This window comes from Frigidibacter sp. ROC022 (assembly GCF_024723735.1).
GTDB lineage: Bacteria > Pseudomonadota > Alphaproteobacteria > Rhodobacterales > Rhodobacteraceae > SLM-1.
In genome coordinates, this window is sequence record NZ_JANQDU010000003.1 from 723,207 (window position 1) to 780,877 (window position 57,671).

43 protein-coding genes (2 of these 43 cut by a window edge) are annotated in these 57,671 nt (G+C 68.2%); 31 read left to right on the plus strand and 12 right to left on the minus strand.

Annotation, left to right across the window (positions count from 1 at the left end; translation table 11 throughout):
- On the minus strand, positions 1-1,077 hold the 5' portion of the coding sequence (gene ccmI / locus NUW50_RS15310; protein ID WP_258290003.1) for a c-type cytochrome biogenesis protein CcmI. It extends 138 nt beyond the left edge of the window; 1,077 of the gene's 1,215 nt are visible here — the first part of the coding sequence; it begins with the start codon at positions 1,075-1,077; its stop codon lies beyond the left edge, outside the window.
- Positions 1,078-1,256: 179 nt separating this feature from the next.
- On the opposite strand from ccmI, the gene NUW50_RS15315 reads away from it, so the two are divergent.
- From NUW50_RS15315 to NUW50_RS15340, 6 genes are all read left to right on the plus strand, one after another.
- The gene (locus tag NUW50_RS15315; protein WP_258290161.1) at positions 1,257-2,504 is read left to right on the plus strand and encodes a sarcosine oxidase subunit beta family protein; all 1,248 of its coding nucleotides are present in this window, start codon (positions 1,257-1,259) and stop codon (positions 2,502-2,504) included.
- Complete coding sequence (locus NUW50_RS15320) at positions 2,501-2,953, plus strand: hypothetical protein (protein WP_258290004.1); 453 nt, start codon at positions 2,501-2,503, stop codon at positions 2,951-2,953. Before NUW50_RS15315 ends, NUW50_RS15320 begins: the two co-directional genes overlap by 4 nt.
- A 169-nt stretch (positions 2,954-3,122) precedes the next feature.
- The gene (locus NUW50_RS15325; RefSeq protein ID WP_258290005.1) at positions 3,123-3,272 is read left to right on the plus strand and encodes a hypothetical protein; all 150 of its coding nucleotides are present in this window, start codon (positions 3,123-3,125) and stop codon (positions 3,270-3,272) included.
- Between the two features lie 36 nt (positions 3,273-3,308).
- Entirely contained in the window at positions 3,309-3,632 is a 324-nt protein-coding gene (locus NUW50_RS15330) for a sarcosine oxidase subunit delta (protein WP_258290006.1), read from the plus strand.
- Positions 3,629-6,640: a sarcosine oxidase subunit alpha family protein gene (locus NUW50_RS15335; RefSeq protein ID WP_258290007.1), complete on the plus strand. Its 3,012-nt coding sequence runs from the start codon at positions 3,629-3,631 to the stop codon at positions 6,638-6,640. Before NUW50_RS15330 ends, NUW50_RS15335 begins: the two co-directional genes overlap by 4 nt.
- A complete protein-coding gene (locus NUW50_RS15340) occupies positions 6,633-7,172 on the plus strand; it encodes a sarcosine oxidase subunit gamma (RefSeq protein WP_258290008.1) in 540 nt (179 codons plus the stop codon). The genes NUW50_RS15335 and NUW50_RS15340 overlap by 8 nt, the downstream gene beginning before the upstream one ends.
- 27 nt (positions 7,173-7,199) lie before the next feature.
- Here NUW50_RS15340 and NUW50_RS15345 read toward each other — a convergent pair whose 3' ends face one another.
- A complete protein-coding gene (locus tag NUW50_RS15345; RefSeq protein WP_258290009.1) occupies positions 7,200-7,649 on the minus strand; it encodes an iron-sulfur cluster assembly scaffold protein in 450 nt (149 codons plus the stop codon).
- Between the two features lie 119 nt (positions 7,650-7,768).
- Here NUW50_RS15345 and hisI point away from each other — a divergent pair, with 119 nt between their 5' ends.
- The 8 genes from hisI (at position 7,769) to NUW50_RS15385 (ending at position 21,386) form a co-directional block, all read left to right on the plus strand.
- Positions 7,769-8,125 (plus strand): phosphoribosyl-AMP cyclohydrolase, encoded by a 357-nt coding sequence (gene hisI / locus NUW50_RS15350; RefSeq protein ID WP_258290010.1) that lies wholly within the window; start codon positions 7,769-7,771, stop codon positions 8,123-8,125.
- Positions 8,126-8,206: 81 nt separating this feature from the next.
- Positions 8,207-10,636: a glycogen/starch/alpha-glucan phosphorylase gene (locus tag NUW50_RS15355; RefSeq protein WP_258290011.1), complete on the plus strand. Its 2,430-nt coding sequence runs from the start codon at positions 8,207-8,209 to the stop codon at positions 10,634-10,636.
- A gap of 15 nt (positions 10,637-10,651) precedes the next feature.
- Positions 10,652-12,832, plus strand: a complete 2,181-nt coding sequence (gene glgB / locus NUW50_RS15360; protein WP_258290012.1) for a 1,4-alpha-glucan branching protein GlgB — start codon at positions 10,652-10,654, stop codon at positions 12,830-12,832.
- A 16-nt stretch (positions 12,833-12,848) separates the two neighbouring features.
- Positions 12,849-14,120 (plus strand): glucose-1-phosphate adenylyltransferase, encoded by a 1,272-nt coding sequence (glgC, locus tag NUW50_RS15365; RefSeq protein WP_258290013.1) that lies wholly within the window; start codon positions 12,849-12,851, stop codon positions 14,118-14,120.
- Between the two features lie 133 nt (positions 14,121-14,253).
- Positions 14,254-15,693 carry a glycogen synthase GlgA gene (glgA, locus tag NUW50_RS15370; RefSeq protein WP_258290014.1) on the plus strand — a complete coding sequence of 480 codons (1,440 nt, stop codon included), beginning with the start codon at positions 14,254-14,256 and terminating at the stop codon, positions 15,691-15,693.
- Positions 15,690-17,828 (plus strand): glycogen debranching protein GlgX, encoded by a 2,139-nt coding sequence (glgX, locus tag NUW50_RS15375; protein ID WP_258290015.1) that lies wholly within the window; start codon positions 15,690-15,692, stop codon positions 17,826-17,828. The genes glgA and glgX overlap by 4 nt, the downstream gene beginning before the upstream one ends.
- Before the next feature lie 45 nt (positions 17,829-17,873).
- Positions 17,874-19,499, plus strand: a complete 1,626-nt coding sequence (locus NUW50_RS15380) for an alpha-D-glucose phosphate-specific phosphoglucomutase (protein WP_258290016.1) — start codon at positions 17,874-17,876, stop codon at positions 19,497-19,499.
- A 15-nt stretch (positions 19,500-19,514) separates the two neighbouring features.
- The gene (locus NUW50_RS15385; protein ID WP_258290017.1) at positions 19,515-21,386 is read left to right on the plus strand and encodes an alpha-amylase family glycosyl hydrolase; all 1,872 of its coding nucleotides are present in this window, start codon (positions 19,515-19,517) and stop codon (positions 21,384-21,386) included.
- 6 nt (positions 21,387-21,392) lie between these two features.
- Here the strand turns inward: NUW50_RS15385 and NUW50_RS15390 are convergent, their stop codons facing one another.
- The 3 genes from NUW50_RS15390 to NUW50_RS15400 form a co-directional block, all read right to left on the minus strand.
- Positions 21,393-22,469, minus strand: coding sequence for a hypothetical protein (locus tag NUW50_RS15390; protein ID WP_258290018.1), 1,077 nt, complete (start codon positions 22,467-22,469; stop codon positions 21,393-21,395).
- A gap of 196 nt (positions 22,470-22,665) precedes the next feature.
- On the minus strand, positions 22,666-24,072 hold the full coding sequence (gene glnA / locus NUW50_RS15395) for a type I glutamate--ammonia ligase (RefSeq protein ID WP_258290019.1): 1,407 nt from the start codon (positions 24,070-24,072) through the stop codon (positions 22,666-22,668).
- 67 nt (positions 24,073-24,139) lie between these two features.
- Positions 24,140-24,478 (minus strand): P-II family nitrogen regulator, encoded by a 339-nt coding sequence (locus NUW50_RS15400; protein ID WP_258290020.1) that lies wholly within the window; start codon positions 24,476-24,478, stop codon positions 24,140-24,142.
- A gap of 163 nt (positions 24,479-24,641) precedes the next feature.
- Between NUW50_RS15400 and NUW50_RS15405 the strand changes: the two genes are divergently transcribed.
- Positions 24,642-26,261, plus strand: coding sequence for an NAD(P)H-hydrate dehydratase (locus tag NUW50_RS15405; protein ID WP_258290021.1), 1,620 nt, complete (start codon positions 24,642-24,644; stop codon positions 26,259-26,261).
- Between the two features lie 128 nt (positions 26,262-26,389).
- Positions 26,390-27,622: an N-acetylmuramoyl-L-alanine amidase gene (locus NUW50_RS15410; RefSeq protein WP_258290022.1), complete on the plus strand. Its 1,233-nt coding sequence runs from the start codon at positions 26,390-26,392 to the stop codon at positions 27,620-27,622.
- A gap of 50 nt (positions 27,623-27,672) precedes the next feature.
- Here the strand turns inward: NUW50_RS15410 and NUW50_RS15415 are convergent, their stop codons facing one another.
- The gene (locus tag NUW50_RS15415) at positions 27,673-28,353 is read right to left on the minus strand and encodes a class I SAM-dependent methyltransferase (protein WP_258290023.1); all 681 of its coding nucleotides are present in this window, start codon (positions 28,351-28,353) and stop codon (positions 27,673-27,675) included.
- A gap of 156 nt (positions 28,354-28,509) precedes the next feature.
- On the opposite strand from NUW50_RS15415, the gene NUW50_RS15420 reads away from it, so the two are divergent.
- On the plus strand, positions 28,510-31,053 hold the full coding sequence (locus NUW50_RS15420; RefSeq protein WP_258290024.1) for a penicillin-binding protein 1A: 2,544 nt from the start codon (positions 28,510-28,512) through the stop codon (positions 31,051-31,053).
- 96 nt (positions 31,054-31,149) lie between these two features.
- Here NUW50_RS15420 and NUW50_RS15425 read toward each other — a convergent pair whose 3' ends face one another.
- Both NUW50_RS15425 and mnmA read right to left on the minus strand, forming a co-directional pair.
- Positions 31,150-31,752, minus strand: coding sequence for a nucleotidyltransferase family protein (locus NUW50_RS15425; RefSeq protein ID WP_258290025.1), 603 nt, complete (start codon positions 31,750-31,752; stop codon positions 31,150-31,152).
- Positions 31,753-31,845: 93 nt separating this feature from the next.
- A complete protein-coding gene (gene mnmA / locus NUW50_RS15430) occupies positions 31,846-32,982 on the minus strand; it encodes a tRNA 2-thiouridine(34) synthase MnmA (protein WP_258290026.1) in 1,137 nt (378 codons plus the stop codon).
- A 141-nt stretch (positions 32,983-33,123) separates the two neighbouring features.
- Here mnmA and sciP point away from each other — a divergent pair, with 141 nt between their 5' ends.
- The 5 genes from sciP (at position 33,124) to NUW50_RS15455 (ending at position 38,938) form a co-directional block, all read left to right on the plus strand.
- Positions 33,124-33,402, plus strand: coding sequence for a CtrA inhibitor SciP (gene sciP / locus NUW50_RS15435; protein WP_258290027.1), 279 nt, complete (start codon positions 33,124-33,126; stop codon positions 33,400-33,402).
- Positions 33,403-33,496: 94 nt separating this feature from the next.
- Entirely contained in the window at positions 33,497-34,207 is a 711-nt protein-coding gene (gene ctrA, locus NUW50_RS15440) for a response regulator transcription factor CtrA (RefSeq protein ID WP_258290028.1), read from the plus strand.
- Between the two features lie 132 nt (positions 34,208-34,339).
- On the plus strand, positions 34,340-36,634 hold the full coding sequence (gene ligA / locus NUW50_RS15445; protein WP_258290029.1) for an NAD-dependent DNA ligase LigA: 2,295 nt from the start codon (positions 34,340-34,342) through the stop codon (positions 36,632-36,634).
- A complete protein-coding gene (gene recG, locus NUW50_RS15450; protein WP_258290030.1) occupies positions 36,631-38,715 on the plus strand; it encodes an ATP-dependent DNA helicase RecG in 2,085 nt (694 codons plus the stop codon). Before ligA ends, recG begins: the two co-directional genes overlap by 4 nt.
- A gap of 100 nt (positions 38,716-38,815) precedes the next feature.
- Positions 38,816-38,938: a hypothetical protein gene (locus NUW50_RS15455; protein WP_258290031.1), complete on the plus strand. Its 123-nt coding sequence runs from the start codon at positions 38,816-38,818 to the stop codon at positions 38,936-38,938.
- A gap of 169 nt (positions 38,939-39,107) precedes the next feature.
- Here NUW50_RS15455 and NUW50_RS15460 read toward each other — a convergent pair whose 3' ends face one another.
- The 3 genes from NUW50_RS15460 to NUW50_RS15470 all read right to left on the minus strand — a co-directional run bounded on the left by NUW50_RS15460 (position 39,108) and on the right by NUW50_RS15470 (position 42,690).
- Positions 39,108-39,470, minus strand: coding sequence for a DUF1850 domain-containing protein (locus NUW50_RS15460; RefSeq protein WP_258290032.1), 363 nt, complete (start codon positions 39,468-39,470; stop codon positions 39,108-39,110).
- Positions 39,467-41,650: a TRAP transporter permease gene (locus NUW50_RS15465; RefSeq protein ID WP_258290033.1), complete on the minus strand. Its 2,184-nt coding sequence runs from the start codon at positions 41,648-41,650 to the stop codon at positions 39,467-39,469. The genes NUW50_RS15460 and NUW50_RS15465 overlap by 4 nt, the downstream gene beginning before the upstream one ends.
- Positions 41,651-41,748: 98 nt before the next feature.
- On the minus strand, positions 41,749-42,690 hold the full coding sequence (locus NUW50_RS15470; protein WP_258290162.1) for a TAXI family TRAP transporter solute-binding subunit: 942 nt from the start codon (positions 42,688-42,690) through the stop codon (positions 41,749-41,751).
- Between the two features lie 148 nt (positions 42,691-42,838).
- Here NUW50_RS15470 and NUW50_RS15475 point away from each other — a divergent pair, with 148 nt between their 5' ends.
- From NUW50_RS15475 to NUW50_RS15500, 6 genes are all read left to right on the plus strand, one after another.
- On the plus strand, positions 42,839-43,717 hold the full coding sequence (locus tag NUW50_RS15475) for a LysR family transcriptional regulator (protein ID WP_258290034.1): 879 nt from the start codon (positions 42,839-42,841) through the stop codon (positions 43,715-43,717).
- 174 nt (positions 43,718-43,891) lie between these two features.
- A complete protein-coding gene (locus NUW50_RS15480; RefSeq protein ID WP_258290035.1) occupies positions 43,892-44,377 on the plus strand; it encodes a formate dehydrogenase subunit gamma in 486 nt (161 codons plus the stop codon).
- A complete protein-coding gene (locus NUW50_RS15485) occupies positions 44,374-45,900 on the plus strand; it encodes an NADH-ubiquinone oxidoreductase-F iron-sulfur binding region domain-containing protein (RefSeq protein WP_258290036.1) in 1,527 nt (508 codons plus the stop codon). Before NUW50_RS15480 ends, NUW50_RS15485 begins: the two co-directional genes overlap by 4 nt.
- 124 nt (positions 45,901-46,024) lie before the next feature.
- Complete coding sequence (gene fdhF / locus NUW50_RS15490; RefSeq protein ID WP_258290037.1) at positions 46,025-48,928, plus strand: formate dehydrogenase subunit alpha; 2,904 nt, start codon at positions 46,025-46,027, stop codon at positions 48,926-48,928.
- A 4-nt stretch (positions 48,929-48,932) separates the two neighbouring features.
- Positions 48,933-49,766: a formate dehydrogenase accessory sulfurtransferase FdhD gene (gene fdhD, locus NUW50_RS15495; RefSeq protein WP_258290038.1), complete on the plus strand. Its 834-nt coding sequence runs from the start codon at positions 48,933-48,935 to the stop codon at positions 49,764-49,766.
- Positions 49,756-49,974, plus strand: coding sequence for a formate dehydrogenase subunit delta (locus NUW50_RS15500; RefSeq protein WP_258290039.1), 219 nt, complete (start codon positions 49,756-49,758; stop codon positions 49,972-49,974). Before fdhD ends, NUW50_RS15500 begins: the two co-directional genes overlap by 11 nt.
- 146 nt (positions 49,975-50,120) lie before the next feature.
- Here NUW50_RS15500 and NUW50_RS15505 read toward each other — a convergent pair whose 3' ends face one another.
- Complete coding sequence (locus tag NUW50_RS15505; RefSeq protein ID WP_258290040.1) at positions 50,121-51,602, minus strand: mannose-1-phosphate guanylyltransferase/mannose-6-phosphate isomerase; 1,482 nt, start codon at positions 51,600-51,602, stop codon at positions 50,121-50,123.
- Between the two features lie 290 nt (positions 51,603-51,892).
- On the opposite strand from NUW50_RS15505, the gene NUW50_RS15510 reads away from it, so the two are divergent.
- The 3 genes from NUW50_RS15510 to NUW50_RS15520 all read left to right on the plus strand — a co-directional run.
- A complete protein-coding gene (locus tag NUW50_RS15510) occupies positions 51,893-53,086 on the plus strand; it encodes an amidohydrolase (RefSeq protein ID WP_258290041.1) in 1,194 nt (397 codons plus the stop codon).
- Positions 53,087-53,247: 161 nt separating this feature from the next.
- A complete protein-coding gene (locus NUW50_RS15515; protein WP_258290042.1) occupies positions 53,248-55,017 on the plus strand; it encodes a ShlB/FhaC/HecB family hemolysin secretion/activation protein in 1,770 nt (589 codons plus the stop codon).
- Positions 54,965-57,671, plus strand: the 5' portion of a protein-coding gene (locus NUW50_RS15520; RefSeq protein WP_258290043.1) for a two-partner secretion domain-containing protein. Its footprint extends 1,619 nt past the window's final position; only the first 2,707 of its 4,326 coding nucleotides appear in the window; it begins with the start codon at positions 54,965-54,967; its stop codon lies beyond the right edge, outside the window. Before NUW50_RS15515 ends, NUW50_RS15520 begins: the two co-directional genes overlap by 53 nt.

The following is a 57,671-nucleotide window of genomic DNA, read 5'->3' on the forward strand; positions in this document are numbered from 1 at the left end:
CAGCTGCGCCCATTTCTCGGGCGGTCCGCCCTGTTCGGCCAGTTCCGAGGCCAGCCCGTCAACCATGCCGCGGATCATCGCCTGGCGGTCCTCGGCCGACATTCCCGCCGCCGCCGCGACATCCGCGGCCGAGGGGCCCTTGGTGGCGGCGTCCTCGAGGGGCGGCAGCGTGTAGCGGACCCCGGCCAGCGCCGCGACCTCGCCGATCTGGCTGCGCAGGGGTTCGGTCCAGGGCTGTTCGGGCCCGCTTTCGGCCACCAGCGGCACCCAGACCTTCATCGCCAGGTCGAAGCGCTGGACCTGGGCGAACATCAGCCCGGTGTAATAGCGCGTCAGCCCGTTCTTCGGGTTCAGTTGCAGCGCCTTGACCAGCACGGCCTCGGTCTCGGGCGAGACGAAACCACCGGCCGCCTGAACCATCAGCGAGGCCAGCTGCGCGTTGTCCTCGGCGGTTGCCTTGTCGCCGAGCAGCGCCACCACCTGGCCCTGCGCCCGCGCCGCGGCCGAGAAATTGCCAAGCCGCGCCTCGTTTTCGGTCAGCAGCCGCCAGCCCTGCAGGTCGTCGGGATGGGCGAAGACGGCGGTGCGCAGCTTCTCGATCAGCTCCAGATAGGCCGGATCGACATCGTCCGGCGCCTCCCAGGGCGTGCCATAGAGCCGTTCCGCCTCTTCCTGATGCGGACGGTTGGCGCGGATCGCCTCCGAGGCGGCGATCCGTGTCTTCAGGCTCAGATCCTCCAGCCCCGGCTGACCCAGCCGCTGATAGCCGAGGATGCTGATCCCGGCCACCAGCGCCCCGATCAGCAGCGCCGGCGCCATCGGGCCGCGGGCCTGCGCCTCGGCGGCCTGCGCGGCGCGGTCGGCGGCCAGCAGCCGGCGCGAGACCTCGACCCGGATCCGCTCGGCCTCGTCCTCGCTCAGCACCCCGCGGGCGGCATCGCGTTCGACCTCGGCCAGCTGGTCGCGGTAGAGCGCCATGTCGGCCTCTCCCGCCACCTCGGGCCGGCCTCGGCGAAACGACAGCGCCAGGGCGATCGCCACAAGGGCGGCGGTGGCAGATATGGCGATCCAGAACATCATCCGCCCGACATAAAGCGCCAGGCAGCTTCGGGGAAGCCCTTGAGCGGTTTCGCCCCTGTGACAAATGCGCGATGTCGCTTCCGCGCCGCGAAGCTTCGCTTGCGGTCTTGGCGTCGCGGATTTGCCGGGCCATGTGCTAGGACAGGGCCGGGATGCCGGGAAGCAGGGGATTCGACGTGAAACGCTATTCGGTCTTCGCCATCGCCCGAGAGGCTCTGCGCTGGCACCGCGGCTGGGAACGCGCCTGGGCCACGCCCGAGCCGAAACCGGAATATGACGTGGTGATCGTCGGCGGCGGCGGGCACGGGCTGGCCACCGCCTATTACCTCGGCAAGAACCACGGCATCACCAATGTCGCGGTGGTCGAGAAGGGCTGGCTGGGCGGTGGCAACACCGGGCGCAACACCACGATCATCCGCTCGAACTACCTGCAGGACCCCTCGGCGGCGATCTATGAAAAGGCCCGCTCGCTGTATGAGACCATGAGCCAGGACCTGAACATGAACGTCATGTTCAGCCCTCGCGGCGTGATGATGCTGGCCCAGACCGAACACGAGGTGCGGGGCTACAAGCGCACCGAGATGGCCAATGCGCTGCAGGGGGTGAAGACCGAGTTCATCGGGCCCGAGCGGGTCAAGGAGCTTTGTCCGATCATCCATATCGAGGGCCCGCGCTACCCGGTGCTGGGCGCGCTCTGGCAGGCCCGGGGCGGCACCGCGCGGCATGACGCCGTCGCCTGGGGCTATGCCCGCGCCTGCTCGGCGATGGGCATGCACATCCTGCAGAACACCGAGGTGACCGGGATCACGCGGGATGCCTCGGGCGTCACCGGAATCGAGACCTCGCGCGGGCGGATCGCCACGCGGAAGCTGGGCCTCGTCGTCGCCGGCCACTCGGGCCAGCTGGCCGAGATGGCCGGGTTCAGGCTGCCGATCGAGAGCCTGGCGTTGCAGGCGCTGGTCTCCGAGCCGATCAAGCCCTGCATGGATGTCGTGGTCATGGCCAATACCGTGCATGGCTACATGAGCCAGTCCGACAAGGGCGAGATGGTGATCGGCGGCGGCACCGACGGGTTCAACAACTTCACCCAACGGGGCAGTTTCCACCATATCGAGGAGACCGTGCGGGCGCTGATCGAGACCTTCCCGATGCTGTCGCGGCTGAAGATGCTGCGGCAATGGGGCGGGATCGTCGATATGACCGGCGACCGGTCTCCGATCATCTCGACCACGCCGGTGCCGGGCATCTTCGTCGATTGCGGCTGGGGAACCGGCGGTTTCAAGGCGATCCCCGGTTCGGGCTGGGCGATGGCCGAGTTGATGGCGAAGGGCCAGCCCGGACCGCTGGCCGAGGCGTTCGGCCTGTCGCGGTTCCGCGAGGGCCGGTTCATCGACGAAAGCGTGGCGGCGGGGGTGGCGCATTGACGGGCAGAGTTCACAGGCGCGGGGTTCTGGCCGGCGGCCTGGCGCTGGCGGCGCAGCCCGCGATGGCGCTTGCCGATCCCGAATTCGTCGGGCTCTGGCGCTGCGTCGTGCAGCAGGGCCTGGGCGAGAGCGAGCATCTCAACGCCACGCTCAGACTGCGCCGGAACGGCAACTATGACTGGCGCTCGCGCTTCGCCACCGCATGGCTCGACCGCCTGAACTACGGAAACTGGGATCACGACCCGGCAACGCAGGTCTTCAAGCTGGTCAGCCGGGGTCTTCTGGGCCGCAATCTGAAGAACTGGCGCAGGGAAGAGAACCTCTGGCGGGCCTTCGCACGGGCAAAACGCGATCCGGGCGGGCAGGCAATGGCCCTGGCCTTCAACCGGATCGGCGGCCACGATTTTGCTCCGCCGGCCGTTCTCGGCTTTGAAAGAGTGGTCTCATGATATTGAAAACCCGGCAGAAACCCCTGGTCTCTCGGTGGCTGGCCCGGTCCGGTGGCAGCACCCGGTCGGCACGACCCCGCTCACGCCAAAATCACAAGGGCTTGAACAGAATCGGCTATGCACCCATCTATGGGGTCATTGAAAACCGCGTCAGACTGGGAGTCTCGACATGCAAGGTCGTATGGTTATCTGGATTATCATTGCCGTTATCGCTGTCGGGCTCATCGCCTGGTACGCAGGTCTGTTCGGCGGCAAGGAGATGCCCGCTTCGGACGCTCCGGCGACGACCGAGGCTCCGGCCACCACCTCCGAGGGCTGACGCCGACCCGAAAAGAAGGACCGAGGGGCGTCGGCCATGCTGATGCTCACCTGTCCCTATTGCGGCATCAAGGCTGACGAAACCGAATTGACTCCCGGCGGCGAGGCGCATCTGACGCGCTTCGGCCCCGAGGCTTCGGATGAGGATTTCGAGTCCTATCTGTTCCAGCGCAAGAACCCGAAAGGCGTTCACTTCGAACGCTGGCGTCATGCCTATGGCTGCGGCAAGTGGTTCCTGGCGGCGCGCGATACCGCCACGCTCGAGGTGTTCGGCACCTATCCGGCGCAGAGCAAGGCGCCACCGAAACGCCTGCTGACCGCGATCCGCCGGAAGCGGCCCGGCTGGGAGGGTTGGGAATGAGCACCCGTCTGGCCAGTGGCGGGCGTCTGATCGACCGCGAGACGCCGATCCATTTCCTGTTCAACGGCCGCAAGTTCCCCGGCTACGCAGGCGACACCCTGGCCTCGGCGCTGCTGGGGGCCGGGCAGCAGCTCATGGGCCGCTCGTTCAAGTATCACCGGCCCCGCTCGGTGGTTGCCTCGGGGCATGAAGAGCCGAATGCGCTGGTCAATCTCGGTGACGGGGGCCGGTTCGAACCGAACCAGCGCGCCACGGTGACCGAGCTCTATGACGGGCTGGAGGCCCGCAGTCAGAACCACTGGCCCTCGCTGGAGATGGATATCGGCGCGCTGAACGACCTGGCCGCGCGTTTCCTGCCGGCGGGCTTCTACTATAAGACCTTCATCCATCCCCGCTGGGCCTGGAAGCATCTGTTCGAACCGGTGATCCGCCGCTCGGCGGGGCTGGGCCGGGCCCCGGTCGAACGCGACGCCGACCGCTACGAGCATTATCACACCCATTGCGACCTGCTGATCGCCGGGGGCGGGATCGCGGGTCTTCAGGCGGCGCTCGTCGCGGGTCGGGCCGGGCTTTCGGTCCTGCTGCTCGAACAGTCCCCACACTGGGGCGGCCGCAGTCCGGTCGATGGCGCGACGATCGACGGGGCGGAGGCGGATGACTGGGTGAAGATCGCCCTGCAAGAGCTTGAAAGTCTGGATAATGTCCGGTTGCGCCTGCGGTGTCAGGTGGCGGGTCTCTACGATCACGGCTATGCCCTTGCGGTCGAGCGTCTGGCCGACCATCAGCCCGGCGCCATTCCGCCCCGGCAGAGGCTGTGGCGGATCCGGGCCCGGCATGTGCTGACCGCGACTGGCGCCATCGAGCGCCCCCTGGCCTTTGCCAGCAACGACACGCCCGGGGTCATGCTGGCCTCGGCGGTGCGTGACTACGTGGTGAACTGGGGCGTCTCGCCCGGCGACCGGACGGTGATCGTCACCAACAACGACGACGCCTACCGGACCGCCATTGCCCTGCACGAGGCGGGTCTCGTGGTGCCGATGGTGGTGGATGCACGGCCCGGCGTCGGCGGGCCGCTGGCCGAGACGGTGCGCGCGCTCGGCATCAGGGTCGAGTCCGGCAAGGCGATTGCCAAGGTGCTGGGCGGCAAGAGCGTTGGCGGCGTTGCCATTGCCGCCCAGGCCGGCGAGGGCGCGGTGCTGGAAACCGTGCCCTGCGAGGCGGTGGCGATGTCGGGCGGCTGGTCCCCGGTGGTGCATCTGTGGTCGCATTGCGGCGGCAAGCTGATCTGGGACGAGGTCTCGGCGCTGTTCCGCCCCGATCCGGCGCGGCCACCGACCGGCGCAGATGGTTCGGCCATGGTGACTCCGGCGGGCAGCGCAAATGGCGCCTTGCTGGCCGATGCGGTTCTGGCCGATGCCGATGCGCAGGCGCGGGCGGCGGTGAAGGCCCTGGGCGCCAGGCTGCCGAAATCCGCCGTGCCGCAGGTCGAGACGGTGGCCGAACAGCCGCTTGCCGCGACCTGGATCATGCCGCAGGGCGCCGGGCCGGCGCTCAGGGCCAAGATGTGGCTCGATTTCCAGAACGACGTGAAGGTATCGGACGTGCAGCTGGCAGCGCAGGAAGGCTATGCCAGCGTCGAACACGCCAAGCGCTACACCACGCTGGGCATGGCCACGGATCAGGGAAAGCTGAGCAACATAAACGGCCTGGCGGTTCTGGCCGGGGCGCTGGACCAGCGCATCCCCTCGGTCGGCACCACCACTTTCCGGCCGCCCTATACACCGCTGACCATGGGCACGATCGCCGGAGAGGCGCGCGGCGTCCTGTTCCAGCCGCTGCGCAAGACCGCGCTCCATTCGGCCCACGAAGCCGCTCGTGCCGATTTCGAGCCGGTCGGCCAGTGGCGCCGGCCCTATTGCTATCCCCGGCCCGGAGAGGATCGCCAGGCGGCCGTGGTCCGCGAGGTGAAGAACACCCGGCAAGCCGTTGGTTTGCTTGATGCTTCAACGCTTGGAAAGATCATCGTCAGCGGCCCCGACGCGGGCCGGTTCCTCGACATGATCTATACCAACATGATGTCGACCCTGGCCCCCGGCAAATGCCGCTATGGGCTGATATGCAGCGAGAACGGTTTTCTGATCGACGACGGCGTGGTGGCGCGGATCGACGAACAGACCTGGCTCTGCCACACCACCACCGGCGGCGCCGAGCGGATCCATGGCCACATGGAGGACTGGCTGCAATGCGAATGGTGGGACTGGCAGGTTCATACCGCCAATGTCACCGAGCAATTCGCCCAGATCGGCGTCGTCGGGCCCAAGGCGCGGCTGCTGCTCGAGACGCTGGGCGGGATGGATGTCTCGAAAGAGGCGCTGCCCTTCATGCACTGGGCCGACGGCCGGCTGGGCGGTTTCCCGGTGCGGGTCTACCGGATCAGCTTCTCGGGCGAACTCAGCTACGAGATCGCGCTGCCTGCCTCGCAGGGGCTGGCGCTCTGGCAGCGGCTGATGGCGGCGGGCGAGGAGCTGGGCGTGATGCCCTATGGCACCGAGGCGCTGCATGTGATGCGGGCCGAGAAGGGCTTCATCATGATCGGCGACGAAACCGACGGCACGATCATCCCGCAGGACCTGGGCCTGTCCTGGGCGGTGTCGAAGAAAAAGGCCGATTTCCTGGGCAAGCGCGCGCAGCAGCGCAGCCACATGACCGACCCCGACCGCTGGAAGCTGGTCGGGCTGGAGACGCTCGACGGCTCGGTGCTGCCGGACGGTGCGCATCTGCCGGCAGCAGGCGAGAACGCCAATGGCCAGCGCAATGTGCAGGGGCGGGTGACCTCGACCTATTACTCGCCGACGCTCGACCGGGGCATCGCTCTGGCGCTGGTGCATCGCGGCCCGGACCGGATGGGCGAAGAGGTGCCGGTGCAGGACGGCAAGGGCGGCACCGTCGCGGCCCGGATCGTGTCGCCAGTCTTCTTTGACCCGAAAGGAGAGAAGCAGGATGTCTGAGACCTATGCCGGATATGTCGCGGTTTCGGCGGCCCGGCCGGGCGGGATGGTCACGCTGCGGGCCGACCCGGGCAACGGCAAGGTGAAGACCGCGCTGACGAAACTTGCCGGGGCGCTGCCGGAGCAACGGAAGCTGATCGGCGCCGAGATCGCCGGTCAGCCGGTGGAGATCGCCTGGATGGCGCCCGACGAGTGGCTGATCTTCTGCCCCCGCGATACCGCTGCCGATCTGGTGGCGGCGCTCGACAAGGCCCTGGACGGGCTGCATCACCTGGCGCTGGATGTCTCGGACACGCGGCTGCGCTTCGACCTGCACGGTGCTGCGGTGCGCGAGGTTCTGGCCAAGCTGACCCCGGCCGACATGGCGGCGCTGCCGCTGGCCGAGATGCGGCGGACCCGGCTCGGCCAGGTGGCGGCGGGCATCTGGCTGAGCGCGGAGGACCGCGCCCATGTCATCGCCTTCCGTTCGGTGGGGGATTACGTCTTCACCGCGCTCTGCCATGCGGCGAGGCCGGGCAGCGAGGTCGGCTGAGCCGGTTCGGAACCTGCCCGGCGGCGTTCAGGCGCAGGCGGCGTTCTCGGCCTCGGCCATGGCTTCGGCAGTGGCGTCCAGCGCCAGCATGATCGACATGTGCCGGTTCTTGTAGTCGCGGGCCGGGCGCAACACCTCGAGTTCTTCGAAGGGGGCCGGGGGCGTCGGCCCGTCGGATTTCAGCATCTGGCGCAGCGCGTCCCGCGCCGCCTCGATCTCGGCCCGGCTGCGCCCGATCACCTGCGCCCCGACGACCGAGGCCGAGGCCTGGCCCAGGGCACAGGCCTTCACGTCCTGGGCGAAGTCGCTGATCCTTCCGTTTTCCAGCTTCACGTCCACGGTGATCGTGGAGCCGCAAAGCGGCGAGCGGCGCTTGACGCTGGCATCCGGCGCCTCGAGCCGCCCCAGATGCGGAATGTCCGCCGCCAGCGCCAGAATGCGCTGCGAATAGAGTTTGATCAGGTCGGTATCGCTCATTCCGGCGCTCCCCTCGCGCGGCCCGCCCCGGCGGGCGGGGGTTTCCCTTTTGGCCGCAGCTTTCTAGACAGGCCACAACTTAGATAGGCGTCCGCGCCGGTTTTGAAAAGGCCAAGTCCATGTTCGATCCAGCAAGCCTCACCTATGATGCCAAGGGGCTGATCCCCGCCATTGCCCAGGACGCGAAGAGCGGCGAAGTGCTGATGATGGCCTGGATGAACGCCGAGTCGGTGGCGCGGACGCTGGAGACCGGCGACGTGACCTATTGGTCGCGCTCGCGGCAGTCCTTCTGGGTCAAGGGCGAAACCTCGGGGCACCGGCAGCGGTTGATCGAGATGCGGATCGATTGCGATCGCGATTGCCTGTTGCTGCGCGTCGATCAGACCGGCCCGGCCTGCCACACCGGGCGGCGGAGCTGTTTCTACACTTCCCTGCAAGGGGGCGAAGAGGTGGAAATCCTGAAGCCGATGGTCTGAGGCGGCGCGGGCCGGCCCGAGCCCCGCCGGTGACGCACGATCAGACTGGCCTATCGGGCCCCCGACGGGTAGAGGGTTGCCATGACAGAGCAGCCTTCCGCCCCCGCCTTGCCATCGCTCCAAACCGCTTTGGATGCCGGCGCCCTGCGCTCCGACACCCTGCGCGAGGATATCCTGCGGCATCTGCGCTATTCGCTGGGCAAGGACCCGGCCCATGCCTCGGTCTATGACTGGCGCATGGCGCTGTCGTTCGCGCTGCGCGACCGGATCGTCGGCCCCTGGTTTGCCGCGACCAAGCGGACCTACGCGAGCGGTGCCAAGCGGGTCTACTACCTGTCGATGGAATTCCTGATCGGGCGGATCCTGGAAGACGCGGCGATCAACCTCGGCCTGCACGAGGCCTGCCGCGTGGCGGTGGCCGATCTGGGCCAGGACTGGGCGGCGCTGGTCGAGGATGAACCCGACGCCGCATTGGGTAATGGCGGGCTGGGCCGGCTGGCGGCTTGTTTCATGGACAGCATGGCGACGCTGGGCGTTCCGGCGCATGGCTATGGCATCCGCTACGAACACGGGCTGTTCCGGCAGCGCTTCGAAGGCGGCCAGCAGGTCGAGACGCCCGAGGACTGGCTGAGCCAGAAACACCCCTGGGAATTCGAACGCCCGGAGGTGGCCTATGAGATCGGCTTCAAGGGGCACGTCACCTATGACGGCGACCGCGCCCGCTGGCATCCCGGGGAAAGCGTTCTGGCGACCGGCCATGACATGCCGGTCATCGGCTGGAAGGGACGCTGGGCCAACACGCTGCGGCTCTGGGCGGCGGCGCCGACGACGCTGTTCGATCTGGAGCGCTTCAACCGCGGCGACTACGCCGCCGCGGCCGAGCCCGAGGCGCTGGCCCGGACCATCTCGCGCGTGCTCTATCCCGACGACACCACCTATCAGGGCAAGGAACTGCGGCTAAAGCAGGAGTATTTCCTGACCTCGGCGGCGCTGCAGGACATCCTGCGCCGCTTCGGCAATTCCGGCCAGGACCCGCTCAGCCTGGGTCGGCATGTCGCGGTGCAGCTCAACGACACCCATCCGGCGATTGCCGGGCCCGAACTGATCCGTCTGCTGGTCGATGATCACGGGGTCGGGTTCGAGGAGGCGGCCGAGACGGCCGTCTCGGTGCTGGGCTTCACCAATCACACGCTGATGCCCGAGGCGCTGGAACGCTGGGCGACCTATCTGATGGGCAATACCCTTCCGCGGCACATGCAGATCATCGAGCGGATCGACGACTGGCACGCCCGCAGCCATCCGAAGCGCCCGGCCAATACCGCGATCGTGCGCGACGACCAGGTGCATATGGGGGAACTGGCCTTCATCATGGCGCATCGGGTCAACGGCGTCTCGGCGCTGCATTCCGATCTGGTCGCCAGCAGCCTGTTCCCCGATCTGGCCGCGCTGCATCCGGGGCGGATCGTCAATGAGACCAACGGCATCACGCCCCGCCGCTGGCTGAAGCTGGCCAATCCGGGGCTGGCCGGGCTGGCCGACGAGGCCGGCGCCGCCGGCTGGGAGGCCGATCTCGACCGGCTTCGCAGGCTGGAGCCGCTGGCCGAGGACGCGGGCTTCCGCGAGAAATTCCGGGCGGTGAAACAGGCCAACAAGGCGCGGCTGGCCGACTGGCTGGGCGGCGGGCTGAACCCGGCGGCGATGTTCGACATCCAGGTGAAACGGATTCACGAATACAAGCGCCAGCTGATGAACGTGCTGGAAACCATCGCGCTGTGGCAGGCGATCCGGGACGATCCCGGCGGGGCCTGGGCGCCGCGGGTGAAGATATTTGGCGGCAAGGCTGCGCCGGGCTATGCGGTTGCGAAGGAAATCGTTCGTCTTATCAATGATGTCGGGGCCGTTCTTAATGCGGACGAGGTGACCCGCGACCTGCTGCGCGTGGTCTATCCGCCGAACTACAATGTCTCGATGGCCGAGCGGTTGATCCCGGCGGCGGATCTGTCGGAGCAGATTTCGACCGCCGGCACCGAGGCTTCGGGCACCGGCAACATGAAATTCGCGCTGAACGGCGCCCTGACGATCGGCACGCTGGACGGCGCCAATGTGGAAATCCGCGAGCAGGTCGGGGCGGAGAACTTCTTTCTCTTCGGCCTGACGACGGAAGAGGCCACCGCCACCCGTGCCACGCCGGACCATTCCAGGGCGGCGATCGAGGCCAGCCCGATCCTGCAGCGCGTGCTGCAAACCATCGCCGAGGGACGGTTTTCCCATGAAGAGCCGGGTCGGTACCGGGGCCTTGTGGATCGGCTCTGGACCAATGACCACTTTCTTGTCGCCTCGGATTTCGATGCCTATTGGCAGGCCCAGAGGCGCGTCGATGCGGCCTGGCATGACCCTGCGTCTTGGAACCGGATGGCCGTCCTGAACGCGGCGCGGATGGGCTATTTTTCTTCCGACCGAACGATTTCGGGCTATATGTCGGATATCTGGGATGTGAGTTCCCTGCTCTGAGCGAAGGGGAGACCCATGGCCACGCCGCCACTGACCGACCCGCAGCAGGCGCGCGCAATCATCGAGGGCCGTCTTCGCGACCCTTTCGCGGTCCTTGGCCCTCACGAAGTCGGAAAATCCCGTATTCTCAGGGTTTTCGAGCCCGAAGCTAAAGCGGTTTTCGCGTTGCAGGACACGAAGGCGCGACCTCTGGTCCCGGTGCCGGAGGCGCCGGGCCTGTTCGCGGGCGAGATCGGCGCCGGCCCTTATCGGCTGCGGGCCGAGGCCGGAGTGCGGCAATGGGACTGGGACGATCCCTACGGCTTCGCGCCGGTGCTGGGCGAGCTTGACGAATACCTGCTGGGCGAGGGCAGGCACCGCCGGCTATGGCAGGTGCTGGGCGCGGCGCCGATCCGCCATCAGGGCCACGAGGGCCTGCGCTTCGCGGTCTGGGCCCCGAATGCCGAGAGGGTCTCGGTGGTCGGCGATTTCAACGCCTGGGACGGGCGCCGCCATGTGATGCGGCGGCGCGGCGGCAGCGGGGTGTGGGAGCTGTTCCTGCCGGGGCTGGGCGAGGGCTCGATCTACAAATACGAGATCCGGGCCAGGGGCGGCGCGATCCTGCCGCTGAAGGCCGATCCGGTGGGCTTCGGCTCCGAGCATCCGCCGAAGACCGGCAGCGTGGTGCGGCGGATCGACAAGGCCGAATGGACCGACGCGGGCTGGATGCAGGCGCGGGCCGCGGCGCAGAGCGTCGATGCCCCGATCTCGGTCTACGAGGTGCATCTGCCCAGCTGGCGCCGAGCCGAGGGCGGGCGGCCGCTGAGCTATCTCGAACTGGCCGAGCAGCTGGTGCCTTATGCGGTCGAGATGGGCTTTACCCATATCGAATGCCTGCCGGTCAGCGAATATCCGTTCGACGGGTCCTGGGGCTATCAGCCGATCGGGCTCTATGCGCCGACGATCCGCATGGGCACCCCGCAGGAGTTCCAGGCCTTCGTCGATGCCGCCCATGCCGCCGGGATCGGGGTGCTGCTGGACTGGGTGCCGGGCCATTTCCCGACCGACCCGCACGGGCTGGGCCGGTTCGACGGCACGGCGCTATACGAACATGCCGATCCGCGCGAAGGCTTCCACCAGGACTGGAACACCCTGATCTACAACTACGGCCGCGCCGAGGTGGCCAATTTCCTGATCTCCAACGCCTTGTACTGGCTGGAGGAATTCCACGTTGACGGGCTGCGCGTCGATGCCGTGGCCTCGATGCTCTACCGCGACTATTCGCGCAAGCCTGGCGAATGGGTGCCGAACCGGGACGGGGGCCGCGAGAATTACGAGGCCATCGCGCTGCTGCGCCGGATGAACGAGATCGCCTATGGCGAGGTGCCCGGCATCATGACCGTGGCCGAAGAAAGCACTGCCTTCCCCGGTGTCTCGCGACCCACCGACCAGGGCGGGCTGGGATTCGGTTTCAAGTGGAACATGGGCTGGATGAACGACAGCCTGCGCTACATGGCGAAGGAACCGATCCACCGCCGCCACCATCACGACGACATGACCTTCAGCTTCTCCTATGCCTGGTCCGAGAACTACCTGCTGCCGATCAGCCATGACGAGGTCGTGCACGGCAAGGGCACGATGCTGACCCGGATGCCGGGCACCGACTGGGAGAAATTCGCCAATCTGCGGGCCTATTACGGCTATATGTGGGGCCATCCCGGCAAGAAGCTTCTGTTCATGGGGCAGGAATTCGCGCAGGTCGCCGAGTGGAACCATGACGCCGGCCTCGACTGGCCGCTGCTGGACGCGCCCGAACATCGCGGCATTCAGGCGCTGGTCCGCGATCTGAACCGGCTCTACGCCGCGACCCCGGCGCTGCACCGCAACGATTGCCGCCCGGAAGGCTTCGGCTGGATCGAGAGCAACGACACCGCCAATTCGGTCTTCGCCTGGACCCGCAGGGGGGCGCCGGGCGAACCGATGGTGGTGGTGGCGGTCAACATGACCCCGGTCGAGCGTGCGGACTACCGGCTGGGATTCCCGGCGCCGGGGCGCTGGCGCGAGGCGCTGAATTCCGACTCTTCGGTCTATGGTGGCGGCAATCGCGGCAACATGGGCGGGGTGACGACCGAGGCCCGGCCCTGGATGGGGCAGGGACAGTCGGCGCCGGTGGTGCTGCCGCCGCTGAGCGCCGTCTATTTCGTGCAAGAGCGTTGATCCCGGAGAGGACAAGATGAAAGCCAGACCGAATACCAGACTGTCGACCCGGGCGATGGCCTTTGTGCTGGCCGGCGGACGCGGCAGCCGGCTGAAGGAACTGACCGACCTGCGGGCCAAGCCGGCGGTCTATTTCGGCGGCAAGACGCGGATCATCGACTTCGCCCTGTCCAACGCGCTGAACTCGGGCATCCGCAAGATGGCGATCGCGACCCAGTACAAGGCGCACAGCCTGATCCGCCACATGCAGCGCGGCTGGGCCTTCTTCCGGGCCGAGCGCAACGAATATCTCGATATCCTGCCCGCCTCGCAGCGGGTGGCCGAGGACAAGTGGTATCTCGGCACCGCCGATGCCGTGACCCAGAACATCGACATCGTCGACAGCTACGGCGTCGATTACATCATCGTCCTGGCCGGCGACCATGTCTACAAGATGGATTACGAGGTCATGCTGCGCCAGCATGTCGAGACCGGCGCCGACGTGACCATCGGCTGCCTGACCGTGCCGAGGATGGAGGCGGTGGCCTTCGGCGTCATGCATGTCGATGCCACCGGCCGGGTGACGGATTTCCTGGAGAAACCGGCCGACCCGCCCGCCATTCCCGGCGACCCGGATCACGCGCTGGCCTCGATGGGGATCTATATCTTCAACTGGGCCTTCCTGCGCGACCTGCTGATGAAGGACGCCGAGGACAGGAATTCCAGCCATGATTTCGGCCATGACCTGATCCCCGAGATCGTGAGACACGGCAAGGCGATGGCGCATCGCTTCGAGGAAAGCTGCGTGACCAGCGGGCTGGAGAAGGAGCCCTACTGGCGCGATGTCGGGACGGTCGATGCCTTCTGGCAGGCCAATATCGACCTCACCCAGTTCACCCCGCCGCTGGACCTCTATGACACCTCCTGGCCGATCTGGACCTATGCGGAATCGGTGCCTCCGGCGAAATTCGTCCATGATGAGGACGGCCGGCGCGGTGCGGCGATCCAGAGCCTGGTCTCGGGCGCCTGCATCGTCTCGGGCAGCGAGGTGCGCAATTCGCTGCTGTTCACCGGGGTCTATGCGCACAGCTACTCGGCGCTGGACCATGTGGTGGCCTTGCCTTACGCCGATGTCGGCGAACGGGCCGAACTGGCCAATTGCGTGCTGGATCGCGGTGTGCGGATTCCGGAAGGGCTGGTGGTCGGGCAGGATCCCGAGGAGGATGCGAAATGGTTTCGGCGCACCGAGAGCGGCATCGTGCTGATCACCCAGGCGATGCTGGACGCGCGGGCGGCCCGGTTGCGGTGAGGCGCGGGATGGCCGGGCGTCGGAGCGGGATGGCGGAGCTTCGGAGGGGGGCTGCCGCCCCCCGCCTGCGGCCCCCCCGCGAGTATTTCGGACCCGAAGATGGGGTGCCGCGCATCGGGGCGGAGGGCGTCTGATGGGGCGGGTGCTGTCGGTCGCCTCGGAATGCGTGCCGCTGGTCAAGACCGGCGGCCTGGCCGATGTGGTGGGGGCGCTGCCCGGGGCGCTGGCGCCGCGGGGCTGGGAGATGCGGGTGCTGATCCCGGCCTATCCCGGGGTGCTGGAGAAACTGGGCAGGGTCTCGAAGCCGCTCTGGCGCGCGGCCGATCTGTTCGGCGGGCCGGCGCGGCTGGTCTCGGGCGAGGCCGGCGGGGTGTCGGTGCTGGCCCTGCAGGCGCCGCATCTCTTTGACCGGGCAGGCGGCCCCTATGGCGGGCCCGCGGGCGACCATCCCGACAATCCCGAACGTTTCGCGGCGCTCTGCTGGGTGGCGGCGGAGATCGCCGGGCGGGGGCTGGGCGATGGCTGGCGCCCCGATCTGCTGCATGCGCATGACTGGCAGGGCGGGCTGGCCCCGGCCTATCTGCGCCAGCAGGGCAGCAGGGTGCCATCGGTCCTCACCATCCACAACATCGCCTTCCAGGGGCTGGCCCCGGCCGACCGGCGTGCGGCGCTGCGGCTGGAGGCCGGGGGCTATCGTTCGGAGGGTTATGAATACTGGGGGCAGATCTCGACGCTGAAGGCGGGGCTCGTCTGGGCCGATGCGATCACCACCGTGTCGCCGAGCTATGCCGAAGAGCTGATGCGGCCCGAATTCGGAATGGGTCTGGAAGGGGTGATCCGCAACCGCGCCGCCGATCTGACCGGAATCCTGAACGGCACCGATACCGCGGTCTGGGACCCGGGCCGGGCGCCGGTGCCCTATTCGGCAAGGGCGATGAAGGGCAAGGCGGCGAACCGGGCGGCGTTGCTGGCCGAATGCGGGCTGGGCGCGGTGCCGGGGCCGCTGGCCATCGTGGTCTCGCGGCTGACCGGGCAGAAGGGCATCGACCTGATCGTCGAGGCGGCGCCGGGCTTTGTCGCGCAGGGCGGCGGGCTGATCGTGCTGGGCAGCGGCGAGCCGGAACTGGAACAGGCGCTGCGCGACCTGGCCGGGTCCCATCCGGAGCGGGTGGCGGTGCGGATCGGCTATGACGAGGCGCTGTCGCAGCGGATGTTCGCCGGCGGCGACGCGGTGCTGGTGCCGTCGCGCTTCGAGCCCTGCGGGCTGACCCAGATGTACGGGCTGCGTTTCGGCACGATTCCGGTGGTGGCGGCGACCGGCGGGCTGGCCGATACGGTCATCACCGCCAATCCGGCGGCCCTGCAGGCCGGTGTCGCGACCGGGCTGACCTTTCACCCGACCGACGCGCTTGCCCTGGGCCAGAGCCTGCGGCGGCTGGTCGAGCTGCATGCCGCGCCGGCGCTCTGGGCGGCGCTGCAACGCCGGGCGATGAGGGCCGATGTCTCCTGGGAGGCGTCGTCGCGCGCCTATGCGGCGCTCTACGACCGGCTGACCACACGGCCCGGCACATGAACGACGCCGGTGCCGAACCGCCGCGCCGGCTGCGCGGCCATGCGCTGTCGGCCGGCTGTCCGGCGCCGCTGGGCGCCAGTTTCACCGGCGACGGTGTCAATTTCGCGGTCTTCTCGGCCCATGCCGAGCGGGTCGAACTGTGCCTGTTCTCGGCCGACGGCCGCAAGGAGCGGGCACGGATCGAACTGCGCGAACGCAATGGCGACGTCTGGCATGTCTTCGTCGCCGGGCTGACTCCGGGCACGCTCTACGGCTACCGGGTCCATGGCCCCTATGCGCCCGAGGCCGGGCATCGGTTCAACCCCAACAAGCTGCTGATCGACCCCTATGCCAAGCAGCTTTCGGGGGCGCTGAAATGGTCGGACGCGGTGATGGGCTACCGGGTCGGCAGTGCGCGCGCCGACCTGAGCTTCGACACGCGGGATTCGGCCTTCGCGGTTCCGAAATCGGTGGTGGCGGACCCGTCGTTCGGCTGGGGCGGGGACCGCCCGCCGCGGATCCCGGCGTCCGAGACGGTGCTTTACGAGGCGCATGTGAAGGGCCTGACCATGCTGCATCCGGGGGTCGAGCCGGGGCTGCGCGGGTCCTATCTGGGGATGTGCGCCGAGCCGGTGCTGGAGCATCTGACCCGGCTCGGCGTGACCACGGTCCAGATCATGCCGGTGCAGGCCTTTGTCGATGACCGTTTCCTGGTCGCGGCGGGGCTGCGCAACTACTGGGGCTACAACTCGATCGGCTTCTTCGCGCCCGAGCCGCGCTACATGAGCCAGGGCCGGATCCGGGAATTGCAGATCATGGTGCGGCGCTTTCATGCCGCCGGGATCGAGGTGGTGCTGGACGTGGTCTACAACCACACCGCCGAGGGCAACGAGATGGGGCCGACGCTGGCCTTTCGCGGGCTGGACAACGCCAGCTACTACCGGCTGAAGGACGGCGGGCGTTTCTATGTCAACGATACCGGCACCGGCAACACGCTGAACCTCTCGCATCCGATGGTGCTGCGGATGGTGATGGATTCGCTGCGCTACTGGGTCGAGACCTTCCATGTCGACGGGTTCCGCTTCGATCTCGGCACCGCGCTGGCGCGCGAGGCGCATGGTTTCGACCCGCAGGGCGGATTCCTGAAGGCGATCGGCCAGGACCCGGTGCTGAGCCGGGTCAAGCTGATCACCGAACCCTGGGACCTCGGCCCCGGCGGCTATCAGCTGGGCGCCTTCCCGCATCCGTTCCTGGAGTTCAACGACCGGTTCCGCGACGGGCTGCGCAAGTTCTGGACCGGGCAGGCGGGGGTGGCTGAACTGTCGTCGCGGCTCTCCGGTTCGGCGCAGCAGTTCGACCATTCGGGACGCCCGGCGACGGCGTCGGTCAATTTCGTCACCGTGCATGACGGGTTCACGCTGGAGGATCTGGTCGGCTACCGTGCCAAGCACAACCTGGCCAATGGCGAGGAAAACCGCGACGGGACCGACGCCAACCACTCGGACAATTTCGGGGTCGAGGGGCCGAGCGATGATCCGGCGATCCGGGCGGCGCGGGCGCAGCGCAAGCGCAACCTGCTGGCCTCGGTGCTGCTGGCGCAGGGCACGCCGTTCCTGCTGGCCGGGGACGAGATCGGCAACAGCCAGGGCGGCAACAACAACGCCTATGCGCAGGACAACGCCACCGGCTGGATCGACTGGAGCGATCCCGACTGGGCCCTGGCCGGCTTCGTCGCCCGGCTGACGGCGCTGCGCCGGGCGCATCCGGTGCTGCGGCAGAAGCTGTTCCTGCATTCCAGGCCGCGCCAGAGCGACGGCATCCCGGATCTGTTCTGGCGGCTGCCGGACGGCTCTCCGCCCGCGGATGCGGATTGGTCTCGGCCCGACTGGCGCTGTCTCTGCGCCGAGATCCGGGCCGCCTCGGCGTCGCCGGCGGGGGCCGCGTCCGACGATGTGGTCTTCGTCGTCGTCAATGGCGGTGCCACGACCGAGGTGACGCTGCCCGAGCCGCCGGGGGAACGGCCCTGGGAGCGGGTGCTCGACACCGCCGCGCCGGAGGCGCCCGGGACGGTGGAGACCGGGCCGCGGGTGCCGGTGGCGGCGCAGTCGGTGGCGGTCTTCGCGCCGGTTGTCGGGGCCCGGCCGGTCGCTCTATAGGATTGCGCAAACGGCCCTGTTAGGGTCGCAGGAACGGAGGCCATAATGACCCAGATCACCACCGCGCCGATCGACGGCCAGAAACCCGGCACCTCGGGGCTGCGCAAGAAGACCCCGGTCTTCATGGGGCCGCATTATCTGGAGAATTTCGTTCAGGCGATCTTCGACGCGATCGGCGGCGCGGCGGGCAAGACCTTTGTCCTGGGCGGCGACGGGCGCTATTTCAACGATCGGGCGGCGCAGGTGATCCTGAGGATGGCGGCGGCCAACGGTGCCGCGCGGATGATCGTCGGGCAGGGGGCGCTGCTCTCGACCCCGGCGGCCAGCCATATGATCCGGCTGCGCCGGACCGATGGCGGGATCATCCTTTCGGCCAGCCACAACCCCGGCGGGCCGGATGCGGATTTCGGGGTCAAGTTCAACATGCCGAACGGCGGTCCGGCGCCGGAGGCGGTGACCGGGGCGATCTTTGCCCGGACCGCCGAGATCCGCGAGTACCGGATCGCCGAGTCGCAGGACCTGGACCTGTCGCGGCCCGGCGAGACGCGGCTGGGCGGGATGGTGGTCGAGGTCGTCGATCCGGTTTCCGCCTATGCCGACCTGATGGAATCCCTGTTCGATTTCAATGCGATCCGGGGTCTTCTTCAAGCGGGTTTCCGGCTGCGCATGGACAGTATGAACGCGGTGACGGGCCCCTATGCGGTGGAAATCCTGGAACGCCGCCTGGGCGCCGCGCCGGGGACCGTGGTCCATGCCGTGCCGCTGCCGGATTTCGGCGGCATGCATCCCGACCCGAACCCGACCTGGGCGCATGAGCTGATGGCCGAGATGATGTCCGGGGATGGTCCCGATTTCGGCGCCGCCTCGGATGGCGACGGCGACCGCAACATGATCCTGGGGCGGGGAATCTACGTCGCGCCCTCGGACAGTCTCGCGGTGCTGGCCGCCAATGCGCATCTTGCGCCGGGCTATGCCGGGGGGCTGAAGGGCGTGGCCCGCTCGATGCCGACCAGCAGCGCGGTGGACCTCGTCGCGAAGGCCAGGGGGATCGAGTGTTTCGAGACGCCGACGGGGTGGAAGTTCTTCGGCAATCTGATGGATGCCGGGCGGGTCAGCCTGTGCGGGGAGGAGAGTTTCGGCACCGGCAGCGACCATGTGCGCGAAAAGGACGGGCTCTGGGCGATCCTGATGTGGCTGAATATCCTGGCGGTGCGGCGGGAGTCGGTCGCGGAGGTGATGCAGGATCACTGGCGGACCTACGGCCGGAACTACTATTCGCGGCACGATTACGAAGGGCTGCCCAGCGACAGCGCCGATGCGATGATGGCGGCGCTGCGCGACCGGCTGACGGCGCTGCCGGGCCAGGTGATCGAGGGCATGGCCATCGCGGCGGCGGATGAGTTTGCCTATACCGATCCGGTCGATGGGTCGGTCTCGGCCGGGCAGGGGCTGCGGGTCGTCTTCGAGGGCGGGTCGCGGCTGGTGCTGCGGCTGTCGGGCACCGGCACCAGCGGCGCGACCCTTCGGCTCTACCTGGAACGCTACGAACCTGCGGGCGGCGATCTGGGGCTCGACCCGCAGCAGGCGCTGGCCCCCCTGATCCGCGCCGCCGAGGAACTGGCGGGGATTGCCGCCGCCTCGGGAAAGACCGCGCCCGATGTCATCACCTGAGCCCCGGCCCGGGCCATGGCGCTGAGCAGGGCCGACCGCGAGATCTTCGAACTGCGGCTGGAGCGGAGCCGCGCCGATCTGTTCGACATGCTGGACGAGCTCTATGGGCAGAGATCGGATTATGAAGCTATATCAAAGGCTTTGCTGGCACTCTTGAAGCGATCCTGGGCGGCGCGCCCGGCCGATCTTAAGCGGCTCGACCTGCAACGCGACCTGGCGCCGGACTGGTTCCAGCGGCCCCGAATGGCGGGCTATGTGTTCTATGTCGATCGCTTCGCCGACACGCTGGCCGGGGTGCAGGAGCGGCTCGACTGGCTGGACAGCCTGGGCATCACCTATGTGCACCTGATGCCCTGCCTGAAGCCCCGGCCCGGGGATTCGGACGGTGGCTATGCGGTGATGGACTATGGCGCCATCGACCCGCGGCTGGGCGACATGGCGGATTTCGGGTCGCTGGCGGCGGCGCTCAGGGCGCGCGGCATCAGTCTCTGCATCGACCTGGTGCTGAACCACACCGCGCAGGAGCACGACTGGGCCCGGCGGGCCGCGGCGGGAGAGGCGAAGTATCGGGACTACTATCTGATCTTCGAGGACGACTCGCTGCCGCGTCAATACGAGGAAACCCTGGTCGAGGTCTTTCCCGACACCGCGCCGGGCAATTTCACCCGGCAGGCCGATGGCAGCTGGGTCTGGACCACGTTCAACCGTTTCCAATGGGACCTGAACTGGGCCAATCCGCAGGTGTTCCTGGAAATGGCGGGGGTGATGCTCGACCTTGCCAACCGCGGTGTCGATGTTCTGCGGCTGGATGCGGTGGCCTTCCTGTGGAAGCGGATGGGCAGCCGCTGCCAGTCGGAACCCGAGGTTCACAAGCTGTTGCAGGCCTTGCGTGCGGTCAGCCGGATCGCCGCCCCGGCGCTGATCCATCTGGAAGAGGCCATCGTCTCACCGGCCGAGATGCTGAGCTATCTGGGCCGGGGCCGGCACGACGGCAAGGAAGGCAACCTGGCCTATCACAACAGCCTGATGGTACAGTTCTGGTCGGCGCTGGCGGCGCGGGACTGCCGGCTGATGACCCATGTGCTGCGCAGCCATTTCCCGACGACGGTGACCAATGCCACCTATGCGACCTATATCCGCTGCCATGACGACATCGGCTGGGCGGTGACCGACGAGGACGCCGGGGCGGTCGGGCTGAACGGTCATCTGCACCGGGCCTTCCTGTCCGAGTTCTATACCGGCGAGTTCCCCGGCTCTTTCGCGCGGGGGGCGCTGTTTCAGGAGAACCCGGCGACCGGGGACAGGCGGATTTCGGGCTCCTTCGCCTCGCTGGCCGGGCTGGAGCGGGCCGGCGACGATCCGCTGGCGACCGAGATGGCGGTGGCGCGGATATTGCTGGGCCATGCGCTGATCGCAAGTTACGGCGGCATCCCCTTGATCTACATGGGCGACGAGATCGCCATGCTGAACGATTGGGGCTATCTGGACGATCCCGAACACGCCCCGGATAGTCGCTGGCTGCACCGGCCCCGGATGGACTGGGAGGCGGCGCAATCGGCGCAGTCGGGCGAGACGGCGGCGGCGCGGGTGCTGACGGGAACGCGGAGGATCCTGGCGCGGCGGGCGGCGATCCCGGCCTTTCACGGGGCGGTGCCGGTCGAGATCCTGGCCCCCGGCCCCGAGGCGGTGCTGGCCTATCGCCGCCGCGCCCCGGTGGACCCGGTCCTGTGCCTGCTGAACTTCTCGGAGCAGCCGCAGCCGGTCTCGGCGGAATGGTGCCGCGGGGAAGGGGTGCGGCGCTTCGATGACCTGCTGGCCGAGCGCCCGGTCCCGACGGACGACGGCGCGGTGCGGTTGCCGCCCTATGGCGCGCTCTGGCTGGTCTGAGCGTGCTCAGGCAAAGGGCAGCAGCGTGCCGAGGCCGCCATAGGTGCTCAACGCCATGCCGATCCCGGTCAGCGCCATCATCCGGGCCGTGGCGGTCAGGTTCTCGCCCTTCATGACATTGTAGGTCAGCATTCCCATCCCGACCGGGAAGGCCATGACAAGGATCGAGCCGTTCAGCGCATAGACCGCCAGACGGCCCGGCAGGGTGGCGTCCTTGGCCGTGCAGAGGGCATTGTCGCGCGGCAGCTGGATCGCGCCGAAGACGGCCTTCAGCCGGGTCTGCACGTCATGCCCGGGGCGCGGCAGGTCGGGCAGGTCGTTGGCGACTTGGGGCGTCGGTTCGGCCGGTGTGCGGGCAAGGGGCGCCGGCTGCGGCTGGGGCCCTGGTCCGGACCCGTCATTCGCAGGTTCCGGGTGCCGCGGCAGGACCTTGTCGAGCTGGCTGAACACCTCGGTCAGGGCCGGGGATTCCTGCCCGATATCCAGCATCTTCGGGCGCTGGCGGCGCGAGTCACGGTGCGGCAGTTCGCAGCGCCGTGGCCGGGTCGGAACGATCCGCTCGCGCCGTTCCAGGGCGTTGAATTCCGAAATCGTGTAGACCGTGCGCGAGGGCTCCCAGATCACCAGATCGGCGGGCCAGAGGCCCGAGAGAGAGCGGATCAACCGCTGGATCACCGCCAGCCCCTGATAGTGGCTCAGCGGCGCGGAATCGCTGGCCTCCTCGGGGTCGAGCCGGCGCAGGCTGAGCGACAGGACGGCGCGGTGACGTTTCAGCCGGATGCGCGCCAGGGCATCGCGGTCCTCGCCGCCCTCGGGGCGCGCCGGGTCGGCCAGCTGGTCACGCGGCAACGGCGCGTCGCGGAAGCTCAGCAGCACCTCGGCCCGGCCGGTGATCAGCCGCAGCCTTGCGGCCCCCGGGGCCTCGACACGCAGCACCGGCATCCGGAATTCCAGCAACAGGTCGGACAGCACCGCTTCCATCCGGCTCAGGTCGATCCTCTGAACGACGGAGGACAGCAGCCGGACGCCGATCGGCGCGGCAGAGGTGATCGGTTCGGAACCGGAGAGCAGGGCTTTGGTCATCGGAATGGCCTCGCGGACTTGTTGCCGTATCGGTATCACTCAGGAAGATGGAAAGATTATGTCCCGTATTGGGAAACAATCGTGGCGGCCCGCCACATTGGCGCGGTAATCGGCACTGCCGGGGCCCGGGCCGGCCCCGAAACGCGAACGGGCGCCCGAAGGCGCCCGTCTTGTGCGTGCCGGCAGGGGCCGGAACTCAGCAGGAGTAGTAGAGCTTGTATTCCACCGGGTGCGGCGTGTGCTCGTATTCGTAGACCTCTTCCCACTTGAGCCCGATGTAGCCTTCCAGCTGGCCCTTGGTGAAGACGTCGCCGGCCAGCAGGAAGTCGTGATCGGCTTCCAGCGATTCCAGCGCCTCGCGCAGCGAGCCGCAGACCGTCGGGATCGCGGCCAGTTCTTCCGGCGGCAGGTCGTACAGGTCCTTGTCCGAGGCCGGGCCGGGGTCGATCTTGCTCTTGATCCCGTCGAGACCGGCCATCAGCAGCGCGGCGAAGCACAGATAGGGGTTCGCCGACGGGTCCGGGAAGCGGGCCTCGACGCGCTTGGCCTTCGGGCTTTCGGTCCACGGAATCCGCACGCAGCCCGAGCGGTTGCGCGCCGAATAGGCCCGCAGCACCGGGGCTTCGAAGCCCGGGATCAGCCGCTTGTAGCTGTTGGTCGACGGGTTGGTGATCGCGTTCAGCGCCTTGGCGTGCTTCAGGATGCCGCCGATGAACCACAGCGCCTCCTGGCTGAGATCGGCGTATTTGTCGCCCGCGAACAGCGGCTTGCCGCCCTTCCAGATCGACATGTTCACATGCATCCCGGTGCCGTTGTCGCCCTTCATCGGCTTCGGCATGAAGGTCGCCGACTTGCCATAGGCGTCGGCCACGTTGTGGATGACGTATTTGTACTTCTGCAGCTCGTCGGCCTGTTTGGTCAGCGAGTCGAAGATCAGCCCCAGCTCGTGCTGGTTCGAGGCGACCTCGTGGTGGTGCTTGTCCACCTTCATGCCCATCCGCTTCATGGTCGAGAGCATCTCGCCGCGCAGGTCCTGGGCCTGGTCGACCGGGTTGACCGGGAAGTAGCCGCCCTTGACGCCCGGGCGGTGACCGGTGTTGCCCATCTCGAATTCGGCATCGGTGTTCCAGGCGCCGTCCACGGCATCGACCTGATAGCTCACCTTGTTCATGCCGATCGAATAGCGCACGTCGTCGAAGACGAAGAACTCGGCTTCGGGGCCGCAGTAGAAGACGTCGCCGACGCCCGAGGACTTGAGATAGGCCTCGGCCTTCTGCGCGGTCGAGCGCGGGTCGCGTTCATAGGCTTCGCCGGTATCCGGCTCGGCCACCGAGCAGTGCACGCAGATCGTCTTTTCGGCGTAGAACGGGTCGATATAGGCGGTGTCGATGTCCAGCATCAGCTTCATGTCGGACTGGTCGATGGCCTTCCAGCCGGCGATCGACGAACCGTCGAACATGAAGCCTTCCTCGATGAAGTCCTCATCGACCAGATCGGCGACGACGGTCACATGCTGCAGCTTGCCGCGCGGATCGGTGAACCGGACATCGACATACTCGATCTCCTCGTCCTTGAGCCGCTTCACGAAATCCTTGTTGCTCATTTCTGGGCCTTCCCCTGATAGCTTTGGTCTTGCCGGGGGCGACCCGGCGGGTTGATCTGATGCCGGTTCAGACGGCGTCGTCGCCGGTCTCGCCTGTGCGGATCCGGATGGCCTGCTCGACCGGTGAGACGAAGATCTTGCCGTCACCGATCTTGTCGGTGCGGGCGGCTTCGGAAATCGCCTCGATGGCGCGATCGACCATGTCGTCGGTCAGCACCACCTCGATCTTCACCTTGGGCAGGAAATCCACCACATATTCGGCGCCGCGGTAGAGTTCGGTATGGCCCTTCTGACGCCCGAAGCCCTTGACTTCGATGACACTCAGACCCTGCACGCCGATCTCCTGCAGTGCTTCCTTGACCTCGTCGAGCTTGAACGGCTTGATGATTGCCTCGACCTTTTTCATGATGCTCGACTCCCTTTTGGCTTTCAGGGGTTCTCAACACTTCGCGGCCGGTGCCACAATCGGACGGCGGCACAGGCGGCGGAGACCCCGGGCGAAAGCCTGCCTTATGCCCAAAGAATGTGCAAGTCGGCGCGCGAATGGGCAGAATTGGAATGGAGTGACGATGACGGACCTTCTGACTGCCGCCCAGATGCGGGCCATCGAGCGGGCGGCGATGGACAGCGGCGCGGTCACCGGACTGGAGCTGATGGAGCGGGCGGGACGGGGTGTCGTCGCGGCGCTGCTGGAGGAATGGCCGGAACTGGCGGTGACCGTGCATCGGGCGGTGGTGCTCTGCGGGCCGGGCAACAACGGCGGCGACGGGTTCGTCGTGGCGCGGCTCCTGGCGGAACGGGGCTGGGAGGTGGAACTGTTCCACTACGGCGATGCCGACAGGTTGCCGCCGGATGCGCGGGTGAACCATGCGCGGTGGCAGGCGATCGGAACCACCCGCCCGCTGGAGGGCGATGCCGTCCGGACCGCCTGCGAGGCGGCCGATCTGGTGGTCGATGCGCTGTTCGGGATCGGCCTGACCCGGCCGCTGGAGCCGGCGCTGAAGGGGGCGCTGCCCCTGGCGCCCTGCAGGCGTTCCCTGGCCATCGACGTGCCCAGCGGGCTGGATGCCGACAGCGGAAGGCCGTTGTCGGGGACTTTGCCGGCCGATCTGACGGTGACCTTCGAGAGGCCCAAGCGCGGCCATCATCTGGGGCAGGGGCCGCGGCTCTGCGGTTCGTTGCGGGTGGTGCCGCTGGGGCTGGACCCGCAGTTGATCCTGTCGATTGCCGGCGAGGAGGGGCGCGAGCTTCTGCCCGCCGATGTGGTGGCCATGCCGCGCGGCGCGCCGAAGCTGGTTGACGGCAGCCGGATGGGGGTGCCGCCGGCACGCTGGTTTCCCAAGGGCAGCGCCGACGCCGGGCGGGGCGGCGGCGATCACAAATATGCCCATGGGCATGCGCTGATCCTCTCCGGCCCCGCAAGCCGGGGCGGTGCGGCGCGGCTGGCGGCACGCGGGGCGCTCAGAATCGGGGCCGGGGTGGTGACGCTCGGCGCACCCGGTCCCGCGCTGGCCGAGAACGCGGCACGGCTCGACGCGATCATGCTGCGCCAGGTGGACGGGGCCGCGGACCTCGCCGGGCTGCTGGCGGACAGGCGCATCAACGCGCTCTGCCTCGGGCCGGCGCTTGGGCTCGACGCGCGGGCCGGGGCGCTGATCGGCGCGGCGCTGCGGGCCGAACACGCGCCCGGCGTGGTGCTCGACGCCGATGCGCTGAGCCTTCTCGGGCAGGACGATGCGCTGTTCGGGGCGCTGTCCGGGCGCTGCATACTCACCCCCCATGCCGGAGAATTCGCGCGGTTGTTTCCGGATATCGCCGAGACCCTCGCGGCGCCGGTCGTTGCCGGCCCGGCCTTTTCCAAGGTGGATGCCACGCGCGAGGCGGCGGCCCGTGCCGGATGCGTGGTGCTGTTCAAGGGGGCCGATACCGTGATCGCCGATCCCTGGGGCCGTTGTGCGGTGCATTCCGCCGCCTATGACCGCGCCGCGCCCTGGCTGGCGACGGCCGGTAGCGGCGATGTGCTGGCGGGGATGATCTGCGGGCTGCTGGCGCGCGGCCTGGACCCCATGCTGGCCGCCGCGACCGCCGCCTGGCTGCATGTCGAGGCGGCGCGGTTCTTCGGGCCGGGGCTGATCGCCGAGGATCTGCCCGAGGAACTGCCGAAGGTGTTTCGCGCCCTGGGCATGTAGCGGCGGCGGCCGGGTCACGATCCGGCGCGGTGGCTTTTCCTGACCCGCCGCAACCTGTAGGCTGGGCGCAATGGCCCGGCAGGCCGGCAGCGCCGGTTGCGACAGAGGTGGCGGCAAGAGCAGGTGCGATGATTCTCGGTCGAGTGCAGGTTTGGCTTCTGGCTCTGGGGCTGCTGGCGGGTCTGCCCGGCGCGGGCCGTGCCGAGACGCTGACCGCGCTGGCGCACCCGGTGCCGGGGCAGGCCGTGGTGCAGGATCGCGGCGCCGGGGTCGAACTGTCGCTGGGGCTGAGTCAGGGCGTGCCCTGGCGGCTCTTCACCCTCGCCGATCCCTGGCGGCTGGTGCTGGATTTCTCGCAGGTGGACTGGACCGGGTTCGATGCCGAGGCGTTCGACCGCTCGGAGCATGTACTGGCGGTGCGGACCGGCGGGCTGGGGCCGGGATGGTCGCGGATGGTGCTGGAACTGGACGGGCCGATGAAGGTCGCGCAGGCGGCGCTGAGCGGGGCGGAGCCCGCCGGCCCGGTGCTGGGGCTGAGCCTGGAGCCGCAGGATGCCGAGGCGTTCCGCGCCGCTGCCGGGGTGCCCGAGTCGGCGCGCTTTACCCTGCCCGAAGACGCCCGACCACCGGCCACGCCGATCCGCCGCCAGGATGGCAGCCGTCCGGTGATGGTGGTGCTCGATCCCGGCCATGGCGGCGTCGATCCGGGCGCCGAACATGGCGGCGAGGTCGAGGCGAAGCTGATGCTGACCTTCGCGCTGGAACTGCAGGAGGTTCTGCTGCGGGCCGGGTTCGAGGTGCTGCTGACCCGGCATGACGACAGTTTCGTGCCCCTGGAGGCCCGGGTCTCGATCGCTCGCGCCGCCGGGGCGGATGTGTTCCTGTCCCTGCATGCCGACGCGGTGACCGAGGGTGTCGCGCATGGCGCCACGGTCTATACCCTGGCCGAGAATGCCAGCGATTCCGCCTCGCGGAAGCTGGCCGAGCGGCACGACCGCGAGGATCTGCTGGCCGGGGTCGATCTGACCGATCAGGACGACGTGATCGCCGGGGTGCTGATGGATCTGGCGCGGCTCGAGACCCAGCCCCGGTCCGAGCGTCTGGCCGATGCGCTGGTGGCCGGGCTGCGGCGGTCGATCGGCGCCTTGCACAAGCGGCCGCGGCTCGAGGCCGATTTCTCGGTGCTGAAGGCGCCCGACATCCCCTCGGTGCTGCTCGAACTGGGGTTTCTGAGCTCTGCCCGCGACCGCAAGCGGCTGACCGACCCGGCCTGGCGCGCCCGGGCCGCCGCCGGAATCCGCGACGCGCTTCTGGCCTGGGCCAAGGCCGATGCCGCCGAAGCGCGGCTGGTGCGCAAATAGCCGGGCGGCGGGGTCGGGCGGTCAGGGCGGGCGCCTCCGGCGGGAGTATTTCAGCCCCGAAGATTTGGCCCGTATCGCTTCAGCTTGCCGGTGCGGGGGAGGCGGGCTTTGCACTCCGACCGCCCGACGAACCGGGCCCGCCAATGGCTGCGCCCGCCGGCCGTGGCATCGCGCAGCCGCATCCGTTCGACGACGAACCCGGCCCGGGCCAGCAGGCGCCGGTACTGTGCCGGGGCCAGCGAGCCATGCCAGACGGGCTCTTCCCCGACCATGCCGATCGCCTGGCCGGCGGCGGGACCGCTGTTGAAGACCAGCAGCGCACCCGGTGCGGCCAGCCGGGGCAGGGCGGCCAGCAGGCGGCGCTGCGCGGCGGGGGCGAGGTGAAACAGGCAATCCCAGATCAGGATCAGGTCGAAGCGCCCGGCAAGGGGCGGGCGGCGGGGCAGGTGCCGCAGATCGGCGAGAAGCGCCCGGTGTCCCGGCAGGGCGGCGAGGAACCTGTCCAGCAGCGGCGCGGCGCCGTCGATCCCGGTCACCCGGCAGCCGGCGGCGGCGAAGAGCGCGGCGGGCCGTCCGCTGCCGCAGCCGAGGTCCAGCACCCGCCGCCCGGCCATGTGCCCGGGCAGTCCGGCCAGCAGCGCGGCTTCCGGCATCGCGCGCGACCGGGCCTCGGCAAAGGCCGTCGCCTGGCGGTGATAGGTGCCGGGAATATCCTGTGGTCGGGGGCGCATGAGGGGCAGCCTGACCGTGCCGGCCGGCATGCGCAAGCGCTCGCCAAAGCGTGATGCGACGTGACGGCGAAGCCCCGCCGGCGGCGGATATGTGTTTTGACCCTCCCCGGTGCGGGGTGTATATCTGAACCTCAAATATCCCTTTGGGGCAGAGCATTGATCCGGTTCATTCTTTCCACCATCGGCGGCCTTTTCACGCTGATCACCATGGGCTTGCTGGCCTCGGCACTGGGGCTGGGGGCGATCTTCTGGATGTACAGCCGGGATCTGCCCAGCCATGAGAGCCTGGCCCAGTATTCGCCGCCGACGATCAGCCGGATCTATTCCGGCGAAGGCCAGATCATCGACGAATTCGCCAATGAACGCCGGCTGTTCACCCCGATCGAGGACATTCCGCCGCTGGTGCAGAACGCCTTCGTCTCGGCCGAGGACAAGAACTTCTGGACCCATCACGGCTATGACCCGCGCGGCATGCTGTCGGCCTTTCTGGACGCGGTGCAGGGCAAGCGGCTGCGTGGCGCCTCGACCATCACCCAGCAGGTGATGAAGAACTTCCTGCTGTCCTCGGACCGGTCTGCCGAGCGCAAGGTCAAGGAACTGATTCTGGCCTCGCGGCTGGAACAGACCCTGAGCAAGCCGAAGATCCTGGAACTCTATCTGAACGAGATTTTTCTGGGCCAGAATTCCTATGGCGTGCAGGCCGCGGCGCAGACCTATTTCAACAAGTCCCTGGACGAGCTGGACGCGGCCGAGGCCGCGACGCTGGCCTCGCTGCCGCAGGCGCCGTCGGAATACCATCCGGTGCGCGCCAAGAAGCGACTGACGCAGCGGCGCAACTACGTGCTGCGCGAGATGCTGCAGAACGGCTATATCGACAAGGCGACCTATGATGCCGCCGTGGCCTCGCCGCTGCGCTCGGTGCAGAACGGCGACTACGAGGCATATCGCGCCAAGCTGCCGCCGCGCGACTATTTCACCGACGAGATCCGGCGCCAGCTGAGCCGCGACTTCGGCGAGGACGAGTTCTTCGGCGGCGGGCTGACCATCCGCGCCACCGTGGTGCCCGACATGCAGAAGGAGGCCGCCCGGGCGTTGCGGGCGGGGCTGGAGAAATTCGACCGCAACCTCGGCATCTGGCGCGGCACCGGCAAGGTGATCGCGCCCGAGAAGCTGGATACCGAGGAACACTGGCGCGCGGCCTTGGCCAAGGTGAGGATCGCCCGCGACATCGAGGGCTGGCACCCGGCCGTGGTGCTGGCGATCGAGGGGTCGTCGGCGCGGATCGGCATCGAGGGCGTGCCCGAGGATGCGGACGGGCATTACATCCTCGCCAAGGATGTCACCTGGGCGCGCAAGAAACAGGCCGACGGGCATCTGGGTCCGCGGGCCAAGAAGGCCGGTGATCTGCTCTCGGTCGGCGACGTGGTGCATGTCCGCGCCATGACCCGGGATTCCGACGGCTCCTTCATCCGCTGGACCCTGCGGCAGATCCCGGAAGTGCAGGGCGGGTTCATGGCGATGGATGTCGAGACCGGCCGGGTGATCGCGATGCAGGGCGGGTTCTCCTATCAGAACTCGGTCTTCAACCGCGCCACCCAGGCGACACGGCAGCCCGGTTCGACCTTCAAGCCCTTCGTCTATGCGGCGGCGCTGGATTCGGGCTTCACCCCGGCGACGATCATCATCGACGCCCCGATCGAGGTGCACACGCCGCAGGGCATCTGGCGGCCGCAGAACGCCGGCAACAGCTATTACGGCCCGGCGCCGCTGCGGATCGGGATCGAGCAATCGCGGAACCTGATGACGATCCGGCTGGCGCAGGAGGTCGGCATGTCCACGATCGCCTCCTATGCCGAGAAATTCGGCGTCTACGACCACATGAACCAGGTGCTGGCGGCGTCGCTCGGCTCGGACGAGACCACCCTGTTCAAGATGGTCTCGGCCTATGCGATGTTCGCCAATGGCGGCGAGCGGGTCGAACCGACGCTGGTCGACCGGGTGCAGGACCGTTGGGGCAAGACGATCTATCGCCACGACCAGAGGGTCTGCGAGGATTGCCAGAGCGCCTCTCTCGCGCCCGGGCTGGGGCCGCGGATCACCTCGAACCGCGAGCGGATGATCAACGCGATCACCGCCTATCAGCTGACCTCGATGCTGCAGGGCGTGGTCCAGCGCGGCACCGCGGCGGGACGCATCAACCTGCCGGTGCCGGTGGCCGGCAAGACCGGCACCACCAACGATGCCAAGGATGTCTGGTTCATCGGCTTCACCTCGAACATCGTGGCGGGCTGCTACATCGGTTATGACCGGCCCCGGGCGATGCCGCATGCCTCGGGCGGCGGGGTCTGCGCGCCGGTGTTCCAGCAGTTCATGAGCAAGGCGGTCAAGACCTATGGCGGTGGCAAGTTCGAAGTGCCGCCGGGCGGGCGCTTCATCAAGATCGACCGTTTCACTGGGGCGCGGCTGCCGGATGACGCCTCGGGGCCGAACGTGGTGGCGGAGTATTTCCGCGACGGCGAGGATCCGCTGTTCGGGATCGCCTTCGACGGCGGCTTCGCCATGGGGGTGAACCTGCCGCTGATCCTGCCCGGCGAGGGCGATGGCGGCATGTCCGAGGTCGATACGTCCTCGGGCGGGACCGCGGTGATACCGAAAGAAAAGGCCAGCTACGGCTCGCTTTCGGCCGGCGGATTGTATTAGACCGGCCCGGCCGACTGGGCAGGCAAGCGGCGGCGTGAAATCTTAGGGACATGCTCCCGGGCGTCCCCCCGGGGCCGGTGCCTCGTCCGGGGCGGGTCAGCCCGTGCCGCGGGCCCGGAAGGCGGCCCAGTCCTCGGGCGTGTCCAGGTCCAGCGTTGCGGCATCACCGGGCAGGGGCACCAGGATCGCCCCTTCGCGGGCAATCAGCGCCTTGGCGCCCCGGTCGCCGGTGAGCCCGGCCAGCTCGGGCCGCAGCCGCGCCGGGAACAGAACCGGATGGCCGGCCCGGCCGGCACTGTCGGCGCCGCGCCAGATCCGCTCGGGGGCGGTGCCGCGGGCGGTGATCAGCGCCTGAAGCTCGGTGGCGCCGATTCCGGGCATGTCGGCATTCAGCACGATCAGCCCGGCCCCCTCCGGCGCCGCCCGGGCTGCGGCAGCCAGCGAGTGGCCCATGCCCTTGTCGGCATCGGCGACCGCGACCTCGGTGATCTCCAGCCCGTCCAGCGCCGCGCGGCGCCGGGCGGCCAGCTCCGATCCCCCTGGCGGCAGGGCCACCAGCACCGGGACCCCGGTGTCCAGCGCCGCCAGCGCCTGGCGGCGCAGCAGCGGCATCGCCTCGACCTCTTGCAGGAGCTTGTCCTCGCCCCGCATCCGGCGCGACTGCCCGGCGGCCAGCAGGAGAAGTACCAGATCACACATCGCCGGGGCCATCTTCGGGTCTGAAATACTCCCGCCGGAGGCGTCTGCCGGCGCCGCCCGGAACGCGGCCGGGCCGGATACGGGCCCTTGCCATCAGCCCTTGGTGATCCAGCCGCCGCCCAGAACGCGGCTGCCTTCGGGCGCATAGAAGACGCAGGCCTGACCGGGGCTGACGCCTTCCTCGGGGGTCAGCAGCTCCACCGTGGCGCTGCGCGGTCCGGTCGGCAGCAGCCGCGCCTCGACCGGCGCCCGGGTCGAGCGGACCCGGACCCGCACCGCGTGTTCGCCAGCCTCGAAATCGCCGTCGCCCAGCCAGTTCACTTCGGCCAGCGGCACCCGGCGGACCGCGAGCATCTCCTTCGGGCCGACGATCACCCGGCGTCCCTCGACATCGAGCTTGACCACATAGAGCGGTTCCTCCAGCCCGCCGATCCCGATCCCGCGGCGCTGGCCGACGGTATAGCGGATGACGCCTTCGTGGCGGCCCAGCACCCTGCCGTCGGCATGGACGATCTCGCCCGGATCGGCGGCGCCGGGGCGCAGCTTCTCGATCACCGAGGCATAATCGCCGTTCGGCACGAAGCATATGTCCTGGCTGTCGGGCTTGTCGGCCACCGGCAGGCCATGCTTGGCGGCCAGCGCCCGTGTTTCGGCCTTCGAGGTCAGCCCGCCCAGCGGAAACCGCAGATAGGCCAGCTGCTCGGGCGTGGTCGAGAACAGGAAATAGCTCTGGTCGCGGGCCGCGTCGGCGGCCATGTGCAGTTCCGGCCCCTCGGCCCCTTCGAAGCGGCGGATGTAATGCCCGGTCGCCATGCAATCGGCATCGAGATCGCGCGCTGTCGCCAGCAGATCCTTGAACTTCACCCGCTCGTTGCAGCGGATGCAGGGCACCGGGGTGGCGCCGCCGAGATAGCTGTCGGCGAATTCGTCGATCACCGCCTCGCGGAAGATGTTCTCGTAGTCCAGGACGTAATGCGGAAAGCCCATGGTCTCGGCCACCCGCCGCGCGTCGTGGATGTCGAGCCCGGCGCAGCAGGCGCCTTTCTTGGCCAGGGCGGCGCCGTGATCGTAGAGCTGCAGGGTCACGCCGACGACATCATAGCCCTCGGTCGCCAGTTCCGCCGCCACCACGGACGAATCCACGCCGCCCGACATGGCGACCACCACCCGTGTTTCGGCCGGGCTCTTGGCAAAGCCCAGCGAATTCAGCCGATATCCACCGTCTGCCATGACCCGGTCCCTGCCTTTCCAGTCCGCGCTTTCCCAAGCGCAAAGGAATATAGGCAAATGCCAGTCATTCGCAAGCTGCGGCTTCACGGGCCATTAAGCCCGATCCGCCATTCTCCGGCCCGGACCGTATCGGAGGTGGAGATGTATCTGCGCAAAGTTCAGGGCCCCCGCGCCGTCACCCTGCCGGACGGCAGTGTCATGACCCGGGCGGACCTGCCCGCGGCCGAGACCCGCCGCTGGGTCGCCAGCCGCAAGGGCGCCGTGGTGCGGGCGCTGAACGCCGGGCTGATCTCGCGGGCCGAGGCGATGGCGCTCTATGATCTGACCGACGAGGAGATCGACAGCTGGTGCCGCGCCGTCGCAAAACATGGAGAAAAGGCGTTAAAGGCGACGCGATTGCAATCCTATAGGGCACTCTGAGTTGATTCAGCCCGATCTGCGGTTAAGGTAAGAGGAAATTAACCATTGGCGCGGATGGTTAAGCCGGAGTTCGCCGCGAGAAGGGATAAGAGATATGCGCGTTCTGCTGGTAGAAGACGATCCGACGACATCGCGCAGCATCGAATTGATGCTGACCCATGCCAATCTGAACGTCTATTGCACGGACCTTGGCGAAGAGGGAATCGACCTGGCCAAGCTCTATGACTACGACTTGATATTGCTTGATATTAATCTTCCTGACATGAATGGGCACGAAGTCCTGCGGCAATTGCGGATGGCCCGGGTCGATACGCCGATCCTGATCCTGTCGGGTGAGGGAGATACCGAAAGCAAGCTAAAGGGATTTGGCTTCGGCGCCGACGACTATTTGACCAAGCCTTTTCATCGCGAAGAACTGGTTGCACGAATTCATGCGATCATCCGGCGCTCGAAAGGCCATGCCCAATCCATCATCAAGACCGGCGAGATCGAGGTCAATCTCGATGCCAAGACGGTCATGGTCGGCGGCAAACCGGTGCATCTGACCGGCAAGGAATATCAGATGCTGGAATTGCTGAGCCTGCGGAAGGGCACCACGCTGACCAAGGAGATGTTCCTGAACCATCTCTATGGCGGCATGGACGAGCCGGAGCTGAAGATCATCGACGTCTTCATCTGCAAGCTGCGCAAGAAGCTGGCGGCCGCGACCGGGGGCGAAAGCCATATCGAGACGGTCTGGGGCCGCGGCTATGTGCTGCGCAACCCGGAACCGCAATACGACGAAAAGGTCGCCATCGGCGCCTGACGCGGGCGCCACGACGCCGGGAAGGCTCCCGGCCGCGCCGCTTTGCGCAAGCCGGCACTGGACCTCGTCAGGGCCGCCTCCTATTCCTCAAGATCAGTAATCTTGCGGACAGGCGACCCCGGAGCGGACCCGATGACCGGCGATCAGAGCAAAGCGACACCCGACCTGCCTGCGGTCGAGGTTCTGGATCAGGCCGCGGCGGCGGCGGAACTGGCACGTCTGGCGCAGGTTCTGGCCGAGGCCAACCAGGCCTATCACGGCGAGGACGCGCCCGAGATCAGCGATGCCGAATACGATGCGTTGAAGCGGCGCAACCAGGAGATCGAGGCGCGGTTCCCGGCACTGAAGCGGCCCGACAGCCCGTCCGAACAGGTCGGCGCGGCGCCTTCGGGGGCCTTCGGCAAGCTGCGGCACCGGGTGCCGATGCTGTCGCTCTCGAATGCCTTCGCCGATGAGGATGTGCGGGACTTCGACAGCCAGGTCCGCAGCTTCCTGAACCTCGGCTCTGCGCCGGTCGCCTATACCGCCGAACCCAAGATCGACGGCCTGTCGCTGTCGCTCCGCTACGAAAACGGCCGGCTGGTGCAGGCGGCGACCCGAGGCGATGGCGAAACCGGCGAGAATGTCACCGCCAATGCCCGCACCATCGCCGATATTCCGCAAGAGCTGACCGGCGCGCCCGAGGTGCTGGAGGTGCGCGGCGAGGTCTACATGAGCCATGCCGATTTCGCGGCGCTGAATGCCCGCGCCGAGGCGGCGGGAGACAAGCCCTTTGCAAACCCGCGCAATGCCGCCGCCGGCAGCCTGCGCCAGCTCGACCCCGCGATCACCCGATCCCGGCCGCTGCGCTTCTTCGCCTATGCCTGGGGTGAGCTGTCCGAGCCGCTGGCCGACACGCAATCCGCAGCAATTGCGCGTCTCAAGGTTTTGGGATTCCAGACGAATGAGCTGACGGCCCTCTGCGATGGCCCGGAGGAGATGCTGGCCCATTACCGCCGGATCGAGGCGCAACGCGCCACGCTGGGCTATGATATCGACGGGGTGGTCTACAAGGTCGATGACCTGGCGCTGCAACGCAGGCTCGGGTTTCGCTCGACCACGCCGCGATGGGCGATCGCCCACAAGTTCCCGGCGGAACTGGCCTGGACCCGGCTGGAGAAGATCGAGATTCAGGTCGGCCGCACCGGTGCGCTCTCGCCGGTCGCCCGTCTGGCGCCGGTCACGGTGGGCGGCGTGGTGGTCTCTAACGCCACCCTGCACAACGAGGATTACATCGCCGGCCGCTCCTCCTCGGGCGAGCAGATCCGGGGCGGCAAGGACATCCGCGAGGGCGACTGGGTGCAGGTCTACCGCGCCGGGGATGTGATCCCCAAGGTCGCCGATGTGGACCTGTCGAAACGCCCGGAGGGAGCGCAACCCTATGTCTTCCCGACGGAATGCCCGATCTGCCACTCGCCCGCGATCCGCGAGCCGGGCGATGCCATCCGCCGCTGCACCGGGGGTCTGATCTGCCCGGCGCAAGCGATTGAAAAGCTGAAACATTTCGTCAGCCGCGGCGCCTTCGACATCGAAGGTCTGGGGGCGCGGCAGATCGAGGCTTTCTACAACGATCCGGACCTGCCGGTGAAGGAACCGGCGGATATCTTCACCCTTCAGGCCCGCGACGCCGCCAATCTGACGAAACTCGCCAAGCGCATGGGTTGGGGCGAGACAAGCGTGAAGAACCTCTGGCAAGCGATTGAGGAAAAGCGGAAAATCCCATTGTCCCGCCTGATCTTCGGGCTTGGTGTCCGGCATCTGGGAGAGGTCGCCTCGGCCGATCTGGCGCGGCATTTCGGCGACTGGCAGGGTCTGCTGGCGGCGGTGGACGCGGCGCGGCCGGCGGCGCGGCGCTATGCCCGGATCGAGGCCGCCCTGGCCGAGGAACGGCAGAAGGCGGCGGCAGAGGGCCGCAGGGCCCGTCTGAAGGAAACCGAGGATCAGCTCTGGGCCGCCGATCCGCAATTGCCTCCCGGCGCCCGTGCCGCCTGGGATGACCTGATCGGCATCGACGGCTTCGGCGCCGTGGCGGCACTGTCGCTGGTCACCGCCTTCCAGCCCGGCCCGGAACGCGATGCGATCGACCGGCTGGTGGCCGAGCTTGACCCGCAGCCGGTGGAACGCTGCGCGGCCGCCGACAGCCCGGTGGCGGGCAAGACCGTGGTCTTTACCGGCAGTCTTGAAAAGATGACCCGGGCCGAGGCCAAGGCAAGGGCCGAATCGCTGGGCGCCAAGGTCGCCGGCAGCGTCAGCGCCCGGACCGACCTCGTGGTCGCCGGGCCGGGGGCAGGGTCGAAGGCGAAACAGGCCAGGACGCTTGGCATCGAGATGATCGACGAGGATGGCTGGCTGGCCCTGATCGGGCAGGCCCCGGCCGGCCCGGCATGAGCCGCCCCGCGGTCCTCTTCCCGCTGTTCGCCGGGATCGAAACCCTGCCCGGGGTCGGGCCGAAATCGGCCAAGGCCTTCGAGACCATGTCGATCACAAGGCCGCGCGACCTGATCCTGACATTGCCCTATACCGGGCACGACCGCAGCCTGCGGACCAGCCTGCAGGGGATGAAGGCCGGCGAGGTCGCGACGGTCGAGGTCACGGTGGGCCGGCATCAGAAGCCCGCGACGCGGGGCCGGCCCTATCGGGTGGTGGTCGAGGGCGGCGGCACGACCTTTCACCTGGTGTTCTTCTCGGCGCATCCCGAATGGCTGGCCGAGCAATTGCCGACCGGGCAGAAGCGGGTGGTCTCGGGCAAGCTCGATTTCTTCGACGGCATTCCGCAGATCGTCCATCCCGACCATATCCTGCGACCGGAGGAGGCCCGCGACCTGCCGGCCTTCGAACCGGTCTGGCCGGCGGCGGCCGGGCTGACCCAGAAGGTGATCTACAAGGCGATGCAGGCGGCGCTGGAGCGGGTGCCCGAGTTGGAGGAATGGATCGACCCGGCGCTGCGGGCACGTGAGGGCTGGCCCGCGTTCCGCGCCGCGGTGACCACGGCGCAGGCGCCGCTGAGCGCCGCCGAACTGGCGCCGACCGCGCCGGCCCGGCAGCGTCTGGCCTATGACGAGCTCTTCGCGCATCAGCTTACCCTCTCGCTGGCCCGCGCCAGCCTGCGCCGGGCCAAGGGGCGGCCCTCGGTGGCGACCGGCAAGCTGCAATCGAAGGTTCTGGCCTCGCTGCCCTATCGTCCGACCGGGGCGCAGGAGCGGGCGATGCGCGAGATCGCCGAGGACATGGCGCGGCCGGAACGGATGAGCCGGCTGCTGCAGGGCGATGTCGGCTCGGGCAAGACGCTGGTCGCTTTCGCGGCGCTGCTGGTGGCGGTCGAGGCTGGCGGGCAGGGCGTGATGATGGCGCCGACCGAGATCCTGGCGCGGCAGCATCTGGAGGGGCTGCGGCCGTTGGCCGAAAGCGCCGGGGTGGTGCTGGAACTGCTGACCGGCCGCGACAAGGGCGCCGAACGGGCGGCGAAGCTGGCCGCCCTGGCCGAGGGCCGGATTCAGGTGCTGGTCGGAACCCATGCGGTGTTCCAGAAGGATGTCGTCTTCAAGGACCTGCGGCTGGCGGTTGTGGACGAGCAGCACCGGTTCGGCGTCGCGCAGCGGATGGAACTGGGCGCCAAGGGCGCGGCGGCCGACGTTCTGGTGATGACCGCGACGCCGATTCCGCGCAGCCTGGCGCTGGCGCAATATGGCGACATGGATGTCTCGGTGCTGGACGAGAAGCCGGCCGGGCGGCAACCGATCAAGACGGTCCTGGTCTCGGCCCGGCGGATGGACGAGGTGGTCGAGCGGCTGCGGGTGGCGGTGGCCGAGGGGCGGCAATGCTATTGGGTCTGCCCGCTGGTCGAGGAAAGCGAGGTGATGAACCTCACCGCCGCCGAGGAACGGTTCAAGCAGTTGCGCGCGGCCCTGGGCGAGGGCGTTGTCGGGCTGGTGCATGGGCAACTGCCGGCGGCCGAGAAGGATCGGGCGATGGCCGATTTCAATGCCGGCAAGACCAAGGTCCTGGTGGCGACCACGGTGATCGAGGTCGGGGTCAATGTGCCCAATGCCTCGATCATGGTGATCGAGGGGGCCGAGACCTTCGGCCTGGCGCAGCTGCACCAGCTGCGTGGCCGGGTCGGGCGCGGCGCGGCGGCCTCGACCTGCCTGATGCTCTACGGCAACCTGACCGAGGCCGGCCAGCGGCGGCTGGAGGTTCTGCGGGATACCGAGGACGGGTTCCGGATCGCCGAGGAAGACCTGGCGATGCGCGGCGCCGGCGACCTGATCGGGGTGGCGCAATCCGGCCTGCCGAAGTTCCGAATCGCCGACCTGGAACGGCAATCGGCATTGATGGCTCTGGCGCAGACCGATGCCCGCAAACTGCTCGCCGAGGATCCCGACCTGACCGGAGAGCGGGGACAGGCGGCGCGGGTCCTGCTGTGGCTGATGGAACAGGACAAGGCGATCCGGCTGATCTCGGTCGGCTAGGGCGTGTTCTCGGGTGTTCCTGTTAGGTTCTCATTAAGTTCTTTACAGCGCCGCCGAGATGTGAGAACACTACGGGAACAAACCCAAAGAGGTTCCGCCCATGCTGACCGAACTCAAGGCGCTCGTCGCCCGCTCGTCCGAGACCCTTCTGGAAGATGCCCTTGGCGTCGCGGCGCTGGCCGTGATGCTGTTCGGGGCGCTGCATCTGCCCGGACTACTCTGATCTCATCCCTTTCCTGCCTGCGGCCCATTCTGCCGGCCGGCGCGGTCTGCCCCACCCCAGGGCGCGCGCCCATCCCCGGGGTCCTGTCCACCCCTGCCGGCCCTGTCCCATTGGTGCTGCACGACTTCCGCCGCCGTCCCTGACGCGCGGCGGTTTTTTTGTCCGGGGTTCAGCCGGGGCAGGGCGCCAGAACCAGCGGCGCGCCGGCCTCGGCCCCGATGACCCGGCAGGCCCCGTCGGCGCAGAGCGTCCAGCCGCCCCGCGTCGCGCCCGAAGCCGCGAGCACCAGCTGCGGCACCGGCGCCAGGTCGGGCGTCCAGACCCACCAGCCGTCGCGCAGAACCGCGCCCTCGCCCGGGTCCATCCCGGCGCCCGAACCCTTGACGGCGGCCTGGGTCAGGTGCAGCCCCTCGGGCAGAACTTCCCAGGTCTCGCGCCATTCGATCTTTTCCACCGAATGCTCCCAGCTCAGCGAGAAGCTGCCCTGCGCCAGGGCCAGCGCCGTGGCGCCGATCAGCAGGCAGGAACTCATCGCCGGACCTGCAGCCACATCAGCAGGAAGAAGACGGCGGTCAGGGCAAAGCCGATCTCGTCGGTCATCGGCAGCGCGGCGACCAGGGTGAAGGCAGCCGCCATGCCCAGGAAGCGCAACGGCCAGCCCAGCAGCACCCCGAGCCAGCCGATCACCGCCACGCCCCAGAGACCGATCGCAAGCAGCGTCTTGAAGACGATATAAGCGACCGCCGGCGCATAGCCGATGGCCGAGGCCAGCGGCCCGCCGTCCTGCATCATCAGCGCCGGGGTATAGACCGCCATGTAGGGGATGACGAAGCCGGCGGCGGCGACCTTGACCGCCTCGAAGGAGATCTTCAGCCCGGATTCCCGCGCGATCGGCGCCGCGGCGAAACAGGCCAGCGCCACCGGGGGGGTCAGATCGGCCAGGATGCCGAAGTAGAACACGAACATGTGGCTGACGATCAGCGGCACGCCCAGGTGCAGCAGCGCCGGACCGGCGATCGACGAGGTGATGATGTAGTTCGGGATCGTGGGAATCCCCATGCCCAGCACGATGCAGGTGAGCATGGTCAGGACCAGCGACAGGAACAGCGAGGATTGCCCGATCGAGACGATGAACTGGCCGAAGGTATTGGCGGCGCCGGTCAGGGTCATGGTGCCGATGATGACCCCGACCAGGGCGCAGGCGATCCCGACCGGAAGCGCGGTCGCGGCGCCCTCGGCCAGCGAGTCGCGCGACAGGGCCAGGGTCTTGCGGCCGCCCTCGGAAAAGGCGTTCCAGCCGACCAGCAGCAGGATGGTCACCACCACCGGCCCGATTCCCCATTCGAAGAAGGCCGCGGCGATCAGCCCGAGACCGACCCAGAACACGCTGCGCACCACCGCATTGGGCAGGCCGAGCGCCACCGTGCCGCCGAGGATCAGCATCACCGTCAGGGACAGCCCCACGGTGCCGGCAAACAGCGGCGTGTATCCCGAGAACAGCAGATAGACGAGCACCGCCAGCGGCAGCAGCAGGAACCAGCCCTCGCGCAACGCCTTGCGGGGCGAGGGGAGTTCCGACTCCGCCATGCCGCGCAGGCCGCGGCGCCCGGCTTCCAGATGCACCATCCAGAAGGCCGAGGCGAAGTAGAGGATCGCCGGGATCAGGGCCGCCTTGACGACCTCGAGATACTCGACGTCCAGCGTCTCGGCCATGATGAAGGCGACGGCGCCCATCACCGGGGGCATGATCTGACCGCCCATGGATGAGGTCGCCTCGACGCCGCCGGCGAAGGCGGGCCGATAGCCGAAGCTCTTCATCAGCGGGATCGTGAACTGGCCGGTGGTGACGACATTGGCGACGCCGCTGCCGGAAATCGTGCCCATCAGCCCCGAGGAGATCACCGAGACCTTGGCGGCGCCGCCGGTGCGGTGCCCGACCATGCCCAGCGAGACATCGGTGAACAGCTTGATCATTCCGGCGCGTTCCAGGAACGAGCCGAACAGGATGAAGAGAAAGATATAAGTACTTGAGACATATATAGGAATGCCGTAAATCCCTTCGGTCCCATAGGCCATGTGGTCGATGATCTGGCTGAAGTCGTAGCCACGGTGGTTCAGCGGTCGCGGCAGGTGCTGGCCGAACAGCGCATAGGCCAGGAAGATGCCCGCGATGATCGGCAGCGCCGGACCCATCAGCACCCAGGCCGAGGCGAAGACCACCACCAGCGCAATGACCCCGACCACGATGTCGCGCGGCAAGGGGTCTCCGGCGCGGAAGATCAGGCCGCGATATTCGTGCCATTGGTAGAGCGCCACGGTGACCGCCAGACCTGCCATGATCCAGCCCATGACCTTCCAGGGCATCGAGCGCCGCCGCGCCAGCATGATCAGCGGAAAGCCCAGCAATCCCAGAAAGCCGAGGTGCAGCGCACGCTGGACCTGGCTCGACGACAGGTCGCTGAGCGCGGTCGAGACCGAGGCCTGCAGCCCCGGCAGCAGCGTCGAGATATAGGTATAGTCGAGGATCAGCTCGATCAGCCGGCCGATTCCGTCGATCAGATGTGCGGCCAGCGCGATCTGGAAGATCGAGAATGTGACCGCGATCCAGAACAGGAGCCTGCCTGTGCGGCCCAGGGCGAAGGCTTCGCCCAACGGCTCATGTGCGCCGAGTTCGGCGGGCGCTTCGGTCGGTTCCGCAGCGGTATGGCTCATGTCGGGACTCCGGTAGAGGGGGAGCGGGCGACCCCCGAAAGGGTCGCCCGCGTCGGTTCGGTATCAGGCAGGCCGTGCCATCAGGCCCGGCCCCGGCCTTACATGCCCATTTCCTTGTAGTATTTCTCGGCACCCGGATGCAGCGGGATCGGCATCCCGTTCAGCGCATTCTCGAGCTTGATCTGGGTCGCCGCCTTATGCGCCGCTTCCAGTTCCGGCAGGTTCTCGAACAGCAGCTTGGTCATCTGATAGGCGATCTCGTCCGAGACATCCGAATGGGTGACCAGGAAGTTGACCACCGCCACGGTGCTGACATCCTCGGTCTGGCCTTCATAGGTGCCGGCGGGGATCGTCGCGGCGATATAGGGCGCCCCCAGCTTCTCGACGACCTCGGCGGGGACCGAGACGATCACCACGTCCATCGAGGACGACAGGTCCTTCAGCGAGGCAACGCCGAGCCCGGCCGATTGCAGGGTCGCGTCCAGCTGCCGGTTCTTGATCAGTTCGACCGATTCCCCGAACGGCAGGTATTCGGTCTTGGACAGGTCGTCATAGCTCATCCCCGCTGCGGCGAAGATCTTGCGCGCGTTCAGCTCGGTGCCCGATTTCGGTGCGCCGACCGAAAGCGACTTGCCCTTGAGATCGGCGAAGGTCTTGATGCCGCTTTCCTTCGAGGCGACGATCTGGATGTAGTTCGGATAGACAGCGGCAATTCCGCGCAGCTTGTCCAGCGGCGCCTTGAAGCCGGCTTCGGCATCGCCTTCGGCGGCCAGTTTCACCGAATCGCCAAGGGCCAGCGCGATCTCGCCCTTGCCCTGTTGCAGCAGATTCAGGTTCTCGACCGAGGCCTTGGTCGATTGCACCTGGGTCTGGATGTCAGGGATGTTGTCGGCGTAGATTTTCGCCAGCCCCACGCCCAGCGGGTAATAGACGCCCGAGGTGCCGCCCGTGAGAACGTTGATGAAATCTTGCGCCGAGGCCGTCAGCGGGGCCGCGATCATCGTCGCGCCGGCCGCCGCTGCGGCGAGGAAATTGCGAATGTATGCCAAGTCTTGAATCTCCCATGTTCTCCCCGCATTTCGGGCGGGGTCACGGGGATGTTACGGGTTGCGGCGGCAGGCTCAAGCATTCTTGTAGAGATCGGGCAATTGGGCTTGTTCCCGGACCCCGGCCGATCGAAACTGGGGCATGATCGACCGGCTGGAAATGTTCGTGGCGCTGGCGCAGGAGCGGCACTTTGGCCGCGCCGCCGAGCGGATCGGGGTGACGCAACCGACTCTGTCCTCGGCGTTGAAGGCGCTGGAGGAAAGTCTGGGCGTGCAGCTGGTGCATCGCGGCTCGCGGTTCCAGGGGCTGACGGTCGAGGGCGAGCGGGCCTATGTCCGGGCCCTGTCGCTGATCGCCGATGCGCGGGCGCTGCGCGACGAGATGCGGGCGGCGCGCGATGTGCTGACCGGAGACCTGCGGCTGGGCGTGGTACCGACCGCGCTGCCGATGGTGGCCGATCTGGTCGCACCCTTCTTCGACCGGCATCCCGGGGTGCGGTTTCAGATCATGTCGCGGACTTCGGCGGAGATTCTCGACCAGGTCGATGACAACCTGATCGACGCCGGGATCACCTATCTCGACGCCGCCGCCACGGCCCGGCGCGAGGCGGTGCCGCTGTTTGCCGAGAGCTACTGCCTGCTGGTGGCGGCGGGCGACGAGCGGGCCGCGCGCGAGTCGATCGGCTGGGCCGAGCTGGGCGATCTGCCTCTCTGCCTGCTGACCCGCGACATGCAGAACCGGCGGATCGTGGACCGGAACCTGAGCGAAGCCGGGGTGGCGCCGATGCCGATGGTCGAATCGAATTCCTATATGGCGCTGTTGGGCCATGTGCTGACCGGACGCTGGGCCTCGGTGGTGCCGAACAAGCTGGCCGAAATCCTGACCGCCACCGCCGCGGTCGCCGCGGTGCCGATAGAGGGGGGCAATGCCGCGACCGTCGGGCTGATCGTCGCGCCGCGTGATCCGCATACCCCGGCGCTGGCGGCGCTGATCGCGCAGGCCCGGGCAATGGCAGGCTAGGCTAGGGCGCCGCACCGGCCCGCCACGGAGGTCGGGCTTTGCCCTTCGGGCGTCGTTTCGGCGATGGCAGGGCGGCGGCGGCTCGCGATAGGCTTTGTCTATCGACTGACGGAAGTCGGAAATTGATGTGTCGGCTCAAGGGCCTATGGTGCGCCTGCCAGCCAAGGAGACGCCATGCCAGCCAATGCCAGCCCGCCCGAACCACTCGCGGAAGCCGTTGCCGAGATCTGTGCGCGCCATGCCGGGCTCGAAGGGCCGTTGCTGCCGATCCTGCACGAGGTTCAGGCGGCTTTCGGCCATCTCCCCGAGGCCGCGGTGCCGATGATCGCCGATGCGCTGAACCTGGGCCGGGCCGAGGTGCATGGCGTCGCCTCCTTCTATCACGATTTCCGGAGCGCCCCGGCCGGGCGCCATGTGGTGAAGCTCTGCCGGGCCGAGGCCTGCCAGGCGATGGGCGCCGAGGCGCTGGCGGCGCAGGTGCAGGGCGATCTGGGAATCGGCTGGCACGAAACCTCGTCCGACGGGCGGGTGACGCTGGAGCCGGTCTTCTGTCTCGGGCTCTGCGCCTGCGGTCCGGCGGCGATGATCGACGGCGAACTGGTGGGCCGGGCCGATGCCGAGGGGATCGAGGCGATGCTGGGCGCGGAGGCGGGACAATGAAGGTTTACGTGCCACGCGATGCCGCGGCAAAGGCCCTGGGCGCCGAGGCGGTGGCGGCGGCGGTGCTGCGCGAGGCGGAGGCCCGCGGCGTGACGGTGGACCTGATCCGCAACGGCTCGCGCGGGATGGTCTGGCTGGAACCTCTGGTCGAGATCGAAAGCGATGCCGGGCGGCTGGCCTTCGGCCCGATGGGGGCCGGCGACGTGGCCGCGCTGTTCGACGACCCGGCGGCGCATCCCAAGGCCCTGGGGCCGACCGAGGAACTCGACTGGATGAAGCGCCAGACCCGGCTGACCTTCGCCCGGGTCGGGGTGACCGATCCGCTGAGTCTCGAAGACTACGAGGCGCATGGCGGGCTGGCCGGGCTGCGCCGGGCGCTGGACCTGCCGGCGGCGGAAATCGTCGAGGAAGTGACCGCCTCGGGCCTGCGGGGCCGGGGCGGGGCCGGGTTCCCCACCGGCATCAAGTGGAAGACGGTGGCAGAGGCGCGGGCCGACCGGAAATACATCGTCTGCAATGCCGACGAGGGCGATTCCGGCACTTTCGCCGACCGGATGCTGATCGAGGGCGATCCGTTCGCGCTGATCGAGGGCATGGCGATTGCCGGCCTGGCCTGCGGGGCGGAGAAGGGCTTTGTCTATCTGCGCTCGGAATATCCCGACGCGATCGAGGTCTTCGCGGCGGCGCTGCCGATCGCGCGGGAGGCCGGGTTGCTCGGGCCGTCGCTGCTGGGCCGGGGGCCGGGGTTCGACATCGAACTGCGGGTCGGTGCCGGGGCCTATGTCTGCGGCGAGGAAACCTCGCTGCTCAACTCGCTGGAAGGCAAGCGGGCGGTGGTCCGCGCCAAGCCGCCGCTGCCGGCGCTGGAAGGGTTGTTCGGACGGCCGACGGTGGTCAACAACGTGATCTCGCTGGCGACGGTGCCCTATGTGCTGGCCGAGGGCGCGGCGGCCTATCAGGCGCATGGCCATCAGCGGTCGCGCGGCACCATGCCCCTGCAGATCGCCGGGAACGTGAAACGCGGCGGGCTGTTCGAGATCGCCTTCGGTGTCACCCTGGGCGAGATCGTCAACGAGATCGGCGGCGGCACCGCCAGCGGCCGGCCGGTGAAGGCGGTGCAGGTCGGCGGTCCGCTGGGCGCCTATTTCCCGCCCGCGCTGTTCGACACGCCTTTCGGATACGAGGACTACACCGCGCTGGACGGGCTGATTGGCCATGCCGGGATCGTGGTCTTCGACGACAGCGCCGACATGCTGGCGCAGGCCCGTTTCGCGCTGGAATTCTGCGCCATCGAGAGCTGCGGCAAATGCACGCCCTGCCGGATCGGCGCGGTGCGCGGGGTCGAGACGGTGGACCGGATCGCGGCCGGGGACAGTTCGGCGGTGGCGCTGCTGGAGGACCTCTGCGCCACGATGAAGGCCGGGTCGCTCTGCGCGCTTGGCGGTTTCACGCCTTATCCGGTGCTCTCGGCGCTGCGGCATTTCCCGGGCGATTTCCCGGCGGCGCGGGAGGCGGCGGAATGAGCGGCGGGATGGGCGACGGATTCGGCGCCGGCATGGCGCGGGCGAGCCGGGGCGAGGGGCCAGCTCCTCGCGCTCCCCGGAGTATTTTCAACCCAAAGATGGGCAGGAATCGGAAGGGCGCGCGATGAAGGACTTTGTGATTCCCTATGGCGAAGAACGCGACCACGGCACGCCGGAAGCGCGATCGACGAACATGGTGACGCTGACGGTTGACGGCTTTCCGGTGACGGTGCCGGAAGGCACAAGCGTGATGCGGGCGGCTTCGGAGGCCGGGATCCAGGTGCCGAAGCTCTGCGCCACCGATTCGGTCGAGGCCTTCGGTTCCTGCCGGCTCTGCCTGGTCGAGATCGAGGGGCGCAACGGCACCCCGTCCTCCTGCACCACGCCGGTGGCCGAAGGCATGGTGGTCCATACCCAGACCCCGAAGATCCAGCAGCTGCGGCGCGGCGTGATGGAGCTCTATATCTCGGATCATCCGCTCGACTGCCTGACCTGTGCGGCCAATGGCGATTGCGAACTGCAGGACATGGCCGGGGCCGTGGGCCTGCGCGACGTGCGCTATGCGGCGCCCGAGGGCGGCGGGATGACCACCCATTTCCGGCCGCGCGACAACTCGGGCGCGGCCAATCCGCAGTGGCGGCCCAAGGACGAGAGCAATCCCTATTTCACCTATGACCCCAGCAAGTGCATCGTCTGCTCGCGCTGCGTGCGGGCCTGCGAGGAGGTGCAGGGCACTTTCGCGCTGACGATCGAGGGCAAGGGCTGGGACAGCCGGGTCTCCTTCGGGGCCAGGACAGATGACGCGCTGGCCTCGGATTGCGTGAGTTGCGGCGCCTGCGTGCAGGCCTGTCCGACCGCGACGCTGCAGGAGAATTCGGTGATCGAGATCGGCACGCCGGAACGCGCGATCGTCACCACCTGCGCCTATTGCGGGGTCGGCTGCAATTTCAAGGCCGAGATGCGCGGCGATCAGCTGGTCCGGATGGTGCCCTGGAAGGATGGCAAGGCCAACCGGGGCCACAGCTGCGTCAAGGGCCGCTTCGCCTGGGGCTATGCCAGCCACCGCGACCGGATCCTGAACCCGATGATCCGCGACAGGACCAGCGACCCGTGGCGCGAGGTCTCCTGGCAGGAGGCTCTGGCGTTCGCGGCCGGGAAACTGCGCGACATCCAGATGAACTATGGGCGGCAAAGCATTGGAGTCATTACATCTTCACGCTGCACCAACGAAGAGACCTTCCTGGTCCAGAAACTGGCGCGGGCGGTGTTCCGCAACAACAATACCGATACCTGTGCCCGGGTCTGCCATTCGCCGACCGGCTATGGCCTGGGGCAGACCTTCGGCACCAGCGCCGGCACCCAGGATTTCGATTCGGTCGAGCATTCGGATGTGATCATCGTGATCGGCGCCAACCCGACCGACGCGCATCCGGTCTTTGCCAGCCGGATGAAGAAGCGGCTGCGGGAAGGCGCCAGGGTGATCGTCATCGATCCCCGGAAGATCGATCTCGTGCGCTCGACCCATGTCGAGGCGGCGCATCATCTGGCGCTGCGGCCGGGAACCAATGTGGCGGTGGTGACGGCGCTGGCGCATGTCATCGTGACCGAGGGATTGATGGATGAGGAATTCATCAGAACCCGTTGTGATTGGGATGAATTTCAGGATTACGCCGAATTCGTGTCGGACCCGGCACGGGGGCCGGAAGCCACCGAGGCACTGACCGGGGTGCCGGCGGCGGAACTGCGCGCGGCGGCGCGGCTCTACGCCACCGGCGGCAATGGCGCGATCTACTACGGGCTGGGCGTGACCGAGCACAGCCAGGGCTCGACCGCGGTGATCGGGATCGCCAATCTGGCGATGCTGACCGGCAATATCGGCCGGCCCGGGGTCGGGGTGAACCCGCTGCGCGGTCAGAACAACGTCCAGGGCTCCTGCGACATGGGGAGCTTCCCGCATGAATTGCCGGGCTATCGGCATGTGAAACTGCCCGAGGTGCGGGCGATCTTCGAGAAGGCCTGGGGCGTCGAGATCGACGCCGAGCCGGGGCTGAGGATCAACAACATGCTGGACGCCGCCGTCGAGGGGACCTTCCGCGGGCTCTATTGCCAGGGCGAGGACATCCTGCAATCCGATCCCGACACCAAGCATGTGGCGGCAGGGCTGGCGGCGATGGACTGCGTGATCGTGCATGACCTGTTCCTGAACGAGACCGCCAATTACGCGCATGTCTTCCTGCCGGGATCGACCTTCCTGGAGAAGGACGGCACCTTCACCAATGCCGAGCGCCGGATCAACATGGTGCGCAAGGTCATGCAGCCGCGCAACGGCTATGCCGACTGGGAGATCACCCAGATGCTGGCCAATGCCATGGGCGGCGACTGGAACTACAGCCATCCTTCGGAGATCATGGCGGAAATCGCGGCGACGACGCCCAGCTTCGCCGGCGTGACCTATGACAAGATCGACGCCCTGGGCTCGCTGCAATGGCCCTGCAACGAGGACCACCCCGAGGGCACGCCGGTGATGCATGTCGATGGCTTCGTGCGCGGCAAGGGCCGGTTCATCCGCACCGAATACGTGGCCACCGACGAGAAGACCGGGCCGCGTTTCCCGCTGCTGCTGACCACCGGGCGGATTCTCAGCCAGTACAATGTCGGGGCCCAGACCCGGCGCACCGCGAATGTGGTCTGGCACGATCAGGATGTGCTGGAGATCCATCCGCATGACGCCGAGCAGCGCGGCATCAAGGATGGCGACCTGGTCAAGCTGGCCTCGCGCTCCGGCGACACCACGCTGCGCGCCCAGGTGACCGAGAGGGTCTCGCCGGGGGTGGTCTACACGACCTTCCACCATCCCGACACCCAGGCCAATGTCGTCACCACCGATTACTCCGACTGGGCGACGAACTGTCCGGAATACAAGGTGACGGCGGTGCAGGTCTCACCCTCGAACGGGCCCAGCGACTGGCAGGAGGATTATGCCGCGAAAAGGGCGGCGGCGCGGCGCATCCTGCCGGCGGCGGAGTGACGCGATGAAGGCGGTTGCGGCGCATCCGGTCAGCCGGGTGACGGCCGGGGGGATGGCCGGCGCCAGCCGGGTGCTGCCGGAAGAGGTGGCGGTTGCGCTGAGCTACAACGGCGGCACCCAGGCGGTGATGATGGCCTCTCCGGGTGATCTGGAGGATTTCGCGCGCGGCTTCACCCTGACCGAGGGCATCGCCGATCCGGCCCGGATCGAAAGCATCACCCCGGTCGAGACCGCCCTGGGCATCGACCTGCAGATCTGGCTGCCCGAGGCGGATGCGGCGCGGCTGGCCGAGCGGCGGCGCAACGGCGCGGGGCCGGTGGGCTGCGGGCTCTGCGGGATCGAGTCGCTGGACCAGGCGCTGCGGCCCGCCACGCCGGTCTCGGGCGATCTGACCCTGACCGCGGATCAGGTGCGGCAGGCGGTGGCCGATCTGCCGCGGCATCAGCCGCTGCACGACCTGGCGCGCTCGGTCCATGCGGCGGGGTTCTGGCGGCCCGATGCGGGGCAGGGCGGCGGGCTGGTCCTGGCGCGCGAGGATGTCGGCCGGCACAATGCGCTCGACAAGCTGGCCGGCGGGCTGCTGGCGCAGGGACTGGCGGGAAACTCGGGCGTGGTGGTGATGACCAGCCGGGTCTCGGTCGATCTGGTGCAGAAGGCCTGCCGGATCGGCGCCCCGGTGCTGATCGCGGTCTCGGCGCCGACCGGCGCGGCGCTGACGCTGGCCGAGGCGGCGGGGCTGACGGTGATCGGTCTGGCGCGGGCCGAGAGTTTCGAGATATTCACCCATCCCGGCCGGATCGTCCCGGCCGCACCGAGAGGTCAGAGCCATGTCGCCTGAAAAGCTGATCCATATGGCCAACCAGATTGCCCGGTTCATGGAATCCAAGCCGCATGACGAGGGGGTCGCGGGCTTTGCCGGCCATGTCAACGATTTCTGGGAGCCGCGGATGCGGCGCCAGTTCCTGGAGATGGTCGAGAGCGGCGCCGAGGGGTTCCGTCCGCTGGTCCTGGAGGCGGCCCCGCTGATCCGCCCCGCCGCTGCCTGACCCGACCCGGACCCGGGTGAGGGTCGCGGCGAAGGGGCTGCGTGGCCGGCGACCGGGCAGGGGGCGGTCTGCCCCCTCTGGGCCTGCGGCCCATTCACCCCCGAGGATATTTGCAAGGTAAAGCCGGCCTGCGGCTGCCCGGGGCCTCAGCCCCTGGCACCCTGGCCGCGGGCATAGACATCCTCGTAGCGGATGATGTCGTCTTCCCCCAGATAGCTGCCGGTCTGCACCTCGATCAGCACCATCGGCAGTTTGCCGGGGTTCTCCATCCGGTGCTTGACGCCGAGCGGGACATAGACCGACTGGTTCTCGCTGACCAGGCTCACCTCCTCGCCCACCGTGACCCGGGCGGTGCCCTGCACCACGATCCAGTGCTCCGAGCGGTGGTGGTGACTTTGCAGGCTGAGCGTGGCACCCGGATGCACCACGATCCGCTTGACCTGGAACCGCTCGCTCAGGGCCAGGGTCTCGAACCAGCCCCAGGGCCGGTGGTCGGTGGCGAAGCTCTCGGCCTGCTTGGCGCCGCGGGCCTTGAGCAGCTCGACGGCGCGTTTCACGTCCTGGGCGCGGGAGCGGTCGGCGACCAGCACCGCGTCGGGCGTGGCCACGGCGATGACATTGTCGAGCCCGATGCCGACCAGTTCCAGCCCGTCGCTTTCCGAGCGGAACAGGCTGCCGGTGCAGTCGATCGCGGTCACCGGGCCGGCGCTGGCATTGCCCGCCGCATCGGCGCCCATCTCTTCGGCCACCGCGTCCCAGCCGCCGAGGTCCGACCAGCCGCCGTGATAGGGCACCACCGAGAGATTGTCGGCGCGCTCCATCACCGCATAGTCGATGGAAAGCCCGTCGATCTCGTCCCAGGGTCCGGGGGCCAGGCGCAGGAATCCCAGATCGGCCCGGGCGCCGTCGAGGGCCTCGCGCACCGATGCGGCCATCCGCGGCGCATGGGTATCGAAGGCGGCGATCAGGGACCGGGCCGAGGCGAGGAAAATCCCGGCGTTCCAGAGATAGTTCCCTGCCGCCAGCATCCTGGCAGCGGTGGCGGCATCGGGCTTCTCGACGAAACGGGTCAGGGGCAGGACGGTCTCGCCCTCGGGCGGGCGGGCCAGTTCCAGGTAGCCATAGCCGGTCTCGGGGCGGTCGGGCACGATCCCGAAGGTGACGATCCGGCCTTCGGCCACCGCGTCGATTCCCGCGGCGATGGCGCTTCGGAAGCTGTCGGCGTCGGTCATGACATGATCCGAGGGCGCGATCAGCAGCACCGCATCGGGGTCGCTGGCGGCCAGATGCAGCGCCGCCGCCAGGACCGCCGGGCCGGTGTTGCGGCCCGAGGGTTCGATCATCACGGCGCCGGGGTCGATGCCGATGGCGGCAAGCTGCTGGGTGACGATGAAGCGGTAGTCCGAACCGGTGACGACGGTGGGGGGCGCGAACATCGTTCCGGCGAGGCGCCGCGCCGAGGCCTGGAACAGGGTCTCGTCACCGACCAGCGGGACGAACTGCTTGGGGAAACCCTTGCGCGACAAGGGCCAGAGCCGGGTGCCGGAGCCGCCGCAGAGCAGGACCGGGCTGACGGTCTGGCGGATGGGGGCCGCGGTGTCGGATTGCCTGGCCGGTCGTTCGTGCATCTCGGGTCCCATCCAGGATCGGGCATTTGGTCGTCGGGCCTGGGGCTTGGCCTGTCCCCGACGGTCGGGGGCAGGCTAGCGCCTCCGGGATGCCTTGCACAAGTGCGGCGGACGGGATCGGGCAGGGCAGTGCCTTGCGGGGCGGGACGAAATTCCGGCGATGCCGCCGGGACAGATCGGCATTGCATCCCTCCCGTTCACGTCCGAAGACGGGGTGAACCGGACCCAGCCCGCCGAAGAACAGGGCCGGGTGCCCGGATCGCCCGCGACCGCCAGCTTCCGGAGACCGCATGACCGCGTTGACCAATGACCGCCCGCGCCTGACCGAGGCCGAGATTGCCGAACTGACCGCCTGGCGGCGGGAGTTGCACCGCCACCCCGAGGTCTCGGGCGAGGAAGCGGGGACCGCCGCCCGGGTCGTCGGGATGCTGGGCGGGACGAGCCCCGACCGGATTGTCGGGAACCTGGGCGGGCATGGCGTTGCGGCGCTCTACGATAGCGGGGTGCCGGGGCCGCGGGTGCTGATCCGCTGCGAACTGGACGCGCTGCCGATCGAGGAGACCGGCGCCTGCGACTGGCGCTCGACGGTGCCGGGCAAGGGGCATCTGTGCGGCCATGACGGGCATATGGCCATTCTCGCCGGCCTGGCGCGGATGCTGGGGCGTTGGCGCCCGGCCCGCGGGTCGGTGGTGCTGCTCTTCCAGCCGGCGGAGGAGGATGGCAGCGGCGCGGCGCGGGTGCTGGCCGATCCGGGGTTTTCCGATCTGAGGCCGGACTATGCCTTTGCGCTGCACAACTACCCCGGCGTGCCCTTCGGAGAGGTCTGCCTGATCGAGGGGCCTGCCTTCTGTGCCTCGCGCGGGATGCATCTGCGGCTGATCGGACGCACGGCCCATGCCTCGCAGCCGGAAACCGGCCTGTCGCCGATGGCGGCGATGGCCGAACTGATGCCGCGCCTGGCGGCTCTGGGTCGCGGCGGCCTGGCGTCGGACCCGGATTTCGCCCTGGCGACGGTCACTCATGCGCGGCTGGGCGCGGCGACTTTCGGGGTCGCGCCGGGCGAGGCGGTGCTGCATGTCACGCTGCGGACCCTGCGCGATGCCCGGATGGCCGGCCTTGTCGAGGCGGCCGAGGCACTGGTGCGGGAGGTGGCCGGGGCGGCGGGGCTGCAGGCCGAGATCGGCTATCGCGATGTCTTCGTCACCACCGGGAACGCGCCCGAGGCGGTCGGGATCGCGGCCCGGGCGCTGGAGCGGCTGAACGTGCCCGTCGGCACCGGCCCGCTGCCGGTGCGGCCTTCGGAGGATTTCGGGCGGTTCGGCGCGGATGCGGCGCTGGCGATCCTGTTGCTTGGCGCGGGCGAGACCCTGCCGGCCCTGCACAACCCGGATTACGACTTTCCGGATGCCCTGATTCCGAGAGGGGCCGACATCTTTCTGGCCATCCTGGAAGAGCTTCTCGGTTCGGGCGCCATGGCGGGCTGAGCCGGACCCGGCGCGGCGGGGGCCCGCTGGCGCATGGATGCCGCTATAAGAGATTTCTTTTGGGGATCAAATCGCTTAGTGTTGCTTTCCGTGTGGTAAACGCGTTTCTGCAACCAGAATTTGCCGAAGCATGAGAGTGAGGGCCCGTGCAGGAAACTCGCATGACCATTTCGAGTTGCGGGAGCCGGTCGATTCCGGCTTCGTCTGGTCGGGGGCGCTCGTCGCTCGGGCTGGTGCTGGCGTTGCTGGCCCTTGCCGCTGCCGGTCCGATTCGGGCGCAGACCGCCGCAGAGATTGCCGATCCCAGCTACGAGCCTCCGGCGCAGCGGCTGACCGGGGCGCTTGTGTTCTCCGGGGAGCCCGGGCTCAAGGCCCCTCCGGGGGCGGACAAGCTTTCGATCCTGATCACCGATGTCACCGTCAGCAATGCGCTGCCGGGCACCGAGGAACAGGTCCAGGCCCTGATCGACCGGCTGACCGGGCACCGGATCGCTGTCAGCGAGATATTCGCCGCCGCCGCCGAACTGGAAGCCGCCTATGCCAGGGCCGGTTTCGTTCTGTCGCGGGTGGTGATCCCGGCGCAGACCCTGGTCGATGGGGGCAAGCTGCGGCTGACGATCATCGACGGCTATGTCGAGACGATCGACGATTCGGCGGTGCCGCCTTCGCTGCGGGGCCGGATTTCCGGCCTGACCCGGCCGCTGGTCGGCAAGCGCGGGCTGCGGCTGGCGGATCTGGAGCGGCGGCTGCTGCTGGCGGGCGATACCTATGGCGTGGCCCTCGGCTCGGCCCTGGCGGCCGGGGCGACGCCGGGCGGCACGGTGATCGTGCTCGATCCCGTCTATCGCAGGCTCACCGGCTTCTTCGGGATCGACAACAGCTTTTCCGACGCTCTGGGCAACTACAACATTTCCTCCGGCCTGGAACTGAACGGGGCTCTGGGTCTGGGCGAGGTGATCTACGGACGGCTCTCGGGCCATCCGCAGCTGGGCGGCGAGGGCGGGCTGTTCTCGGCCAATCCGCGGTTGCGGACCCTGGCCCTCGGCACGGTGGTGCCGGTGGGCGAGGACGGGCTGACCTTCGGTCTCGAGGCGACCCAGAGCCGGACCACGCCGGAATCGGCCGGCGGCGCATCGACCAGCAGCTACGAACGGCTGTCGGCCCGCATCTTCTATCCGCTGATACGCTCGACCCGGAAGAACCTGAGCGTGCAGTTGAGCTTCGACATGGCGCGCGACCGGCTCGACCTGCTGACCGCGGTGGGCAAGCTGCCGCTGCATGAGGACCGGACCCGGGTTCTGCGGCTGTCGGCGGACGGGGTCTGGATCCGGGACAAGGGCGCGGTGTTCGAGGCCGGCGCGGTGCTGTCGCTGGGGTTCGACGCCCTGGGGGCGCGCAGCCGGGAGGATGCCTCGGGCGGCACGCCGCTGTCGCGCGACGGGGCCGATGCCGCCTTCAAGAAGCTGGAATTGTCGGCCCGTTACCGGCAGCCCTTCGCCGATGTCTATTCGCTGTCGATCGCGGGCCAGGCGCAGACTGCCTTCGGGGCGCCGCTGCTGTCGTCCGAACAATTCGGAATCGCCTCGCTGCAGGGGCTGTCGCCCTTCGACGAAGGGGCGCTGTCGGGCGATGCGGGCTGGCTGATCCGGGCCGAGGTGTCGCGGCGGGTGGAATCGCAGGCCTTCGGCAAGCCGCTGCTGATCAATCCCTATCTCTTCGGGGCCGTTGGCGAGGTCTATCGCGCCCGGCCGAGTGCCGGAGAGGCGGGGCGCGTCGGTGCGGTGGCCTACGGGCTGGGTGTGGAACTGGTCTCGATCCGTGATCCCAAGTTTTCGTCGGGGACGCTCAGGATCGAGTATGGGGAAGGAAACCGGGACGATGGTGGACAGGATGCACGACGTCTCACGATTCAGGGCTCGTATCGGTTCTGAGCGGCAGGGGGCCGCAATCGTCTGGACGGCCGGCGGGCTGATCGCGGCGCTCTTGTCGTCGGGGGCGGTGCTTGCCCAGGATCTGCCCGAGGCGCCGAATGTGGTCGCCGGGTCGGTGGACATCACCCGGCCGGGTGCCGGCAGCATGGTGGTGGACCAGTATTCCGACCGTGCCGTGATCGACTGGAACAGCTTCTCGATCGCGCCGGGCAGCATCTTCACGGTCCAGCAGCTGAACGGTCAGTCGGTGCTGCTCAACCGTGTCACCGGCGACATGTCTACGATCATCGACGGCACCTTGCAGGCCAATGGCCAGGTCTTCGTGGTGAACCCGAACGGCATCGTGATCGGTCGCAACGGGCGGGTTGCCACGGCGGGCTTCGTCGGCTCGACGCTGGACATCTCGAACGAGGATTTCATGGCCGGGCGGCTGCGCTTTGCCGGCTCGGGCACTCCGGCAGGGGTCGAGAACCATGGCGCCATCGACATCGTTCCGGGCGGCTATGCGGCGCTGATCGGGGGCCGGGTGTCGAATACCGGCAGCATCCGGGTGCCGCTGGGCACCGTCGGCCTGGGCGCCGGCAGCCGGGTGACGCTGGACTTCGGCGGCGACAGCTTCCTGCAGATCGCGCTGCCGGTGGATGACGACGGGCTGGGCGAAGCCCTGATCGACCAGGCCGGGCAGATCTCGGCCAATGGCGGCGTGGTCGAACTGCGCGCCGATGCCGCGCGCGAGGCGGCCCGCAACGTGGTCAACATGTCGGGCGTGATCGAGGCCCGCACCGTCTCGGGCCGGTCGGGCCGGGTGGTGCTGGGCGGCGGGGGCGGCGGCGTCCGGGTCTCGGGCCGGATCGACGCGCAGGCCCCGGCGACCATCGTCGAGCGGTCTCCCGTGCCTCCGGCGCGGCCCGAACGCGGTGGCGTGATCGAGATCACCGGCGCCGATATCGTGCTGGAAGGCGCGACGCTGGATGTCAGCGGCCGCGATGGCGGCGGCGACATCCGGATCGGCGGCGATTTCCGCGGTGCCGGCGATCTGCCGCATGCCGATACCGTCAGCGTCGATTTTGCCAGCCGCCTGCTGGCCAGCGGGACCGGGAACGGCGACGGCGGCAGGATCGTGGTCTGGTCCGACATCTATACGGTCTTCGACGGCCAGATCGTCGCGCGCGGCGGCCCCGAGGGCGGCAATGGCGGCGAGGTCGAGGTCTCGGGCCGCGACGGGCTGAGCTACCGCGGCCTGGCCGACCTGCGGGCTCCGGCGGGCAATAGCGGGCACGGGACGCTCGACCCGCAAGATATCGTGGTCGTCGCAAGCGCCGACTACGACGATTCCGACGAGACCCAGCTGGATGTCGCGGTGCTGGAAAGCAACCTCGCGTTCGGCAACTGGACCCTGGACACCTCCGAGAACGACAATGGAGATGCCGGCAACATCACCATCGCCACGGCCCTGGGCTGGGACACCGACAGCACGCTCTATCTCTACGCGGACAACGCCGTTTCGATCGCGGCGCCGATCACCGCGGCGTCCGGTTCGCTGGTCCTGAGCGCGCTGACGGCGACCGCCAGCGCGGCGATCAGCGTCGGCTCGTTCTCGCAATACGGTGGCACATGGACCCAGGTCGGGACACTGCCCGATTTCTATGCCGGAGACTTCTATAGCTCGGGCACCTTCCTGCGTGCGACCGGCGGCACCGGCACCGTCGCGGACCCCTGGGTGCTGACCGACATCTACGGGGTGCAGGGCATGGGCTCCATGCTCGACGGCAATTTCGCCCTGGGCGGGGATGTCGATGCCACGGGCACCTCGAACTGGAACTTCGGCGGTGGCTTCATTCCGATCGGTTCCTTCGGCGAAGGCTCGGACCCCTTTACCGGCACTTTCGATGGGCGCGGGCATGCCATCGACGGGCTGATGACGGTGAATTACGATGCCGGGCTGTTCGCCACGACCAATGGGGCGACGATCTCGAACCTGTCCCTGACCAATGTCGATATCTACGGATACTACTTCGCGGGCGCTCTGGCGGGGGCCATGGATGATTCGACGGTGTCGGATGTCTTCGTCTCCGGTACCGTGCAGGGCGATCTGGCCCGTTACGTCGGCGGCTTGGCAGGATATGCCGAGGGCAGCACCATCGACGAGGTCGAGGTCACGGCCGATGTCTCGGGGGACGGCAGTTCGGGGTTCGACACGATCATGGATGTCGGGGGCCTGCTGGGCGAGGCCTACGAAACCACGATCAGCAACGGCCTGTATACGGGAAGCCTGTCGGGAACGCTGGACATTTCCGGGAACGGGGCGAGCTTTGTGACGCTGGGCGGCCTTGTCGGGACGCTCGACTACGGGTCTTCGGTCGCAGACAGCGAGGCCTCGGGCTCCATCGACCTCACCGGTGACGGCCAAGTGGCCTGGTATGTCGGTGGCCTGTTCGGCACTGTCGAATCCGGTGCCTCGGCGCAGAGGGTGATCGGCAACAGCGCGATCAACGTCGCAGCATCCGCCGCGGCCTATGTGGGGGGGCTGGCGTCCCTGAGTGCCGGCGACATCCTGCATGCGGTGGTAGCCGGCAGTCTCTCGGTCTCGGGCGACAACGATCTGGTTCTGGGCGGGTTGATCGGGATCAACTCGGGGTCGGTGGATCAGGCCA

Coding starts and splice junctions, on each gene's coding strand:
- NUW50_RS15325 (WP_258290005.1), top strand. CDS start 3,123: ATGCAAGGTCGTATGGTTATCTGGATTATCATTGCCGTTATCGCTGTC.
- NUW50_RS15330 (WP_258290006.1), top strand. CDS start 3,309: ATGCTGATGCTCACCTGTCCCTATTGCGGCATCAAGGCTGACGAAACC.
- NUW50_RS15335 (WP_258290007.1), top strand. CDS start 3,629: ATGAGCACCCGTCTGGCCAGTGGCGGGCGTCTGATCGACCGCGAGACG.
- NUW50_RS15340 (WP_258290008.1), top strand. CDS start 6,633: ATGTCTGAGACCTATGCCGGATATGTCGCGGTTTCGGCGGCCCGGCCG.
- NUW50_RS15345 (WP_258290009.1), bottom strand. CDS start 7,649: ATGAGCGATACCGACCTGATCAAACTCTATTCGCAGCGCATTCTGGCG.
- hisI (WP_258290010.1), top strand. CDS start 7,769: ATGTTCGATCCAGCAAGCCTCACCTATGATGCCAAGGGGCTGATCCCC.
- NUW50_RS15355 (WP_258290011.1), top strand. CDS start 8,207: ATGACAGAGCAGCCTTCCGCCCCCGCCTTGCCATCGCTCCAAACCGCT.
- glgB (WP_258290012.1), top strand. CDS start 10,652: ATGGCCACGCCGCCACTGACCGACCCGCAGCAGGCGCGCGCAATCATC.
- glgC (WP_258290013.1), top strand. CDS start 12,849: ATGAAAGCCAGACCGAATACCAGACTGTCGACCCGGGCGATGGCCTTT.
- glgA (WP_258290014.1), top strand. CDS start 14,254: ATGGGGCGGGTGCTGTCGGTCGCCTCGGAATGCGTGCCGCTGGTCAAG.
- glgX (WP_258290015.1), top strand. CDS start 15,690: ATGAACGACGCCGGTGCCGAACCGCCGCGCCGGCTGCGCGGCCATGCG.
- NUW50_RS15380 (WP_258290016.1), top strand. CDS start 17,874: ATGACCCAGATCACCACCGCGCCGATCGACGGCCAGAAACCCGGCACC.
- NUW50_RS15385 (WP_258290017.1), top strand. CDS start 19,515: ATGGCGCTGAGCAGGGCCGACCGCGAGATCTTCGAACTGCGGCTGGAG.
- NUW50_RS15390 (WP_258290018.1), bottom strand. CDS start 22,469: ATGACCAAAGCCCTGCTCTCCGGTTCCGAACCGATCACCTCTGCCGCG.
- glnA (WP_258290019.1), bottom strand. CDS start 24,072: ATGAGCAACAAGGATTTCGTGAAGCGGCTCAAGGACGAGGAGATCGAG.
- NUW50_RS15400 (WP_258290020.1), bottom strand. CDS start 24,478: ATGAAAAAGGTCGAGGCAATCATCAAGCCGTTCAAGCTCGACGAGGTC.
- NUW50_RS15405 (WP_258290021.1), top strand. CDS start 24,642: ATGACGGACCTTCTGACTGCCGCCCAGATGCGGGCCATCGAGCGGGCG.
- NUW50_RS15410 (WP_258290022.1), top strand. CDS start 26,390: ATGATTCTCGGTCGAGTGCAGGTTTGGCTTCTGGCTCTGGGGCTGCTG.
- NUW50_RS15415 (WP_258290023.1), bottom strand. CDS start 28,353: ATGCGCCCCCGACCACAGGATATTCCCGGCACCTATCACCGCCAGGCG.
- NUW50_RS15425 (WP_258290025.1), bottom strand. CDS start 31,752: ATGTGTGATCTGGTACTTCTCCTGCTGGCCGCCGGGCAGTCGCGCCGG.
- mnmA (WP_258290026.1), bottom strand. CDS start 32,982: ATGGCAGACGGTGGATATCGGCTGAATTCGCTGGGCTTTGCCAAGAGC.
- sciP (WP_258290027.1), top strand. CDS start 33,124: ATGTATCTGCGCAAAGTTCAGGGCCCCCGCGCCGTCACCCTGCCGGAC.
- ctrA (WP_258290028.1), top strand. CDS start 33,497: ATGCGCGTTCTGCTGGTAGAAGACGATCCGACGACATCGCGCAGCATC.
- ligA (WP_258290029.1), top strand. CDS start 34,340: ATGACCGGCGATCAGAGCAAAGCGACACCCGACCTGCCTGCGGTCGAG.
- recG (WP_258290030.1), top strand. CDS start 36,631: ATGAGCCGCCCCGCGGTCCTCTTCCCGCTGTTCGCCGGGATCGAAACC.
- NUW50_RS15455 (WP_258290031.1), top strand. CDS start 38,816: ATGCTGACCGAACTCAAGGCGCTCGTCGCCCGCTCGTCCGAGACCCTT.
- NUW50_RS15460 (WP_258290032.1), bottom strand. CDS start 39,470: ATGAGTTCCTGCCTGCTGATCGGCGCCACGGCGCTGGCCCTGGCGCAG.
- NUW50_RS15465 (WP_258290033.1), bottom strand. CDS start 41,650: ATGAGCCATACCGCTGCGGAACCGACCGAAGCGCCCGCCGAACTCGGC.
- NUW50_RS15475 (WP_258290034.1), top strand. CDS start 42,839: ATGATCGACCGGCTGGAAATGTTCGTGGCGCTGGCGCAGGAGCGGCAC.
- NUW50_RS15480 (WP_258290035.1), top strand. CDS start 43,892: ATGCCAGCCAATGCCAGCCCGCCCGAACCACTCGCGGAAGCCGTTGCC.
- NUW50_RS15485 (WP_258290036.1), top strand. CDS start 44,374: ATGAAGGTTTACGTGCCACGCGATGCCGCGGCAAAGGCCCTGGGCGCC.
- fdhF (WP_258290037.1), top strand. CDS start 46,025: ATGAAGGACTTTGTGATTCCCTATGGCGAAGAACGCGACCACGGCACG.
- fdhD (WP_258290038.1), top strand. CDS start 48,933: ATGAAGGCGGTTGCGGCGCATCCGGTCAGCCGGGTGACGGCCGGGGGG.
- NUW50_RS15500 (WP_258290039.1), top strand. CDS start 49,756: ATGTCGCCTGAAAAGCTGATCCATATGGCCAACCAGATTGCCCGGTTC.
- NUW50_RS15505 (WP_258290040.1), bottom strand. CDS start 51,602: ATGCACGAACGACCGGCCAGGCAATCCGACACCGCGGCCCCCATCCGC.
- NUW50_RS15510 (WP_258290041.1), top strand. CDS start 51,893: ATGACCGCGTTGACCAATGACCGCCCGCGCCTGACCGAGGCCGAGATT.
- NUW50_RS15515 (WP_258290042.1), top strand. CDS start 53,248: ATGACCATTTCGAGTTGCGGGAGCCGGTCGATTCCGGCTTCGTCTGGT.